49 protein-coding genes and 1 tRNA gene (2 of these 50 only partly in view) are annotated in these 57,671 nt (G+C 58.4%); 29 read left to right on the top strand and 21 right to left on the bottom strand.

The genetic code is table 11. The features are described 5' to 3' along the window. Nucleotides 1-1,312: the 5' portion of an LTA synthase family protein gene (locus BQ9843_RS05840; RefSeq protein WP_075844263.1), read on the bottom strand. The gene continues 926 nt to the left of window position 1, outside the view; only the first 1,312 of its 2,238 coding nucleotides appear in the window; the start codon lies at nt 1,310-1,312; the stop codon falls past the left edge of the window. A gap of 344 nt (nt 1,313-1,656) precedes the next feature. Here BQ9843_RS05840 and BQ9843_RS05845 point away from each other — a divergent pair, with 344 nt between their 5' ends. Both BQ9843_RS05845 and BQ9843_RS05850 read left to right on the top strand, forming a co-directional pair. After that, a complete protein-coding gene (locus BQ9843_RS05845) occupies nt 1,657-2,475 on the top strand; it encodes a nitroreductase family protein (RefSeq protein ID WP_083647949.1) in 819 nt (272 codons plus the stop codon). Nucleotides 2,476-2,511: 36 nt separating this feature from the next. Further along, the gene (locus BQ9843_RS05850; RefSeq protein WP_075844264.1) at nt 2,512-4,326 is read left to right on the top strand and encodes an adenine deaminase; all 1,815 of its coding nucleotides are present in this window, start codon (nt 2,512-2,514) and stop codon (nt 4,324-4,326) included. 156 nt (nt 4,327-4,482) lie between these two features. Here BQ9843_RS05850 and BQ9843_RS05855 read toward each other — a convergent pair whose 3' ends face one another. After that, nucleotides 4,483-6,522: a KUP/HAK/KT family potassium transporter gene (locus BQ9843_RS05855; protein WP_075844265.1), complete on the bottom strand. Its 2,040-nt coding sequence runs from the start codon at nt 6,520-6,522 to the stop codon at nt 4,483-4,485. Nucleotides 6,523-6,748: 226 nt separating this feature from the next. Continuing rightward, on the bottom strand, nt 6,749-9,172 hold the full coding sequence (rlmKL, locus tag BQ9843_RS05860; protein ID WP_075844266.1) for a bifunctional 23S rRNA (guanine(2069)-N(7))-methyltransferase RlmK/23S rRNA (guanine(2445)-N(2))-methyltransferase RlmL: 2,424 nt from the start codon (nt 9,170-9,172) through the stop codon (nt 6,749-6,751). A 286-nt stretch (nt 9,173-9,458) separates the two neighbouring features. Between rlmKL and BQ9843_RS05865 the strand changes: the two genes are divergently transcribed. Next, nucleotides 9,459-9,962 carry a flavin reductase family protein gene (locus BQ9843_RS05865; protein WP_075844267.1) on the top strand — a complete coding sequence of 168 codons (504 nt, stop codon included), beginning with the start codon at nt 9,459-9,461 and terminating at the stop codon, nt 9,960-9,962. Between the two features lie 94 nt (nt 9,963-10,056). Here BQ9843_RS05865 and BQ9843_RS05870 read toward each other — a convergent pair whose 3' ends face one another. From BQ9843_RS05870 to BQ9843_RS05900, 7 genes are all read right to left on the bottom strand, one after another. Continuing rightward, on the bottom strand, nt 10,057-10,635 hold the full coding sequence (locus tag BQ9843_RS05870; protein WP_075844268.1) for a xanthine phosphoribosyltransferase: 579 nt from the start codon (nt 10,633-10,635) through the stop codon (nt 10,057-10,059). Between the two features lie 210 nt (nt 10,636-10,845). Further along, a complete protein-coding gene (locus BQ9843_RS05875) occupies nt 10,846-12,762 on the bottom strand; it encodes an ABC transporter ATP-binding protein (RefSeq protein WP_075844269.1) in 1,917 nt (638 codons plus the stop codon). Next, nucleotides 12,755-14,545, bottom strand: a complete 1,791-nt coding sequence (locus tag BQ9843_RS05880; protein WP_075844270.1) for an ABC transporter ATP-binding protein — start codon at nt 14,543-14,545, stop codon at nt 12,755-12,757. Before BQ9843_RS05880 ends, BQ9843_RS05875 begins: the two co-directional genes overlap by 8 nt. Beyond that, entirely contained in the window at nt 14,538-15,041 is a 504-nt protein-coding gene (locus BQ9843_RS05885; protein ID WP_083647950.1) for a MarR family winged helix-turn-helix transcriptional regulator, read from the bottom strand. Before BQ9843_RS05885 ends, BQ9843_RS05880 begins: the two co-directional genes overlap by 8 nt. Nucleotides 15,042-15,265: 224 nt before the next feature. Next, entirely contained in the window at nt 15,266-15,748 is a 483-nt protein-coding gene (locus BQ9843_RS05890; protein ID WP_075844271.1) for a low molecular weight protein-tyrosine-phosphatase, read from the bottom strand. Between the two features lie 38 nt (nt 15,749-15,786). Beyond that, nucleotides 15,787-16,893 (bottom strand): acyltransferase family protein, encoded by a 1,107-nt coding sequence (locus BQ9843_RS05895; protein WP_075844272.1) that lies wholly within the window; start codon nt 16,891-16,893, stop codon nt 15,787-15,789. 174 nt (nt 16,894-17,067) lie between these two features. Continuing rightward, nucleotides 17,068-17,280 (bottom strand): hypothetical protein, encoded by a 213-nt coding sequence (locus tag BQ9843_RS05900; RefSeq protein ID WP_075844273.1) that lies wholly within the window; start codon nt 17,278-17,280, stop codon nt 17,068-17,070. 174 nt (nt 17,281-17,454) lie between these two features. Here BQ9843_RS05900 and BQ9843_RS05905 point away from each other — a divergent pair, with 174 nt between their 5' ends. Together BQ9843_RS05905 and BQ9843_RS05910 are read left to right on the top strand one after the other, a co-directional pair. Beyond that, nucleotides 17,455-18,282 carry a PfkB family carbohydrate kinase gene (locus BQ9843_RS05905; RefSeq protein WP_075844274.1) on the top strand — a complete coding sequence of 276 codons (828 nt, stop codon included), beginning with the start codon at nt 17,455-17,457 and terminating at the stop codon, nt 18,280-18,282. A gap of 1 nt (nt 18,283) precedes the next feature. After that, nucleotides 18,284-18,604 (top strand): TIGR04076 family protein, encoded by a 321-nt coding sequence (locus BQ9843_RS05910; RefSeq protein WP_230205619.1) that lies wholly within the window; start codon nt 18,284-18,286, stop codon nt 18,602-18,604. 238 nt (nt 18,605-18,842) lie between these two features. On the opposite strand, the gene BQ9843_RS05915 is transcribed toward BQ9843_RS05910, so the two are convergent. Next, complete coding sequence (locus BQ9843_RS05915) at nt 18,843-19,829, bottom strand: ribose-phosphate diphosphokinase (RefSeq protein ID WP_075844275.1); 987 nt, start codon at nt 19,827-19,829, stop codon at nt 18,843-18,845. Nucleotides 19,830-19,871: 42 nt separating this feature from the next. Beyond that, complete coding sequence (gene glmU, locus BQ9843_RS05920) at nt 19,872-21,266, bottom strand: bifunctional UDP-N-acetylglucosamine diphosphorylase/glucosamine-1-phosphate N-acetyltransferase GlmU (protein WP_075844276.1); 1,395 nt, start codon at nt 21,264-21,266, stop codon at nt 19,872-19,874. Nucleotides 21,267-21,512: 246 nt separating this feature from the next. Between glmU and BQ9843_RS05925 the strand changes: the two genes are divergently transcribed. Genes BQ9843_RS05925 through BQ9843_RS05940 form a run of 4 tightly spaced genes read left to right on the top strand, consistent with a single transcriptional unit; the run spans nt 21,513 to nt 26,185 of the window. Next, nucleotides 21,513-23,153 carry an outer membrane protein assembly factor BamB family protein gene (locus BQ9843_RS05925; protein ID WP_075844277.1) on the top strand — a complete coding sequence of 547 codons (1,641 nt, stop codon included), beginning with the start codon at nt 21,513-21,515 and terminating at the stop codon, nt 23,151-23,153. Then, nucleotides 23,150-24,016 (top strand): energy-coupling factor transporter transmembrane component T, encoded by an 867-nt coding sequence (locus BQ9843_RS05930; RefSeq protein ID WP_075844278.1) that lies wholly within the window; start codon nt 23,150-23,152, stop codon nt 24,014-24,016. The genes BQ9843_RS05925 and BQ9843_RS05930 overlap by 4 nt, the downstream gene beginning before the upstream one ends. Continuing rightward, on the top strand, nt 24,013-25,461 hold the full coding sequence (locus BQ9843_RS05935) for an ABC transporter ATP-binding protein (RefSeq protein WP_075844279.1): 1,449 nt from the start codon (nt 24,013-24,015) through the stop codon (nt 25,459-25,461). The genes BQ9843_RS05930 and BQ9843_RS05935 overlap by 4 nt, the downstream gene beginning before the upstream one ends. A gap of 10 nt (nt 25,462-25,471) precedes the next feature. Next, nucleotides 25,472-26,185, top strand: coding sequence for a DUF6580 family putative transport protein (locus tag BQ9843_RS05940; protein WP_230205620.1), 714 nt, complete (start codon nt 25,472-25,474; stop codon nt 26,183-26,185). Nucleotides 26,186-26,420: 235 nt separating this feature from the next. On the opposite strand, the gene nhaA is transcribed toward BQ9843_RS05940, so the two are convergent. Beyond that, nucleotides 26,421-27,830, bottom strand: a complete 1,410-nt coding sequence (nhaA, locus tag BQ9843_RS05945; RefSeq protein ID WP_022386525.1) for a Na+/H+ antiporter NhaA — start codon at nt 27,828-27,830, stop codon at nt 26,421-26,423. Nucleotides 27,831-28,170: 340 nt separating this feature from the next. After that, entirely contained in the window at nt 28,171-28,983 is an 813-nt protein-coding gene (locus tag BQ9843_RS05950) for an exodeoxyribonuclease III (RefSeq protein ID WP_075844281.1), read from the bottom strand. 176 nt (nt 28,984-29,159) lie between these two features. Here BQ9843_RS05950 and BQ9843_RS05955 point away from each other — a divergent pair, with 176 nt between their 5' ends. The 4 genes from BQ9843_RS05955 (at nt 29,160) to BQ9843_RS05975 (ending at nt 33,640) form a co-directional block, all read left to right on the top strand. Further along, on the top strand, nt 29,160-29,924 hold the full coding sequence (locus tag BQ9843_RS05955) for a hypothetical protein (protein ID WP_075844282.1): 765 nt from the start codon (nt 29,160-29,162) through the stop codon (nt 29,922-29,924). 71 nt (nt 29,925-29,995) lie between these two features. Continuing rightward, the gene (locus BQ9843_RS05960) at nt 29,996-30,748 is read left to right on the top strand and encodes an NAD-dependent protein deacylase (protein WP_075844283.1); all 753 of its coding nucleotides are present in this window, start codon (nt 29,996-29,998) and stop codon (nt 30,746-30,748) included. Nucleotides 30,749-30,869: 121 nt separating this feature from the next. Next, a complete protein-coding gene (folP, locus tag BQ9843_RS05965) occupies nt 30,870-32,642 on the top strand; it encodes a dihydropteroate synthase (protein WP_075844284.1) in 1,773 nt (590 codons plus the stop codon). A 155-nt stretch (nt 32,643-32,797) separates the two neighbouring features. Then, entirely contained in the window at nt 32,798-33,640 is an 843-nt protein-coding gene (locus BQ9843_RS05975; RefSeq protein ID WP_230205625.1) for a biotin--[acetyl-CoA-carboxylase] ligase, read from the top strand. Nucleotides 33,641-33,652: 12 nt separating this feature from the next. Here the strand turns inward: BQ9843_RS05975 and BQ9843_RS05980 are convergent, their stop codons facing one another. After that, complete coding sequence (locus BQ9843_RS05980) at nt 33,653-34,420, bottom strand: type III pantothenate kinase (protein ID WP_075844287.1); 768 nt, start codon at nt 34,418-34,420, stop codon at nt 33,653-33,655. Between the two features lie 218 nt (nt 34,421-34,638). Between BQ9843_RS05980 and BQ9843_RS05985 the strand changes: the two genes are divergently transcribed. The 4 genes from BQ9843_RS05985 (at nt 34,639) to BQ9843_RS06000 (ending at nt 38,351) form a co-directional block, all read left to right on the top strand. Beyond that, nucleotides 34,639-34,715 (top strand) — tRNA-Met (locus BQ9843_RS05985). A 271-nt stretch (nt 34,716-34,986) separates the two neighbouring features. Further along, complete coding sequence (locus tag BQ9843_RS05990; protein WP_075844288.1) at nt 34,987-36,183, top strand: ATP-binding protein; 1,197 nt, start codon at nt 34,987-34,989, stop codon at nt 36,181-36,183. A 156-nt stretch (nt 36,184-36,339) separates the two neighbouring features. Continuing rightward, nucleotides 36,340-37,446 carry a serpin family protein gene (locus BQ9843_RS05995; protein WP_075844289.1) on the top strand — a complete coding sequence of 369 codons (1,107 nt, stop codon included), beginning with the start codon at nt 36,340-36,342 and terminating at the stop codon, nt 37,444-37,446. A 26-nt stretch (nt 37,447-37,472) separates the two neighbouring features. Beyond that, on the top strand, nt 37,473-38,351 hold the full coding sequence (locus BQ9843_RS06000; protein WP_083647953.1) for an ATP-grasp domain-containing protein: 879 nt from the start codon (nt 37,473-37,475) through the stop codon (nt 38,349-38,351). A 220-nt stretch (nt 38,352-38,571) separates the two neighbouring features. On the opposite strand, the gene BQ9843_RS06005 is transcribed toward BQ9843_RS06000, so the two are convergent. Further along, nucleotides 38,572-39,369 carry a nucleotidyltransferase domain-containing protein gene (locus tag BQ9843_RS06005; RefSeq protein ID WP_083647954.1) on the bottom strand — a complete coding sequence of 266 codons (798 nt, stop codon included), beginning with the start codon at nt 39,367-39,369 and terminating at the stop codon, nt 38,572-38,574. 318 nt (nt 39,370-39,687) lie between these two features. Here BQ9843_RS06005 and BQ9843_RS06010 point away from each other — a divergent pair, with 318 nt between their 5' ends. Together BQ9843_RS06010 and BQ9843_RS06015 are read left to right on the top strand one after the other, a co-directional pair. Next, a complete protein-coding gene (locus tag BQ9843_RS06010; protein ID WP_195906627.1) occupies nt 39,688-40,239 on the top strand; it encodes a GNAT family N-acetyltransferase in 552 nt (183 codons plus the stop codon). An 11-nt stretch (nt 40,240-40,250) separates the two neighbouring features. Then, nucleotides 40,251-41,585, top strand: coding sequence for an ATP-grasp domain-containing protein (locus tag BQ9843_RS06015; RefSeq protein ID WP_075844291.1), 1,335 nt, complete (start codon nt 40,251-40,253; stop codon nt 41,583-41,585). A 363-nt stretch (nt 41,586-41,948) separates the two neighbouring features. On the opposite strand, the gene tsaA is transcribed toward BQ9843_RS06015, so the two are convergent. Both tsaA and BQ9843_RS06030 read right to left on the bottom strand, forming a co-directional pair. Continuing rightward, nucleotides 41,949-42,683, bottom strand: coding sequence for a tRNA (N6-threonylcarbamoyladenosine(37)-N6)-methyltransferase TrmO (gene tsaA / locus BQ9843_RS06025; RefSeq protein ID WP_075844293.1), 735 nt, complete (start codon nt 42,681-42,683; stop codon nt 41,949-41,951). 114 nt (nt 42,684-42,797) lie between these two features. Further along, nucleotides 42,798-43,763 carry a hypothetical protein gene (locus BQ9843_RS06030; protein ID WP_075844294.1) on the bottom strand — a complete coding sequence of 322 codons (966 nt, stop codon included), beginning with the start codon at nt 43,761-43,763 and terminating at the stop codon, nt 42,798-42,800. Between the two features lie 262 nt (nt 43,764-44,025). Between BQ9843_RS06030 and BQ9843_RS06035 the strand changes: the two genes are divergently transcribed. Then, nucleotides 44,026-44,946 carry an ROK family protein gene (locus tag BQ9843_RS06035; RefSeq protein ID WP_075844295.1) on the top strand — a complete coding sequence of 307 codons (921 nt, stop codon included), beginning with the start codon at nt 44,026-44,028 and terminating at the stop codon, nt 44,944-44,946. A 15-nt stretch (nt 44,947-44,961) separates the two neighbouring features. Here the strand turns inward: BQ9843_RS06035 and BQ9843_RS06040 are convergent, their stop codons facing one another. Then, the gene (locus BQ9843_RS06040; RefSeq protein ID WP_075844296.1) at nt 44,962-45,969 is read right to left on the bottom strand and encodes a LacI family DNA-binding transcriptional regulator; all 1,008 of its coding nucleotides are present in this window, start codon (nt 45,967-45,969) and stop codon (nt 44,962-44,964) included. A gap of 410 nt (nt 45,970-46,379) precedes the next feature. Here BQ9843_RS06040 and BQ9843_RS06045 point away from each other — a divergent pair, with 410 nt between their 5' ends. The 9 genes from BQ9843_RS06045 to BQ9843_RS06080 all read left to right on the top strand — a co-directional run bounded on the left by BQ9843_RS06045 (nt 46,380) and on the right by BQ9843_RS06080 (nt 56,192). Continuing rightward, complete coding sequence (locus tag BQ9843_RS06045) at nt 46,380-47,417, top strand: Gfo/Idh/MocA family protein (RefSeq protein ID WP_075844297.1); 1,038 nt, start codon at nt 46,380-46,382, stop codon at nt 47,415-47,417. Between the two features lie 3 nt (nt 47,418-47,420). After that, nucleotides 47,421-48,341, top strand: a complete 921-nt coding sequence (locus BQ9843_RS06050) for a sugar phosphate isomerase/epimerase family protein (RefSeq protein ID WP_075844298.1) — start codon at nt 47,421-47,423, stop codon at nt 48,339-48,341. 52 nt (nt 48,342-48,393) lie between these two features. Next, nucleotides 48,394-49,503 (top strand): substrate-binding domain-containing protein, encoded by a 1,110-nt coding sequence (locus BQ9843_RS06055; protein ID WP_022386751.1) that lies wholly within the window; start codon nt 48,394-48,396, stop codon nt 49,501-49,503. Nucleotides 49,504-49,609: 106 nt separating this feature from the next. Next, nucleotides 49,610-51,094, top strand: a complete 1,485-nt coding sequence (locus BQ9843_RS06060) for a sugar ABC transporter ATP-binding protein (RefSeq protein WP_075844299.1) — start codon at nt 49,610-49,612, stop codon at nt 51,092-51,094. 31 nt (nt 51,095-51,125) lie between these two features. Further along, on the top strand, nt 51,126-52,172 hold the full coding sequence (locus BQ9843_RS06065; RefSeq protein WP_022386753.1) for an ABC transporter permease: 1,047 nt from the start codon (nt 51,126-51,128) through the stop codon (nt 52,170-52,172). Nucleotides 52,173-52,192: 20 nt separating this feature from the next. Further along, nucleotides 52,193-52,327 carry a hypothetical protein gene (locus tag BQ9843_RS08930; RefSeq protein ID WP_268258803.1) on the top strand — a complete coding sequence of 45 codons (135 nt, stop codon included), beginning with the start codon at nt 52,193-52,195 and terminating at the stop codon, nt 52,325-52,327. Nucleotides 52,328-52,353: 26 nt separating this feature from the next. Then, on the top strand, nt 52,354-52,845 hold the full coding sequence (locus BQ9843_RS06070; protein WP_075844300.1) for a GAF domain-containing protein: 492 nt from the start codon (nt 52,354-52,356) through the stop codon (nt 52,843-52,845). A gap of 261 nt (nt 52,846-53,106) precedes the next feature. Next, the gene (locus BQ9843_RS06075; RefSeq protein WP_075844301.1) at nt 53,107-53,865 is read left to right on the top strand and encodes an SDR family NAD(P)-dependent oxidoreductase; all 759 of its coding nucleotides are present in this window, start codon (nt 53,107-53,109) and stop codon (nt 53,863-53,865) included. A 368-nt stretch (nt 53,866-54,233) separates the two neighbouring features. Continuing rightward, nucleotides 54,234-56,192: a Spy0128 family protein gene (locus tag BQ9843_RS06080; RefSeq protein WP_195906628.1), complete on the top strand. Its 1,959-nt coding sequence runs from the start codon at nt 54,234-54,236 to the stop codon at nt 56,190-56,192. 92 nt (nt 56,193-56,284) lie between these two features. Here the strand turns inward: BQ9843_RS06080 and BQ9843_RS06085 are convergent, their stop codons facing one another. Beyond that, nucleotides 56,285-57,082: a DNA/RNA non-specific endonuclease gene (locus BQ9843_RS06085; RefSeq protein ID WP_075844303.1), complete on the bottom strand. Its 798-nt coding sequence runs from the start codon at nt 57,080-57,082 to the stop codon at nt 56,285-56,287. A gap of 47 nt (nt 57,083-57,129) precedes the next feature. Then, nucleotides 57,130-57,671: the 3' portion of an ATP-dependent sacrificial sulfur transferase LarE gene (locus BQ9843_RS06090; protein ID WP_075844304.1), read on the bottom strand. 274 nt of this gene lie beyond the right edge of the window; 542 of the gene's 816 nt are visible here — the last part of the coding sequence; its start codon lies off the right edge, out of view; its stop codon occupies nt 57,130-57,132.

The raw sequence follows: 57,671 nt of genomic DNA on the forward strand, positions 1-57,671 counted from the left end.
CGGTGTCGGTGAGGTCGTATGTGGTGTACGGATACACGCCGCTGCCCAAATAAGCCATGGAGTTGCCCGTCAGGAACTCAAACTCGGTGTTGGCAGTGCCGCCGCCATAGGCGGAGACGTAGAGGCGCCCGCGCGAGAGGCAATCGTCGATGCTCTTAAAGTACGTGGGTCCCTGATAGTCGGCATGCATGTTCTGGTAGATGGAGAGATCCGAGAAGGTCTCGTTCATGACGGCGATGACCGTGGGCTTTTCTTCATCAAACTGCTTCGTGGCCTCAAGTCGCGTCGCAGAAGAGCCGCCCGTCTGGTTGTTGCCGTCATACTCCTTCGCGTACTCGGAGATGAGCTTTTTTGCGCCAGAGACCGTGTAGTCCTCGGGCTTGGAAGGCTTGATAGTCTGTGCGCCTGAGATGAATGACGGCAGGAAGCCCTGACGGTAGTAGCTCTCAAGCGGGCGCCAGGAGTACACCTGAATATAGAGGGTGTGGTAGTAGTCAAGCAGCGTGGTGTGTGCAGCGATGCCGCCCAGGCAGACGATGGCAATCAGCAGGTTGAGCACCAGGCCGCGCCAGGAACCTTTTTGGCGTTTGGGTGCAACCTGTGCCGCGAGAGTGCAAATCTGGATAGCGATAACCGTAAAGGCGAGGCTCAGCATGCAAAAGCTGGTAATCGTGTATGTGAAGCCCGTGCCAGCAACGGCGGCGGCGGTGGAGAGGGCCGTCAAATCGCCGGGGGAGATGGGCATGGACTTAAACAGGATGACAAAGTACTCGGCAAGGCCCAGGACATAGAGGGCGACAGCAAGCACGACGGCACCGCCGCAGCGACGCTGGAACAGGAAGAAAAGTCCCAGCATGGCGAATGCGACGAGCGCCCACTCGAGCAGCAGGCACAGGGGATACATCCAAGTGAGATCGTGGTTAGAAGAGAATTCGAGTCCCAGCGTGGCAAAGACGCCGGCAAGAAGAATCATGATCGAGGCGGCAAGCAGCGGATGGGCAAACTTTCCCTCTGCGCCAAGGAGCGCCTGCAGGCGCTCGAGCACGCGATCACGGTGGATATTGAAATAGGCGCAGCCGCACAGGAGTGCGTGCGCAACAATCGCTACGACAACCGCCATGGGGTCTGCACAGTCCACGAGGCCTATGGCGGACCAGACGGTGAAGAACAGCTGGATCAGCAGGATGAGGCCGCAGCGGACAAAGAGCGTGCGGCTCGGGGTGTCTCCCGTGCTTTTGCAAGCCTTGAGGTGCTTGAGCACGAGCAGTACCGTGCCTGCGGCGCCAACGAGCGAAACGAGGGCAGCGAACATATGGTGGGGCTCCTTTGCGGATTATCTGGCGTATACACGGACGTGGGAGTCCGTGCCTATGCTTCGCGTTTTGCAAGCAACCATAGTACCGTGGGAATGTTGAGATTTCGTATCGATGCACGAAAACGCCCCTATCTGTGGAATTTCGTCACGAAGTCAACAGAGGGTTACCTTGAAAAAGCGGGCAATTCCAATGACGGTGCAAGCTAAGTGACATATCGGTTTTCTCCGAGGCGCGTCGCGAGGGCTTTCCTTTCGATTTTCGGCCACGTTCGGCGGTTCTCCGCCGTTTCTCATGCGTCGCGTGGCATGATGGAGCAACGCGAATAGAAGGGATTCAACTCATGGCAGACGAGCTAACCATCGATACCATTCCCGCAGCGTATGCAGATGATGCCACGCTCGGGCTCATCGATGCGCGTTCTTCGACTCGTTCTTTTAGCGAGGGGGTCGATATCACCGACGAACAGCGTGCTGCGATTTTGCATGCAGCAAGCCGTGCACCCTCTGCGGGCGCCATGATGATGTATTCCATCATCGACGTGCGTTCTCAAAAGACGCGCGACCGCCTGGCGGTTCTGTGCGACAACCAGCCTATGATCGCAAAGGCGCCTTGGGCATTGGTGTTTGTTGTCGACTACGCTAAGTGGATCGACCTGTTTGAACATGCGGGCTGCTTTACACCCGAGTTTGCAAAGCGCACGGGTAAGAGCCCGCGCGTCGCGCCCGGTTTGGGCGAGTTTGCCATCGCGGCACAGGACGCCGTGATCGCGGCTCAGAATGCAACCATCGCGGCAGAGGCCGTAGGGCTTGGCAGCTGCTATATCGGCGATATCATTGAATGCCAGGAAGAAGTGCGCAAGCTGCTTGACCTTCCGGCCTACACCGTGCCGCTTTCGATGCTCATTATCGGAGAGCCCAAAAAACGCCGCCCTGCAACGCCGCATCCCGTCTGCAACTTGGTGATGCGCGAGCGCTACCAGCGCGCCGACGTGGCAGTTCTCGATAAGCAGATTGCCGAGATGGACGCGATGTTTCGCCCGCATGCCACCGAGCCTGCCTCGCGCGTACACGATATCTATACGCGTAAGCACACGAGCGATTTTATGGTCGAAATGTGCCGTTCGATGCAGCTATGGCTCAACAACTGGCAGGGTAAATAACAAACCGTCGCGCGAAAACGAAGAAAGGACATCTACATGATCAACCATTTTTGCAAGACTCCGCTTTGGGAGTGCAATGACAAGCTCGTGCGCGTAGCGCAGGGCCAGGAGCCGGCAGACCTCGTGATTCGTCATGCCAACTTGGTGAGCGTAACCACGCACGAGATTTTGGAAGACACTGATATCGCCGTGTCCTGTGGGCGCATCGCCTATTTGGGCATGGGCGAGTACACCGCGGAGCATTGCATTGGTGAGAACACGACGGTAGTGGACGCTACGGGCAAGTACGTAGCTCCGGGCTATATCGATTCTCACATTCATGTCGAGTCGGCTATGATCGGCTGTGCCGAGTACGCCAAGGTTGTGGTCCCGCGCGGCACCACTGCGATCTTTGCCGATCCGCATGAATGCTGCAACGTTGTAGGCCTCGATGGCGTGCGCGTGATGTTTGACGATGCCAAGCGCGCCCCGCTCAAAGCGATGCTCACCACGCCTTCGTGCGTGCCCGCCGTGACCGGCTTTGACGACAGCGGCTCTTACGTGGATGCGGCACAGGTTGCCGAGACCATGAAGTGGGATGACGTTGTAGGCCTGGGCGAGATGATGAACTTCCCCGGCATCCTGGGTGGTGAGGAGAATGCCCAGCATGAGGTGGGGGAGACCCTCAAGGCCGGCAAGTGCGTGACGGGCCACTACTCCATCTCCGAGACCGATCGCGGCCTCAACGCATACATCGCTTCGGGCGTCCGCGCTTGTCACGAGTGCATTACGTCCGACGACGTGATGGCCAAGCTGCGCATGGGCATGTACGTGCAGGCGCGCTATGGCTCGGCATGGCTTTCGCTTCCCAATTACCTCCCGCAGGTGCTTGAGAGCGGCGTCGACACGCGTTTGATTATCCTGTGCACCGATGACAACCATCCCAACACGCTTGTCAGCGAGGGCGGCATGGACCGCGCTCTGCGCGCCGTGCTCGAGTGCGGATGTGACCCTGTGACAGCTTTGCAGTTTGCGACCATCAACGCCGCGCAGTGCCTGGGCGTGGACCAGGATATGGGTTCTATCACCCCGGGCAAGTGCGCCGACATGGTGGTCCTGCCCAATCTGGAGACCTTCATTCCCGAGCAGGTTTATATCGACGGCGACTTGGTGGCTCAAGACGGGAAGGCCACGTTCGACCACGACCTCTTTGAGTGGCCCGAGTTTATGACGCATACCATGAACGTTGGCCGCACCTTTACCGCTGCGGATTTCGAGATTCCCGTGGACCGTCCCGACGGTATGTGCCGCGTGCGCGCCATTGGCGGTGTAGGTGGCTCGACCATTACCGAGGATGCGGTAATCGAGGTTCCCGTTGTGGACGGAAAGCTGCAGGCGAACCCCGCGATCGATGCGCTCAAGATGGCCGTGTTCGACCGCCATCACGGCGCCGAGGGTACTCATTCGTTTGGCTTCTGCACGGGCTTTGGCGTCCACGGTGCGCTGGCACAGACTGTTGCGCACGACTCCCACAACCTGCTTGTTGTGGGCGATAACGACGAGGACATGGCGCTTGCTGCCCAGACGCTCGTGGAGTGCGGCGGTGGCGAGGTCGCGGTTCAGGACGGCCGCGTGCTCGCTTTGGTGGAACTGCCGGTTTGCGGCCTCATGAGTGACAAGCATGTCGAGGAAGTTGCCCAGGAGGTGGCTGCCATCGAGCAGGCTTGGGCCGATATGGGTTGCAAGATGCCCTCGCCCTTCATGACCATGGGCATCCTTTCGCTGCCTTGCGTGCCGGTGCTTCGCCTTACTAATCGCGGTTATGTGAACTGCCTCACCTTCCAGTTCGAGGACCTGCTCATCGAAGACTAACCCTCCCCATATGACAAAAGTCCACGGGTTTGTTTTGTCATATTTTTGATCGGACCTGATTGGACAAAAAATATGCCCCGCATCTCATGGGAGGTGCGGGGCATTTTCGGTGCGCATGGGAATGCGTCGAGCTAAACGAACGACGGGGGTGCGAAACTAGGGGCGCTCGTCTGGGGCGATGCGCTGCATCTTGTCGACGCTCTTGAACTTGGTGAACAGCGGCACATATTCGAACGTGACGTTGGAGTTCTCCAGGCCGTACCAGCGTGCCGGGTTGCCGGCGGCGCGGCGAATGAGGTACTTGAGGACAATAGCCGTGCGCTCGGTGCTGTCCACATCGGATTCGGGTGCAAGAAGCTTTCGCAGCATGATGAACTGGAACGAACCGATGGGGCTCGGCTTCTTATAGACCGAATACTCGTGGGTCTGGTCGGGGAGCTCGCCGGATGCGGACAGGTCGGAGACCACCTGGCGCAGATAGGCGTTCACGCGCTGGTTGACCTTATAACCCAAGAACAGGTGCACGCGGAAGACGTAATCGGTGCCAAAGGTCTCAACGGAATAGGCGAACGTATGGGGCTCGTCCATGGTCTCGACGTTAATGAACCAGTAGGCACGAGCACGCTTGGGGTGCTTGTCGAGGATCGAGTAGATCACGTCGCGATCGATGTAATCGGTGTTGCTGTCCTTGGTAAGGTAGACGATGTTGTCGCTCATCAGCTCGTAGGTCTCGTCGTTGCGCAGACGATCGAGCTGTGGCAGGTAGGTGCGCAGCGGCAGCAGCGTTGCCTGGCGGCGTTCGACGGCGGTGCCGTTGAACCAGCTCACCATGATGCCCATGATGAGCGCTGCCATCAAAATGGTGAAATAGCCGCCGTGGAAGAATTTGGTGAGCGAGGAACCAAAGAAGAAGCCCTCGAGCGCCAGGAAGAACACGATAAAGACCCAGGGGAAGACCTTGATCTTGCGGTCGCTATGCAGGTAGAAGAAGAGCAGCAGCGTGGTGCACATCATGGTGATGGTGATGGCCAGGCCGTATGCCGCTTCCATGTGAGCGGAGGACTGGAAGAGCAAGACCACGATGACGCAGCCCACGAGCATGACGTTGTTCACCATGGGGATATAGAGTTGGCCCTTGGTCTCTGCCGGGTAGAAGACCTGCATGTGCGGCATGAGGTCCAGACGGCTTGCCTCGGATACCAGTGAGAATGCGCCGGTGATGAGCGCCTGCGAGGCGATGATGGCGGCAAGCGTGGAGAGGATCACGGCAAACGGGCGAACGTTGCTGTTGAGCATCTCAAAGAACGGGTTGAGGTCATGGATGCCCACAAGCGAGGGGTTGCTGGCGTTGGCAAGCAACCAAGCTCCTTGACCAAGGTAGGAAAGCAGCAGACAGACCTTAACGAACGGCCAGGTGGCGTAGATGTTTCCGCGACCCACATGGCCCATGTCGGAATAGAGGGCCTCGGCGCCGGTGGTGGCAAGGAAGCAGCTGCCCAAGATCATGATGCCCGCATGGTTGTGAGGCGAGAGCAAGAACGAGATGCCTTCAAACGGGTTGAACGCGAGCAAAACGATGGGGTTGCCCAGGACAAAGAACAAGCCGGTGCCGCCCAGGAACAGGAACCACAGGGTCATGATGGGGCCAAAGGCGCGGCCGATTTTGGCGGTACCCACGTGCTGAATCAAGAACAGCGCGATGATGATTGCAAGCGTGATGATGACCACGTGGGTCTGCCCTGGACCGATGATCGACTCCATGGCAGGGATGGTTCGCAGACCTTCGACAGCGGTGGTAACGGTCACCGCGGGAGTGAGGATACCGTCGGCCAAAAGTGCGGCGCCGCCCAGCATGGCAGGGATGATGAGCCACTTGCCAAAGCGACGTACCAAGCTATAGAGGGCGAAGATGCCACCTTCGCCGTGGTTGTCGGCCTTCATGCAGATCAGCACATATTTAATGGTGGTAAGCAGCGTGACTGTCCAGATCACAAGCGAAAGGGCGCCCAGGATAAATTCCTGGTTTACCGAGGTAATGCCACCGTTGCCGGCAACGAGCGCCTTGGTGACGTACATCGGGGACGTTCCGATGTCTCCGTACACCACGCCAAGCGTGACGAGCATGGCGGAGAGGCTGATAGGGATTGCGTGCGCATCAGCGTTGCTCACGGTTGCGGATTGAGCCTTTTTGCCCATGTCGCGTCGTTCCTCCTTTTACCATCTCAGCCGCCTTACCAGGTAGATATCCCGATAGGGGCGGCTGTTGGAAAACGGGTGCCTAATCCTCAAAAGTATAGCCATGCGCGCGATTCTGTGCGCGACAATTTGCGAAAACGCCTGCGCAGTCGAGGAATTGGACCACAGGAGCGCGTGGTCTGTGGAGAATCGTGTCCCGGGCGCATGCGGGGCGGATTCGCTCTTTCTATTTTTCCGAGCTGCCTGCCCGTCCGTGGTCGCGCTCGTGTTCGCGTAGCTCCGCCTGACGTGCGCTGATGGCGGCATCATCCATACCAGCCAGGCGCATGGCGTCTTCGATGCGGCAGCGCTTGACGATATAGCAGTGATGGATGCGCTTGTTGCGCGAGAAGTCCTCGGGGATGGTTTGCTCGGTGATGTCGGTAAGCACTACGCCGGCTCGTGCCAGGGCTTCTGTATCCGGTTTGAACGTGCGGAGATTGCACGAGAAGATGGCTTCGCCTTCACGCGTGAGCAGGCGTGAGATGCCTACGATAAGATCCACATGGTCGCGCTGCACATCCCAGGTGCGGCGGCCCATCTTCGAGGAATTGGAGAACGTGGGCGGATCGCAGAAGATCAAGTCCCAGCGGTTGTCGGTCTGGCGCTGGTCGCGAATCCATGCCAGCACGTCATCGCGTACAAAGTAGTGGTTGGAGCCGGTAAAGCCGTTTTGGCGCATGTTGCGCTCGGCCCAGTCCAGATAGGTGTTGGAAAGGTCGACAGTAACGGTTTCTTCCACGCCTGCGTCGGCGGCATAGCAGGTGGCGGTGCCGGTGTAGGCAAACAGGTTGAGGAACCAGCGCGCCTTCTTGGCGTGCTCTCGCACCAGGCCACGCGTAACGCGGTGGTCAAGAAAGATGCCGGTATCGAGGTAATCGTCAAAGTTGACCGTAAAGGTGAGGCCGCCCTCTTGGATATTGGGAAGCGTCGGGTCGTTGAGCATGTCGCGCTTGGGCGCGCTTGCGCCCTTGCTGCCCTTCTTGCCGCGCGGCCCCTGGGCATACTGCGAGCCGCCGCGCGAGCGCGTGCGAGCGCGGGTGGCCACATGATTGGCAGGGACATCGAGCACGGCGGGAGCGACGGCGAGGATATCCATCATGCGTGCCTGAGCGAGCTCGGGGTCGACGCTTTTAGGGGCGGCATATTCGGCCACGACGAGCCAGCGGCCAGGGGTATCCGGCGTTCCTTCGTAGAGGTCGATGGCTGCAGCGTAGTCGGGAAGATCGGCGTCGTAGACGCGATAGCAGGTGACACCCTCGCGCGCGGCCCAACGGCGACGCTGCTTTGCTACCTTGCGCAAGCGGGCAGCAAACTGGTCGGATTCGGGGATAAGCACGGGGATGCGCACACCGTCGCCCACTTCAACGGTTGCCTGATTCGCATCGGCCTCTTCGCTCTGTGCGCGCGTGGCGGGATCGAAGTACATGAGAGAGGCGTCTTCGTTGTTGGGTTTGATGGCGAGCGTGCGAGCGGGGGAGAGGCCCAGGCTGCGGCAAACGATCGTGTCGCGCGCGAGCACCACGCAGGGTAGGTGCTCTAGCAGCTCATCGCGCGTGACGTTATCGAGCAGTTTGAGGGCGCGCGAGGTATCGGTTGGGACAATGTCGGTGGTGTCGGCCACGACCATGCCTCGGGCGGGAAGCGGTGCGCGGCGGATTCCGAGCTTTGCCACGATTTTCTGTGCGTTGGGAGGCATGGTGGCTACGTATTGGGAGAGACCGGCGGCAGCGAGGACGCGCTGTGTGGCCGAGACAGCGGCGGCGTCTACATCGGTGGCGATGACACGGCAACGGCGTTCGCTTGCGCGTTCGGCGCGACCGTCGGCTTCGTCCAGAAGCGCTTCCCAGGTTTGCTCGTCATGCAGGCGCCAGCCCATAAAGCCCCAGTGTTCACGCAAGAGTCCCGGGGCACGGTCGAGAAGCTGCTGAGTCGCCTCGAGCACCAGGCCGCCGCCTGCACAGCAGACGTCAACAAAGACGAGCGGGGCCGCGCTCTCGGCGCCCTCGTCCTCACCGGGGGTTTCGGCGCACAGCAGGGGCCATCCTCCCTGCGCGAGGGCAAGGGCGGCGTAGTCGGGACGAAGCACATGATGGGCGGCATCGCCGTGGGTTGCCTCGCGGGGGAGGCGGCGGAACAGCGCGTCTCCCGAGAGGTCGAGATGCAGGCTTGCGCGATTGTTGCGAATGGAAAGGGCGATGCGCGCGTCGGGGTTTTCGGTATCGACGTTAGGACGCGCTCCGGTTGCCTCAAGCATGTGGTCGCAGATGGCGTCTTTTACGCGCAGGGCGCTAAAGCGGGTGTTTCGCAAGTTGTCATTGGTGCCACGAGCGGTGACGGCGATGGTGGCGCCTTCGGCCAGGATCTCTTCCCAGGCAATCTCGCGTGTGCCGGCGTAGAGGGCATCGGCGTTGCGGGCGTCAAAGCGATCGATGACCACCAGAATACGGCTCGCCAGGCGTGACCACAGGCAGGCGCGCTCGCCATCGATGACCTGGCCTGTAAACGAAACGCGGCCCTTGAGCTTGCGTACTTGTGCTAGGCCGAGGGCATTGAGCTCATCGGCAAGGGCGTCCTCAAAACCGGTGGGACAGCTGGCAAAGAATTCCATGGCATGCGCCTTTCGCAATCAGTATGTTCCGGCACATTATCGCATGGATGGCCGGCGGGATAGGTCGGTGCGCAAAGGCTGCACCGCAGTCCTCTCATATGAAATAGGTCTGCCGATTGCTCGGCTATCTTATAAAAAAGTCAATTTCTATAAGATAGCGGCCTTCAAGTGAGGTCTAAAGATGAAAAGTGACCCTTGCGGCCATTCTGCTTCTTACGATTGCAGACACTTGCATGCGGGTATAAGAGTTCTACATAGCAAGCTCTGTACGAGGAGGTTGGCGCGTATGGATAAGACAGCGTTTTTTACGATGACGAGTGGTCTGTATGTGGTGAGTGCCGCGGCAGGCGATCGCAAGGCAGGCTGCGTGGTCAACACGGCGGTGCAGGTGACGTCCAGCCCTGCGCGCATTTCGGTTGCGGTGAACAAGGAGAACTTCACCGCAGGAGTGATTGCCGATGCCGGCGCCTTTGCCGTGACGGTTATCGATCAGACGGCAGACATGATCTACATCGGCAATTTTGGTTTCCGTACCTCGGCGAACTTCGATAAGTTCGAACGCTATGAGGAGCGCCAGACTGCTCTTGGTGCGCCTTATGTGCCCGAGCATGCGACGGCGCTGTTCTCGTGCCGTTTGGTGGAAACCCTCGACGTGGGCACGCACCTGCTTTTTATTGGCGAGGTTGAGGATGCGCAAAAGCTGTCTGATGAAGTTCCGCTTACCTATGACTACTATCACAAAGTCCTCAAGGGAAAGACACCGCCCAAGGCATCTTCGTATATCGAGTAGAGATTGGGGCAACATGACGTAAACAACATCGGCCCGCACGCCGTCAAAGCGTGCGGGCCGATGCCGTTATCGCAGGGGTTCTTGGTGCAGTGCGCTATGCGAACACGATGTTGCCGGTCTCGGGGTCCATGCTGTCGACGATAGCGAGGGACTCCACCTGGTAGCCGCGCTCGCGAAGCTCTTTGCCGCCGGGCTGGAAGCCCTTTTCGATGGCAATGCCGATACCTTCGACGACAACGCCGGCCTCGTCGCAAATCTCCAGAAGACCATTGAGGGCGCAGCCCATGGCCAGGAAGTCGTCGATGATGATGACATGCTCACCGGGGTTGAGGAAACGCTTGGCAACAATAACGTTGTAAACGCGATTCTTGGTGAAGCTCCTAATCTCCGTGCGGTACTGCTCGCCGTCGAGGTTCGTGGACTCGGTCTTGCGCGCAAAGACCACAGGCACGCTGCCAAAATGCTGGGAAGCGACACAGGCAATGCCGATGCCGGACGTCTCGATCGTCAAGATTTTGTCGATGCGCTTGCCCTCAAACAGGCGTGCCCATTCGGCACCCATCTGGTCGTATAACGACACGTCGCACTGGTGGTTGAGGAAGTTGTCGACTTTCAGGACGTTGCCCTCACGGACGATGCCGTCCTTGCGAATGCGGTCTTCGAGCTCCTTCATGTATGTCCTCCAGATGACGAACGCGCGGAAACGATTGTTCACCATATTGCCACGTCTGGGACTCAGGACATACCCGCAGGGTGTTCATTCATCTACACGCCACGAAGCAATGGTGTAGACCGTCCAAAACGAGCCAGTATGAAGGCGGCCGCCCGACGCGTGATGCGTTGTCGGGCGGCCGCTCGGTGAGGTCGTATATGTGGGAAGGCGCTACTCCAGCTCAAAGGCTCCGGTGTAGAGCTGATAGTAGTAACCGCGCTTGGCGATAAGCTCCTCATGGTTGCCGCGCTCGATGATACGACCGTGCTCCAGACAGATGATCACGTCGGAGTTGCGCACGGTGGAGAGACGGTGGGCAATCACGAAGGTGGTGCGGCCGTTCATAAGGGCGTCCATACCGCGCTGCACGATAGCCTCGGTGCGCGTATCGATGGAGCTCGTGGCCTCGTCCAAGATCATTGCGGGAGGATCGGCCACGGCGGCGCGTGCGATAGAGATCAGCTGGCGCTGCCCCTGGGAAAGCTGTGCGCCATTGCCCGAGAGCATGGTGTTGTAGCCTTCCGGCAGGCGGGTGATGAAGTCGTGCGCGCCGGCGAGCTTGGCCGCGGCGATGCACTCCGCGTCGGTGGCGCTCAGGTTGCCGTAGCGGATGTTGTCCATCACAGATCCGGTGAACAGGTTCACGTCCTGCAACACTACGCCCAGGCTTCGGCGCAGATCAGCCTTGCGGATCTTGTTGATGTTGATGCCGTCGTAGCGGATCTTGCCGTCGGCGATGTCGTAGAAGCGGTTGATGAGGTTGGTGATGGTCGTTTTGCCAGCACCGGTGGCGCCCACGAAGGCGACCTTCTGACCAGGTTTGGCAAAGACGCTCACGTCATGCAGCACCTCGTGGTCGGGCGTGTAGCCAAAGTCAACGTGGTCCATGCGAACGTCGCCACGCAGCTCCTCGTAGGTGAGGGTGCCATCGTGGTGCGGGTGCTTCCATGCCCACAGGCCCGTGTGCTTGTCGGTCTCGACAAGTTGGCCGGTTGCTCGGTTGCGCTCGGCGTTTACGAGCGTGACATAGCCTTCGTCCTCTTCAGGCTGCTCGTCAATGAGCTCGAAGATGCGGTCGGCGCCGGCAAGGCCCATGACCACGGCGTTGATCTGCATCGAAATCTGGCCGATCTGGCCGCAGAACTGCTTGGTCATATTGAGGAACGGCACCACGACGGCAATGGAGAGCGCCGTGCCGGAGATGGAGAGGTTGGGCACCCCCAGCGCCAGGAAGATGCCGCCGGCAAGAGCGACCAGCACATAGAGGAGGTTGCCCAGGTTCATAAGGATCGGCATGAGGATGTTCGCATACATGTTGGCCTTCTGCGACACCTCGAAGAGCTTTTCGTTGCGCTCGTCAAAATCGGCCTCGGCGGCGGACTCATGGCAGAATGCCTTGACGACCTTCTGGCCGTTCATGACCTCTTCGATGTGGCCCTCGACTACGCCAAGCTCCGTCTGCTGCGCAATGAAGAAGCGCGCAGAGTTGGAACCCAGCAGTTTGGTCATAAAGGTCATAAAGGTAACGCCGGCGATAATCACCAGGCACATCCAGACGGAGTAATACAGCATGATGAAGAACACCGTGCAGATAACGATGATCGTCATGAGCAAGTTGGGCAACGACTGGCTGATCATCTGACGCAGCGTGTCGATGTCGTTGGTGTAATGGCTCATGATGTCGCCGCGCTGGTGCGTGTCGAAGTAGCGAATCGGCAGGTCCTGCATGCGGTTGAACATCTTTTCGCGCAGCTTCTCGAGCGAGCCCTGCGTGACGATGGCCATCGCGCGGTTCCAGAAGAGCGAGGAGAGCACGCCGACGGCATAGATGCAGCCAAGCGTTGTGGCCAGACTCAAGATCTGCGGACGCGCTGCCTCCCAGTCGCCGGACTGCCATGAGGTACTGATGACCTCGAGGGCGCGCTGCAAGAAGGTAGCACCGATGGAGTTGATGACGGCACAAACGATAACGCCCAGCGTCACCAAGGGCAGCAGCACGGGGTAGAACGAGAAGAGCGTTTTGATCAGACGGGAGAATGTACCGGGCTTGCGGTTCTTAGCGCGCTCGGCGGTGGTTGCCTTACTCATGTGCCTCGCCTCCTTCCAGTTCTGTGTCATCCGGGGCGGGGGCCTGTGCCTCCGCGGTCATCTTGTTTTGCGAGGTGAAGGTCTCGCGGTAGATCTCGGAGCGCTTAAGCAGCTCGTCATGTGTGCCGATATCGGCAATGCGTCCGCCCTCCATTACGATGATGCGGTCTGCTTCCTGCACGCTGGAGATGCGCTGGGCGATGATGAGCTTGGTAGTATCGGGCAGATACGTGGCCAGGCCCTCGCGAATCTTGGCGTCGGTCTTGGTGTCGACAGCACTTGTAGAGTCATCGAGAATCAAGATCTTGGGATGGCGCAGCAAGGCGCGTGCGATGCACAGGCGCTGCTTTTGGCCACCGGAGACGTTAGAGCCGCCCTGCTCGATCCAGGTGTCGTAGCCCTTGGAGAAGCCGTCGACAAATTCGTCGGCGCAGGCAAGGCGCGCGGCTTCGCGCACCTCTTCGTCGGTGGCGCTGGCGTCGCCCCAGCGCAGATTCTCGGCAATCGTGCCCGAGAACAGCACGTTTTTCTGCAGCACCATGGCGACCTGATGGCGCAGCGTATCCAGATCGTAGTTGCGTACGTCCACGCCGCCTACGCGCACGGTCCCCTCGGTGGCGTCATACAAACGTGCGACAAGGTTCACGAGCGAAGACTTGGCAGAGCCCGTGCCGCCAATGATGCCGATGGTTTCGCCGCTCTTGATATGCAAGTCGATGTTATCCAGGGCCTGACGCTCGGCGTGCTTGGAGTACTTGAAGCTCACGTGGTCAAAGTCGATAGAGCCGTCGGCAACGTCGGTGACGGGCTGGGTGGGATTGGCAATGGTCGGGGTGGCGTTGAGCACCTCGACGATACGATGCGAGCTCTCGTCTGCCATGGTGACCATGACAAAGATCATAGAGAGCTGCATGAGGCTCATGAGGATCTGGAAACCGTAGGTAAAGATCGAGGAGAGCTGACCCACGTCAAACAGGGTTCCCTGGCTCGTGATGATGATTTTCGACCCCAAGTAGATGATGGTGACAAAGGCGCCGTTGACGCAGATGTTCATCATGGGGTTGTTAAAGGCCAGGAGCTTCTCGGCGCGGGTGAAGTCGGCGCAAACGTCGCGGGCGGCGCGGGCAAATTTCTGCTTCTCGTGATCCTCGCGTACGTAGCTCTTCACCACGCGCATTCCGGTGACGTTTTCCTCGACAGACTCGTTGAGCGCATCGTACTTATGAAAGACGCGCGCAAAGATGGGACGCACCTTAAAGATGATGAAGAACAGGCCAAAGCCCAGGATCGGGATGATGATTAGATAGACCATCGCCACGCTGCCGCCCATGGCAAAGGCCATGACAAAAGCGAAAATAAGCACCAGTGGGGAGCGCACGGCGATGCGGATGAGCATCATGAATGCTTGCTGGACATTGGTGATATCGGTGGTGAGGCGTGTGACGAGCGAGGAGCTCGAGAACGCGTCGATGTTGGCAAAGCTGAACGTTTGGATCTTGTAGAACAGATCGTGGCGCAGGTTCTTGGCAAAACCGCAGCTGGCGTGGCTGCAGGTAATGCCGGCTGCGGCGCCAAAGGCAAGCGAACACAGCGCGATAATCGCAAGGATGCCGGCAGTGGGCAGGATGTCTGCGACGGCGGCGCCATCCTTGATGGAGTCGATAAGGTTTGCGGTGACAAACGGGATGCTCATCTCGCAGATGACCTCGCCCAATACCAGCAGCGGGGTGGCGATGGTGACTTTCTTATAGTCACGGACGCTTGCTGCAAGAGTTTTAATCATCGAATCCCTCCCAAGTGTTTCGAATCTTGTTGAGCATGATGAGTAGCTGCTCGCGCTCTTCGAGCGTGAGGGCAGAGAATGCTTCACTGCGGAATTTAATGCGTGCAGCCTGTTCAAGTTCTGCCTGGCGCGCGCCCTCTTCGGTAAGCTCGACGATGAGCTGCCGACGGTCTTCGGTGCTGCGCGAGCGCTCGATGAGTCCGATAGCCTCGCACTTGGAGAGAATCTCGGAGAGGGAGCCGGGCTTAAGAGCAAAATGCAAGCCCAGTTCCTGCTGGGAAATCTTGCCGCCATGTTTGGCAATCAGACAGATGATGGGGGCTTTGCCAGAGGTGCCGCCTCCATGGAAATGCAGGTAGTGCCCGCAATAGCCAAGGCCGCTGAGAATCTGTTTCGCGAGCTTGTCTTCGGCGTTTTCGGGTTCGGGCAGATCTTCGGGATCTTTTCCTAAGAGGCGAGGCAGGCCGCATGCGCCGGAGGCTTTTTCTGCTGTCAAAAAGGTCACTCCTTTCGTTCTTCTTCGTTATCTTTGAGGTACACGAATAATGAGGGTACCGCACGATATATGGTTGTCAAGGTACCGAAGGATGTTTTTGAGAAGAATATACAGGGTGGATAGCTCGCTCTTTCCGGGTTACGCAAGGTCCGTAGGGCCACTTGCGCATACGCCCTGAGATTTAGACCTTGCCGGCGCTCGATCCTATGTTGAAAGCCGATTTGCTATAGCTGTTTGAGCAAATTCTCGCAACCGGCGAGGACGTCCTCATACGTGACATCGAAATTGCCGGTATACCAAGGGTCGGCGACGTCGCGGTCGCTGCCGATGAGGCTCAAGAGCTTGATCACTTTGGCGCAGCCGTCGGCTTGCGCTTCGGGTTCGTGCTTGAAGATACGGCGAAGGTTGCGCATATTGGCGTTATCCATGCCGATGATAAGGTCCCAGTCGGAGTATTCGTCGTCGCGCACCTGACGCGCGCGATGCGGTACCAGGGGCACGCCCATCTGACGCAGTTTGGTCACGGTTCCATAATGCGGTGAGTTGCCGATTTCTTCGGTCGAGGTGGCGGCGGAGTCGATAACAAATTCATCGCTGCGACCTGCCTGGCGTACAAGCTCGGTGAATACCGACTCCGCCATCGTCGAGCGGCAGATATTGCCGTGGCAGACAAAGAGAACGCGGTGGACGGGCTTTGGGCTATTCATGACCAGCCCTCTCTCCAAACGAAGCCAAGTACGACGCATTATCGAACGGCGTCCCTAGGCCCTGGCGATGCCAGCGAGCGCGACAGGTTCACGCTGGGAACCTCGATTATGCGCCAGAACACAACGGAGACGAGCATGCTTGCGGGCAGCGAGACCGCGGCAATCGCGAGCGGGTCGACAATCCCGAGCCTGGGCAGCAGGGCAACGAGCGCACCGATGACCATGGCGTGGGTAAGGTAGAGGCTGTACGACACCTTTCCCAAAAAGACCATGGGGGCCGCAGAGAGCGCACGGCGCGTGAACCCGTCGGCGATCGCGACGACAACCACCACCAGGCAGGCCGCGTTCATGGCGGTGGACTTCAACGCCTCGAGAACCCCACCGGGATGCCACACGAGCGAGAGCTCGATAACACCAACGGAGGCCACAAGCAGCGCCAGCTCGGCCAGCATTGAAAGCTTGACGGCCTTGATTTTGTCGAATTGCCGGGCCACCATGACGCCAAGCCAGAACATCAGGCAAAGGCGCAGCGGAAAGTAGCCCGTCCAGTACGAGACAAGCACCGCAATAAAGGTCGCAACAACCGCCAGACCCGTCCGGCGAATCCTTGATATGCACCAGATGGCCAGCGGAAGCGTCAGGCTAAACCAGAGTTCCCAGCTCATGGACCAGACGGGAGAGTCAACGCGGACGAGCTGCGCGCCAAAGAGGTTGTTGAGGCCATCGGACACGTTGAACAGCACGTCGAACTGCATGAGGATGTCATGAACCGCAGTGGGAAGGCCCGCGTTGTAGGCGACGGCAAGCGCGGAGCGCGACGTGGACCCCAGGCGCCAGGCCACGTAGCCCGCAGGAAGGGCCAGCGCAATCGCCGCAAACAGCGGCACGCAAAGGCGGACGACCCTTCTTGGGTAATAGCCAAGCCAGTCGTACCCGCCGTTTCCCATGTGCTTAAAGGGAACAAGAGACAGCACTATGCCAGACAGGATGAAGAACACCATAACCGACGCGGTGCCAGGGAAGAGGCTCGGACCCCCCGCGCCAAACGGCTTGACCATGATGTCGACGTGGTACAGGAACACCATCAGCGCCCCAAGCCCTCGCAGGCCGTCAAGCGACAAGACGCGTTTCTCGTGAGCAGGCATCGTCACCCCTTCCTTCGTGCATTCGAGCAGAGCGTCCCATTATATACCCTCATGGATTTAGCGTACATTTTGACGAGAAAGACCCCCAAATCGGGCGGATTCGGGGGTCTGGCTCATCTTTATGTGCGCTGTCCGGAGCCGCGACCGCCGGCAGCAAGGGCGGCGGCACCCACCCTACTCGGCCTCGGCCGCCTCCTCGCGGCGGACGATCTCGTCAATGAGGATGGCGTCGCCGTGCTTGGCACCGGCCACGGAGAGGCCCATGAGCACACCCATGCCCGTGATGTAGGCAAAGAGCATGGCAGGGTTGACGTCCATGACCACGCCGGAGAGGATCGGGGTGATGACCTGCGCGGCCATGCTCAAAAGGACGCGGTGCGGCTGCATAGGAACTCCTCGGGGTATCGGTTGCAAAGCGTTTGGGCGCACGACTTTGTGCGGGCGGCCCACAGGTAAACAATTCTATCGAGAGTCTAGCGGATGGGTGTCCCTTATGCGTTGCTGCGCTACACTGGGGCAATCGCGGCGCCGTGTGGACGCTCGAATCGCTAAGGGGACCAGATGAAAAACACCCAGCAGCTTCTGCTGATCAACGACATGTGCGGCTATGGCAAGGTGGCGCTTTCGGCCATGCTGCCCGTGCTTTCGCACATGGGGTATCGCATCCATAATCTGCCGACGGCCCTGGTGTCCGATACGCTCAATTACCCTAAGTTCTATATTCATGACACCACGGAATATGTGCGCGAGAGCCTTGCTATCTGGGAAGACCTGGGCTTTGAGTTCGATGCTATCTCCACCGGTTTCATCGTGACGGAGGAAGAGGCACGCATCATCTCCGATTTTTGCCATCGTCGTGCCAAGACGGGCACCAAGGTGTTCGTCGATCCCATCATGGCCGACAACGGCAAGCTGTATGCCGGTGTGCCGGAGTCCACGATCGGTCTTATGCGGAGCCTGGTGGAGTGTGCGGACTGCGCCGTGCCCAACTATACCGAGGCATGCCTGCTTACCGAAACGCCCATGGAGAATGGGCTTACTTCCGAGGCGGCCCGTGCACTGGTCGATGCCGTGCGCGGCCTGGGCGCCAAGTCGGTGGTTATCACGAGCTGCAAGGTCGACGGGGCCGATGTCATCGTGGGCTTTGACCATGCGGCGGGGGAGTATTTCACCGTGCCCATCGATATGCTGCCCGTGTACTTCCCGGGTACCGGCGATACGTTTTCCAGCGTGTTGCTGGGCCGCGTGATGCACGGGTGGTCGTTGGAGCGCGCTTCTGCCGACGCCGCGCGCGTGGTGCGCGAGCTTATTGCTCGCAATGCCGATCAAGAGGATAAGTCTGCGGGTCTTCCTATCGAGGCCTGTCTCGACGTGATTGACGGTGAGTAGCGTGGCGGACGAGCCGATGGCAGAGGGGACAGCGAGCTTCAAGCCCGCCGGTGCGCCACGTGGCAAGCGCCCGCGCATCCGCATTACCTGCGTGGACCAGCTGGGGGAGTGCCGTTGCCACCATGGTCACAAACCGGGCGATGTCTTTGATTTTGATCGCGATCGCGGCAAGCTCTGCCCCATGGCCTGCCATGTGGGATTTCCCTATATCGATATCCTTCGCTACGGCGGTACCGTTCCCGGCAACGAGACCGGTACGGCCAAATTCTGCTGCCCCGAGGTCGATACCCTCAACGTCTTTTTGGCCGAGGTCGTGGAGTAGTCCGGGTCTGAGCGCCCCGATTGGTCGCAAAGAGATTTCGACGAGAGCCGAGCTCTCTCATTGCAAGAAGTCGCCCTTAGAGGAGTCCACTGAAATTCTAAGGACAAGTTTTGGCCTTAACTTGTCCTTAGAATGCCGCGCGTTGCTCTAAGGACAAGTTCTTGTTCTTACGCAGAACAAAAAAGCGGGGCGCCCCTCAATTGAGGTGCACCCCGCATTACTTGCTATGCCCAAAGGCTTACATGGCAAAGTCGCCGCCGATGAGGCGGGACACGGACTCCTCGTTATACACAGCGGCGATGGCGCTGGCAAACTCGTCGGCCACGGTGATGGTCTTGATCTTGCCGCCAACCTCGACGGGGATGGCGTCGGTGACCACGCACTCCATGATGGGGGCGTTGTTCAGGCGCTCGATGGCCTTGCCCGAGAAGATGCCGTGGGTGGCGCACACGTAGATGTCGCCGGCGCCCAGGGCCTTGAGCTCGCGGACGTTGGCGCACAGGGTGCCTGCGGTATCGATCATATCGTCGTTGATGATGCAGGTCTTGCCCTTGATATCACCGATGATACCCATGACCTCGGCCTGGTTGTGATGCGGGCGGCCCTTGTGGGCGATTGCGAGGTCGCAGTCGAGCATATCGGACAGCTTCTTGGCTGCCTTGGCACGGCCCACGTCGGGGGACACGACAACGAGGTTCTCCTTGTCGAGGTTCATAGCATTGTAGTAATCAGCGAACAGCGGCAGGGCGGAAAGGTGGTTGACCGGGACGTCAAAGAAGCCCACGATCTGGCCCTGGTGCAGGTCGAGCGTGATGATGTTGTTCACGCCAGAGCACTCGAGCAGGTCGGCGACCAGACGAGCGGTGATGGGCTCGCGGGGAGCGGCCTTGCGGTCCTGGCGAGCATAGCCGTAGTGCGTGATGACGGCGGTGATGGAACGGGCGGAAGCGCGCTTGGCGGCGTCGGCAGCTACCAGCACCTCCATGAGCATGTCGTTGACGTTCTCGCCGGCGATGGACTGGATCAGGAAGACATCGGCGCCACGGACAGTCTCCTCGTAACGAGCGTAGATCTCGCCATTGGCAAACTGCTCAAGAGCGAGGCCGGAAAGCTCGACCCCCAGGATGTCAGCGATTTTCTGCGCGAGCGGACGGTTGGAAGAACCGGAATACACGCGCATGGTCTTGTAGATCGCCCGCCTTTTGGTGGGATCGTTAGTTGGCATCTGCCCCTACTCCTTAGTACGTACTTGACCCTTGTCGTTGAGCTAGTTGCCCGCGTTGTGGCGCGTGCCCCAGCCCTCTATGATGCACTGCTTGGTACGCTCGAGAGCAAGCGCGCCATCAGGGACATCCTTGGTAATGGTTCCGCCGGCGCCTGTTACGGCGTCGGATCCGATATTAACGGGAGCCACCATCATAGTATCGGAACCGATGAAGGTTCGGTCGCCAATGGTGGTCGGATTTTTATGTTTGCCATCGTAATTGCATGTGATAGAGCCGGCGCCCACGTTCACGCCCTCGCCCATGGTGGTGTCACCGATATAGGAGAGGTGCGGAACCTTGGAGCCGCGGCCGATGGTGGACTTCTTGATCTCCACGTGCGTGCCGGCCTTAGAGCCGTCGAGCATGTGAGTGCCCGGGCGCAGATAAGCGCGCGGGCCGCAGTTGACGTTGTTCTCGAGGACGGCCTCGATGGAGACGGTCTCGTCGACCACGCAGTCGTTACCAACCTGGGTATCGGTAAGGCGGCTATTGGGGCCCAGCTGGCAGTTCTCGCCCACGTGAGTGTTGCCAATCAGGTGCGTCTGCGGCCATACGATGGTGTCGCGGCCAATGGTTGCGTCGGGGCCGATCCATGCCTGCGTGGGGTCGAGGAACGTGACGCCCTCTGCCATCCAGCGGGCATTGATGCGGTCGCGTGCGATGGCGGTGAGCTCAGCGAGCTGAGCGCGCGAGTTCACGCCCAGACCGTCGCGGTAGTCATCGCAATGGAAGATGGTGACAGCCTGGCCCGCGCTTTTGAGAATCTCGAGCATGTCGGGCAAATAGTATTCGCTCTGTGCGTTGTCGTTGGTGATTTCGCCGATATGCTGCTTAAGCTGGGCGCCATCGAAGGCGTAGCAGCCGGCGTTGCACTCAAGGAGCGTCTCGGATTGCTCGGGCGTGCAGTCCTTCTGCTCGATGATACGGGCGATGGAGCCGCCTTCGTCAAGCTCAATGCGTCCGTAGCCAAAGGGCTCGGGCGGCGTGAAGGTGAGGGCGGCCGCGGCATAGGTGCCGCCGTCTACGGTCTGGGCGAACTTGGCTACCGTGTCTGCCTGAATGAGCGGCAGGTCGCCATTGAGCACCACAACGGGACCATTCTCGATGCCGCAAGCCTCGATGGCCACCTTTACAGCGTGGCCGGTACCCAGGCGCTCGACCTGCTCAACCGTCTCGACGGTGATGGGGGAGTTGGCATATGTGCCTTGGAGAAGCGCGCGCACTTCGTCTGCATGGCTTCCCACGACAACGATCACGCGGCTGCAGCCTGCGGCGATCGTAGCGTCGACGATCCAGTTGATCATCGGTTTGCCAAGGATCTTATGCGATACCTTGGCGTGGTTGGACTTCATGCGTGTGCCCTCGCCGGCGGCGAGGATGATGGCGGTTGCGTCCATGCTTCTCCCGGGTTGTTTGGTATGTACTGCGCGGCGGCATTTGCTGCCGCGACAGGTTTTGATGATACCGCAGGCGGGGGCGTGAATGGCGTGCGGATGACACATGGCATCAAGAGCACAGCAAAGATGCGCGTTGGGCATGCGTTATGGGGTTTGCGCATGGCGGCGTGGGGCGTTTTGAGAGCCGTTACAATAGCGAAAGCGAAGGTGACACGGGATACACGGTCCCGCCGGAGGAGTTTATTGATGCGATTGTTTCAGAGTGCCAGCAGATTGGGCGCGCACGATGCGGGTTCGCTTCGAGCGACGTTGCGCATGTGGGCTTATGCCCTTGCTGCCGTGGTGCTTTTGATGGCTGGTTTTGCCTCTCCTGTTGTAGCGCGGGGCGCAGATGCTGCCGAATCGACCTTTAATGATCCCTACACCGCATGGGCTGGCTATGCAAGCACTGCGGCAGCGGGCGCTCCGGTGGGCGCTGTGCCCGTCATGGCGCCGGCAAGTGACAAGGTGCTGTGGAGTGCGGACGCGGGCGCTCTGTGCGCTGCTGCCCTTCGTCAACGCGGGCAGGCAACCTATCTATATCTTTTGGATAAAACAAGTCTGACCCAATATGACGCGACGAGTGGCAAGGTTTGCAAGCAGGTGTCACTGCCCGCGCAGTCGCTCGGCTCTTGCATGTTTGCCGATAGCGCTTTGATGGTTCCTTTGGCAGACGGCCGCCTGGCGGCATATGACGAGGACCTAACGAGCGCATGGGTTTCTGGCGAGGGTGTGCCGCTAGGCGTAGAGGGCGCAACGTGGAGTTCGTGCTCCACGCCTGTGTACGCTGAAGGTTGCGTGTTCGTGACTTTTTCTTATCGGGGGAACGGCTGCTTGGAGACCAGGGTCGCCTCGTTTTCCTCGGTGGACGGGTCGCTGCTGTGGCAGGAGGAGCTTACGCTGCCGAAAGGGGCTTTGTTTGATGACGTTGCTGCGGGCGAAGGCGCACTGCCTGCAGCGCTTTACTCGCAGGGCCGTTTGCTGGTGAGTGGCGCTAACTCCGTGGCTTATTTGCTCGAAGCTGCTTCGGGCAAAGTGCTCGACAGCGCCGCTACCGCTTCGGCGGGGCTGTCGTCGTGTGCCTCGTCGGCATCTGCGGGCACGGCGGGAAGCGCCGCGGCCCTTGCCGTCGCGGCGTCCGACGGAACGGTTTGCCTGGTGGAGGCTGCCGATTCGAGCCTGCGGATCGAAAACTCCGTGAGTCTTGGATGCGCCCTTTCTTCCTGCGCCCCGGTGTGCGTTGACGACGCGGTATACGTGGGGGGCTCCGATGGATCTGTCTATCGCCTGGCGAAGGACGGTACCGCGCTTTCGTTGCGCGCCGATGCCCAGATCCCCGTATGCTCCAGCGCAATAAGCGAGTTACTGCCGGTTGCCTACGGAGAGAAAGCTTCTGCCATGACACTCGGTGTGTATGCCCAGGCGGAGGATGGATCGCTCTTTTATATAGAACAGGCAAACGATTCCAAGGCTTCGGTCCAGCGCATTGCGGGCAAGGAAGGGACGGGAGACGGGCCTTTCGACGCTGCGGCCGCACCCCTTTCGCATGCGCTGTCGGTAAATCGCGACGGCTCCGTTTTTGCTGTGTCGCGCGGGGAGCTAACGGTGTTTGCCGCCGATGAGAGCCGAACGGTAAATACCCCGGTAGGCGGCTCAAATAGCCTCGATACGCTCGGCGCATCTTTGGCAGGTGTCACACTTCCCAATGGCGCGGGCCTTGGTGTTGGTGCTTTGATTTTTGTTGCGGCATTTGGCGCATATGCCGTGATTCGCAACAAGGGCGGCCGTCGCTTAAGCGACGAAGGTTTGGATGTCTGGCGAAGCCGAGAGGACGACAGGCGTTCATGAAACAGCGGCCTTTCTACGTATTCGAAACATCGCATCCCGTCGTGCCGGCGTGCTACGTTATCGTCACGCTTTGCCTTACCATGGCAGCGATGCAGCCGGTGCTGATTGCTATTTCGCTCATCGGGGCATTTGCCGCAAACTGCTGCGTACGTGGTCCGCGCTCGACCCTCGCGGGCCTTCGTTGGCAGCTTCCCATCATCGCCATCATCGCGCTGTTTAACCCGCTTTTTTCCGCTTCGGGCTCTACGGTTCTTTTTTACCTGGGTGCCCGGGCTGTTTATCTTGAGAGCCTGATGTACGGCTTAGCCATGGGTGGCCTGTTTGTGGCAAGCGCCCTGTGGTTTATGGCCGGCTCTCGTATGTTGACGTTCGATAAGGTTATGGCACTTTTTGGCAATGTGGCTCCCGTGGTTGCGCTGATGATTTCGAGCACGATGCGGATGATTCCGCGTTTTGTGCGCCGGGGGCATCAAATCCTTGCGGTTCAGGGGGCACAGGGCGTGCCGACAGCAGGTGCGGTCGATGCGGTAAAGAGCCGCCTGCGTCTTTCTTCGGTGTTGATGGGTTGGGGTATGGAAGACTCGCTGGAGATGGCCGATGCCATGCGCGCCCGCGGCTGGGGCTCTGCTCCTCGCCGTACTACCTACACGCGCTACCGCTTTCGCGCGCGGGATGTGTATGCGCTCACGGTCTTGCTGCTTGCCGCCGTGCTCTGCTGCGCACTTGCCATGGTGGCGTGCAGCCAGTTCTTGTTCTATCCCGTGCTGAGCCGCCTGGTTGTCTGGTGGGGGTACGTTCCCTATGCCGCATGGATGCTGTTTCCGGCCGCGATGCATGCTGTGCGCTCGAGGAGGTTTGCATGAGCGAGACATTCGATTGGAACGAGACGCCGGCACCCGCTGCGGCCATCGCCGTGGAGGGGCTTACGTTTTCGTATCCGCAAGCCAAAGCCCCTGTGCTGCGCGATTTGAACTGGAAAGTTCCCCGCGGCGCCTTTGCCATACTTGTAGGTGGCACCGGATCGGGTAAGTCGACATTGCTTTCGCTGCTCAAGCCGCAGATTGCGCCTGCGGGCACCCGTGAGGGCTCGCTTGTGGTGGGCGGCGTTGACGTTGACCGGCTCGACGACGCACAGAGCGCGCGGAACATAGGCCATGTATTTCAGAATCCCGATAACCAGATCGTGTGCGAGAGCGTTTGGCACGAGATGGCATTTTGCCTTGAGAATCTAGGTACCCCGCAAGATGAGATGCGTCGTCTTATAGCCGAGACCAGCTATTTCTTTGGCATCGACGATTGGTTTAGACAGAGTACCGATTCGCTTTCGGGCGGTCGCAAACAGCTGCTCGCCCTTGCCTCGACGCTTGTGGCGCAACCGTCGCTGCTATTGCTCGATGAGCCTACTTCGCAACTCGATCCGGTGGCCGAGCGCAATTTTCTCCATGCTCTCTTTCGCATCAACCGCGAGCTGGGGTGCACCGTGGTGGTGGCTACGCATGCTCCGCGCGCGATGGTTGACTATGCAACCTGCGCATTTGAGCTTGTAGATGGGCAGGTGCGAGAGATTTCCGACATGGAAGCGATGTGCATGCGGGAGCCGCTGGTGGATGCTGACAAGACCGTGTCCCCGCGGGTGCGGGGGGAAGACGTCCCTTGCGCGTTCACGTTTGAGGATGCCTGGTTTAGGTATGATCGCGAATCTCCCTGGGTGCTGCGAAACCTCGATCTGCGTGTTGCCAAGGCGCATATCCATGCGTTGGTAGGCGGCAACGGCTGCGGTAAATCGACGCTACTTGCACTCGCGGCGGGCTCGTCGCGCCTCCAGCGCGGCAAGCTGCGTGCTGAAGGCGAGCGGCGCGTGCTGCTGCCGCAGGACCCCCGTGCCCTGTTTGCCGCCGAGACAGCGTTTGACGAGCTGATGGAGTGGTCTGGCCAGCTTGGCTATGGCGAGGAAGAGACGCATCGGCTGCTGGAGAAGCTGGGCCTTACGGCACAGGGGTCTGTGCATCCGTACGATCTTTCGGGCGGCCAGCAACAGTTGCTTGCCATCGGCAAGCTGCTGCTGGCAAAACCGGACGTGCTGCTGCTCGATGAGCCCACTAAGGGATTGGATGCGCAGGCACGCTCAAAGGTTGCGCATGTGCTTCTTAACCTTCGGGCTCAGGGCAAGACCGTGCTCATGGCGTCGCATGACCTCGATTTTGTGCAGCAGGTGGCCGACACGGTATCCATGATGTTCGATGGCGAGATTGCCTCTACCGAACCCGTAACGACGTTTTTTGCCAACAATGTGTACTACCGGCCGTAAAGGAGCTCGCGTGTTTGCTCGCATATGGCGCTACGTAGAGGGGCCGATGCTCTTGCTCGTGCCGTTGTGCATGGGCTTCATGCTGTATCTGGGCATCGCTCAGGCGGCTCTCTTAATGCTTGCGATGGTGGTACTTGTGCTCGCCATGTTCTTTGCGGGCTACGAGGCGAGTCGCCCGGCGTTGCGGCAGATCATGCCCACGCTCGTGCTGGCTGCCTTGGCTGCTGCGGGACGCATCCTGTTTGGGCCAATTCCCGATTTCAAGCCCGTTTCTGCCATTGCTATCATCGCGGGCGCCTGTTTGGGTGCGCGCTCGGGATTTATGGTCGGCGCGCTGGCGGCTCTCACCAGCAATTTCTTTTTTGGACAGGGCATGTGGACGCCATGGCAGATGTACGCCTGGGGCGTGGTGGGCTACGTGGGCGGATTGCTCGCCCACGCTGGAGCCTTTAGGCGCGCAAATGGCTGTGTTCGTATGCCGGCGCTACTTGCATATGGCGCCGCTTCGGGTTTGCTGTACGGCGTGATTATCAACGCGTATGACGTGATCGGCTTTGTCCAGCCCCTCACGGTGGCGGGCGTTATCGCGCGCGTCTCTGCAGCGGTGCCGTTTGACCTTACGCACAGCGCTGCTACCTGTGTATTCCTTGCCGCGCTCTATGCTCCATGGACGCGCAGAATCGACCGCGTGGTGCAAAAGTACGACTTGCGCGCTGGTGAGTGACCGGGTGGCGCGCATCCTTGGAGCCATTCGTGGCGGTTTGGGCGAGCCTGCGCGGCGCGACGGTACGGCCACGCGACACCGCCACGCGGCATGGCCACGCGGCAAAACAAAACCCGCGCACAAACGTTTACCTTTCCTTATTTTTGACGAAAAGTTGCCGTTTGTGCGCGGGTTTTGAATGCCGAGGGGCTTGCTGCCGGCTCGCTTTGGCCGGCGACTCGCCCGGGCGCGCCGCCTACTCCACAGCTACCTGCTTGCCCTTGCGTACCTCGGCTGCATGGGTAACGTTGAGCAGCGCCAGGCCCAAAAGCGAGGCGGTGACGCTTGCGGCAAGGACGGCGCATTTTGCCGCCAATTGCTCGGGGCCGGAGCTAAACGACAGGCCCGAAATCAAAATACACATGGTAAAGCCCACACCGCCCAGGACTCCCACGCAAAGCATCTGCCCCCATGTAGCGCCTTCGGGCAGAGGCGAAAAGCCAATCTTCACGCTCAGCGCCGTGACGGCGATGATGCCAATGGGCTTGCCCAAAACCAGGCCAAAGAAGCAACCCAGGGCCACCGGGTCGCTCACCACACTGGCCATATCGACGCCAACAAGCCTGAGCTGGGCATTTGCAAAGGCAAAGAGCGGCAGGATGATAAAGTTGACCGGCGTGGCGATGGTTGTTTCCACGCGCTGCAGCGGCGGCGTCACGCGATGCATGATGTTTTCCACGCGCTTGGCGGTGTGCGTGAACTCGTGCTGACCCAGCACGTGCATCTGCGGGTCATAGATGTCGTCGAGCTCATCGCCGCGATCGCTTAGCCAGTCTTTGACCGAATCGAGGCGAATGTCAGAACGTGCGGGCAAGAAGAATGCCAAGATCACGCCGGCGAGGGTGGCATGCACGCCCGAGTTGAGCATGCAAAACCACAGCAAGATGCCGAGCACCACGTAGTAGCGTGCATGGAATACCTGCAGCACGTTGAGCAGGCCCAGCAGCACGCAGACGCCAACGGCTGCGGCAAGCCAGGGAATGGAGGGCGTCTGCCCATAGAAGAGCGCGATCACGATGATGCCCAGCAAATCATCGGCGATGGCAAGCGTGGAGAAAAACACCTTTGCGGCGGGTGCCACCTTGTCTCCCGCAAGCGACATGATGCCCAGTGCAAAGGCGATATCGGTCGCGATGGGCACGGCCCAGCCGCCAATGTTGCCGCCCGCATTAAAGGCGCTGTATATCAAGGCGGGCACAGCTACGCCGCCACATGCTGCGAGGATGGGCATGAGCGCATGGCGTGGGTTGGTGAGGACACCGGCGGTGAGCTCGTATTTAAGCTCGATACCTACGGAGAGGAAGAAGATTGCCATGAGGAAGTCGTTGATAAAGCCTTCGAGTGAGATGCTGCCGATAAAGGGTCCTACCTGCACGGCAAGCGGTGCCTCGAGGAATTCACGCACGGCAAAGTAGGCATCGGTATTTGCCACGATCACTGCCACGATGGCGGCAAGCACCATGGCGGCTGCGGCAATGGTACCGTTGCTGGTGATGCGCTGGATGGCGGGCTTGCGCGCGTACCGGCGTGCAACGGCCGGGACAGCGACGATCTTTGACTGCGGAGTTGCTGCCGTGTTGTGCCCAGTTGCGTTTGATGTGCTCATAAGCTGCTCCTCTATGGCGCAACTCGGCAGTTTGCGCCCTCTCTCACACTTTGCCGCTCTTTGTTATAACCCCGTCGGCGTCATGCACGCTTGCTCGCCGCGGTCGGAAACATATAAATTGCCGTCGCGTTACGCTCCCGTTTCGACCGTTGCGATGGCAAGATCTTTGTCTACGGAGTCGAGAAGGTTTTTAAGGTTCGTAACCGGCGAGGAGGATCTGCTAGCACTGACCGATAGAGAAGAGTAGCGGCTCGATAAAAACAAGTATGGGCGCCTACCGCACTGTGCGGTGGGCGCCCATTTTGTGCCGAGAGGCTGCGGCAAGCGATGATTGTTGCGGCTAGAGTTCGATCTCGAGCGTGACCGGGCAGTGGTCGGAGCCAAAGATGTCATTGCGGATGCCCGCGCCGCGCACGTTTTGGGCAATCTCGTCGCTCACCAAGAAGTAGTCGATGCGCCAGCCGGCGTTGTTTTTGCGCGCGTTAAAACGGTAGCTCCACCAGCTATATGCGCCTGTGACCTCGGGGTTGAGCGAGCGCCAGGTGTCGGTGAACCCGGCGTCCAAAAGATCGGTGAACTTGCCGCGTTCCTCGTCAGAAAAACCGGCGTTGCCGCGGTTGGTACGGGGGTTCTTGAGGTCGATTTCCTGATGGGCTACGTTGAAGTCGCCGCAGGTGACAACGGGCTTGCCTTCTGCTTCCAGGCTTTTGAGAAACGCACGGAAAGCGTCGTCCCAGGCCATGCGCACGTCCAGGCGAGCGAGCTCGTTTTGCGCGTTGGGCGTGTAGACGTCTACAAACCAAAAACGTTCGAATTCGAGAGCGCAAACGCGCCCCTCCGTGCAGGCTTCGGCTACGAGGTCGTGCGCCTCGGGCGTGGCGCATTCAAGAAGGTCGGCCGCTCGACGAACGGAAAGCGGCTTCTCGCGGCTGAACACGGCTGTTCCCGAATATCCCTTGCGCTCGGCATAGCTCCAGGTTTGAAAATAGCCCGGCAAATCGAGATCCACTTGTCCCTCTTGCAGTTTTGTTTCTTGCAAGGCAAAGACATCGGCATCGAGCTCTTGCGTGATCTCCTCGAAGCTGGGCGACTTCTTTATCACGGCACGCAGGCCGTTAACGTTCCACGAGGCAAAAAGATAACGTTGGGACATGGGTCCTCCTGGGCATTCCGATGAGAAGGCATGCGATTGGGCGGTAAATGTAATCGCAGCAAAGACAAATTGGCAGTGCGCCTGTAAAACGAGCTGCGCATCCGTATAATATCCAGTTGGTGCAGCATACCGCGCGATTGGCGTGGTTTTTCAAAAACGTTTTAGAAAGGTTCGCGATGTCGGACGCGCAAAACACGGGCCGGCTTGGGGCAGAGCGCCTCGAGATTGCATGCAAGGTCGCCTCCATCGTTCTTTTTGTTGCCGCCTTTATGCTGGCTGCGGTTGGCACTATTCATCTTGCCGTGCTGCCGGGCATCATTGAGTCTCATTTGCGCAACGTTGCGATCGAGATGGCGCTCTTGGCATTACTTCTTGCAGTCGCGAGCACGGCTGTGGGCGTAATGGGCATCATGGTTGTCTGCCACAACTATGATGCGAAGCGTTTGTTCTTGGCCTCATCGGGGCTGGCGGCATTCGCGATCGTTGGCGTCTTGCTGGCAAAATTTGTGATTCGTGGAATCTTTGGCATGGGAAGTCTTACGAGGCCGGGCATGCTCGTTGTGTTGTGCTCGGCCGTCATCGCATTTGCGTGCGTACAGATGCTGCCCAAGAAGCCCGTAGCGGAAGATGCCGAGGCTGAACCCGACAAAGATGCCGAAAGCGATGGTGCCGAAAATTCTGTCGAGGATGCCGCCGAGCTGGACGATGCCGATGCGCACGAGAGTGAAGCACCCGCTGTCGAGCCCGAGTTTGAGTCGGGAGATGCGCCTGACGATGACGCTGCGAACGATGAGGATGCGAACGACGATAGCCCCGCCGATGTCGAGGCTGCTGCCGATGCGGATCTCTCTAGCGAAGATGCCTCTGTTATTGATGACGACCTTGAGGACGACGGTCCTGCCCAGGGGGCTCACTTTGGCAAGCCGCGTGACGATCGGTAACCGTTCCCGCTCGCGAAGGCCACGCACGCACTTGTGCGCTATGCTGAATCAAGGCAAACAAGGAGGCGCACATGGCGGAGGCTATAACCAATGCTGCCGAGGCCCAGCAGGCCCTGGCAAGGTTGTTCGAGACGCACGAGCACGCAGTGTTCTTTGGCGGTGCGGGCGTGTCCACGGCGAGTGGAATTCCGGATTTTCGCAGCGTGGATGGCCTATATCATCAGCAGTTCGACTATCCGCCCGAGACGATGCTCTCGCATTCGTTCTTTGTGTCCCATAAGCCGGACTTCTACAATTTTTATCGCAAGAAGATGATTGCGCTCGACGCAAAGCCCAATCGCGCGCACACCAAGCTCGCCGAGCTGGAGGCAGCGGGCAAGCTCGATGCCGTGGTGACGCAAAATATCGACGGTCTTCACCAGATGGCGGGCTCGAAGAACGTCTTTGAGCTGCACGGCTCGGTGCATCGCAACGTTTGCCAGCGCTGCGGCAAGACTTACGATGCCGCGTGGATTATGGCGCGTGAGCACGAGGACGCGCAGGGCGTGCCCATATGTCCCCTGTGCCGCGGCGAGATCAAGCCCGATGTCGTTCTTTACGAGGAGCCTCTCGATGACAACGTGGTCAACGGTGCGGTGGAAGCCATCTCCCATGCGGACATGCTCATCATCGGCGGCACTTCGCTCGTGGTCTATCCCGCGGCGGGCCTCACTCGTTTTTTTAACGGGGACAAGCTCGTAATCATCAACCGCGACCCCACACCGCAAGATCATAATGCCGACCTCTTGATTTCCTGCGACATCGCAGCTGCCTTCGATTTTTAAGTCCTGCAGGCGGATACAATAGGGTGTCATGCCCCGCGTTTGCATCTGTGCGCGGCATCATACGCATATCATCGTGCCGGTAGCCTGGCTATTGGCATGTACAGTTTTCGAAAGGACATCTATGGCTCACGACACCAAAGTCTGGCGCTGCGGGAAGTACGAGCTCAAGTTTGATCGCCCGCGCATCATGGGCGTCCTCAACGTTACGCCCGATTCCTTTAGCGACGGCGGCGAGCACATGGATACCGAGGCCGCCATCGCGTACGGCCTCAAGATGCTCGACGACGGCGCCGACATCATCGACGTGGGCGGCGAGTCCACACGCCCCGGCTTCACGCCCGTCTCTCCCGACGAAGAGGCGCGTCGCGTGCTGCCGGTGATTCGCGCGCTTGCTCAGCGCGGAGCCATTGTCTCGGTCGATACACGCCATGTCGAGGTGGCCAAGGCCGCCGTGCGCGTTGGCGCCTCTATCGTCAACGACGTGACGGGCTTCACCGATCCCAAGATGCTCGACTTTGTGACAACTAACAACTGCGGTGTGGTGGTCATGCACGCGGGCGAGCTTACCGCGCCCGCGCATGCGCACACCGCCGTGCAGCTGGATACCTCTGCCGCTGCTTTTGTGGCCGAGAAGGCCCGCGCTGCCGCAGAGAGTGCGGTCGCGGCGCGCAAAAGCCGCAATACCAAGCGCAGCCTGATCCAGCCCCTGCTTCCCTTTGACGAACTTCCGGCAGACATTGTGCCCGAGAAAAACGATAAGAAGAAGCCCACCAAGGGCAAGGATGCTGCCGCTAAGGACGCCGAGGTGTCGGACGCCGCCGAGACGTCATCCGACGCTCCTTCTGCCGAGGCTATCGGTGCGGCGCTCGCCGGTTCTGCCATCGAGACCACGGCTGCCGCGGTTGTTGCCGATACCGCCCAGCCCGAGCCCGATGCGCTCGCCGCTGTTATGGCTCGCTCCGTGCATCGCGAGGAAGCCTACGTGAGCACCTCGCAGTTGCGCCGCTTCACCATGCCCGATTCTGCCCCCATCATGCGTCGCGTCATGGGCTTTTTGTCCGACCAAGCGCGCGCCCTTATGCAGGCGGGCGTGGCACGTGAGCGCATCTGCATCGATCCGGGCGCCGGCTTTGGCAAGACTGCGAACGAGGACATCATCATCCAGCGCGAGACGGCCAAGATGGCCTCGCTCGGCTACCCGCTGCTGTGCGCGGTTTCGCGCAAGCGCTTCGTGGGCACCGTCTCGGGCGTGGCAGATGCTACCGAGCGCGACGCTGCCACCTTTGGCGTGTGCCTGGGCGCCATCCAGGCTGGTGCGAACATCGTGCGCGTGCATGACGTGGCCGGTTTCGCGCAGTTCCTCAACGGCTATTGGGCAGTTGCCAAGCCGCAGCCGCGCCGCGCGTTCGTGGCCCTCGGCTCCAATCTGGGCCGCCGCTTGGATAATATCCGTGCTGCCAAGGACCTTATTGCCGAGATTCCCATGACCTGTGTTTCCAATTGTTCGCGCATCTACGAGAGCGAGCCTGCCTACGAGGAGCGCCAGGAGCCCTTTGCCAATGCCGTTATCGAGATTCGCACCGAGCTCGCTCCGCTTATCCTGCTGGATCAGCTCATGGAGGTCGAGAACAAACTGGGGCGCAATCGCACCAAGAGTGCGCGCGCCAACGGGCCACGCACGCTCGATTGCGACCTTTTGTGGATGGAAGGCGAGATTCACGGCGGCGATAAGCTGCGCCTGCCGCATCCCAAGCTGGGCGAGCGCGATTTTGTGCTTGTGCCCCTCGAGGACCTTATGCACGACCCGGCGCGTTTCTTCCGCTATGAGGGCGTGGACGTAAAAGAGCCCGAGGACCGCGTGGGCCATATTGTGGGCGAGCTGGGCTCGCTGTAGTTTTGTTTGATTCGGCCCCCGCTTGGGCGGCAGACGTGGATATTCGCGCCTCTGCTCAAACGGAGCGTTTTGTGTTGAAGGAGTGCTTGTGGGCGAGATGATTGCCGGCGAGTTGCCGCAGATCGTGTTTGAGGAGTCGGTGACGTCGACTAATGATGTGGCGATCGAGCGCGGCCGCGAGGGCGCGCCACACGGCTGGGGCGTGTGTGCGCGGGAGCAAACGGAAGGTCGCGGTAGGCGCGGCCACGTATGGGCCGTGCTNACACGGCTGGGGCGTGTGTGCGCGGGAGCAAACGGAAGGTCGCGGTAGGCGCGGCCACGTATGGGCCTCGCCCGCCGGGAGCCTTTATCTTTCCTGCGTGCTGCGCCCGGGCGTTCGCATGCAGGAGTTTACGGCGCTGCCGGCAGTGTGCGCGATGGGCGTGATTGATACGCTGCGTGAGCTTGGTCTGGCCGAGCGCGTGGGCATCAAGTGGCCCAACGATATCGTGGCTCGCGTCGCGGCAGGGGAGGACGAGCCCTTTGATCGCAAGCTCGCGGGCATCTTGGTGGAGGCCAAGGCGAGCGCCGACGGTCCCTTTGCCGTGGTGGGGTTGGGCGTTAACCTGCATCCGGTGACGGTCGAGGGCGATGGCTCTCAGGTGAGCCCGCAAGCACTGGAGCCCATCTCGCTCGATGAACTGATGGGTGGGGACGGTTGCCCCGATGTGCAGGAACTCGCCGGCATGCTGCGCAATGCGATGATTGCTCGCGTAGATGCATGGGCTGCGAGGATGGCCACGATGCAGGCGGGCATGGGGCCCATGGCGCCGATTCTTTCTGAGTACTTCGACATGGTGCCTATGCTAGGCAAACAGGTTGCTGTGATTGCGCCGACGGGTCGCGTGATGGACACGGGCACGTTTTCTGGTCTGGACATCTGGGGCCGTGCAGTGGTCATCACGCCTGCAGGCGAGCAGAATTATCCTTCGGAAGCCGTAAGCCTGCGACAAATTTAGGGGCGTGTCGTATTACTCCGTCATGCGGCGATAGATCTCGCGGATGCCGCGCAGAGTGAGCTGGTTGTCGATGACGTCGAAGACGTCGGTCGATTGCGCCACCACGCTGCTGAGGCCGCCTGTGGCGATAACGCGGGCATCGGGCGCGCCGAGCTCGTTTTTAATGCGGGCCACGAGGCCTTCCGCCATGGCTGCGGCACCGATCACGGCTCCGCTCTGCACGCATTCGATCGTGTTTTTGCCGATAGCATAAGCGGGCGATTCGAGCGGAACGCTTGCCAGCTTGGAAGCGCGTGCGGTGAGGGCGTCCATGGAGATGCGGATGCCGGGGGCGATGGAGCCGCCGATATAATAGCCTTCGCTGTCGATAACATCGATATTGGTGGCGGTGCCAAAGTCGACCACGATGGCGGGCGCGCCGTAGAAGGCCTCGGCGGCAACGGCGTTAGCGATGCGGTCGGCGCCAACCTCGCTGGGGTTGGCTACGCGCAGCTTTGTTGCCTGGGCTGTCTGCGTGCCCACGACCACGGCGGTTGCCGTAAGGCGCGCTGCCACGGCGTGCCACTCGCGCGAGAGTTCGGGCACTACGCCGGCAAAAGCGATGGCTTTGACCTGGCTAAGGTCCAGGTTGGAGATGCGAAAGTAGCCCTCAAGGCGCATGTGGACCTCGTCGGCCGTGAAGGTGCGATCGGTGGGCATGCGCCAGGAGTGGACAAGGTCGTCTCCGTCAAACAGGCCGAGGGCGGTTTGCGTGTTTCCCATATCCACAGCTAAAAGCATGAGTTTCCCTTCGTATGCCGCATGCGCGATGCAAATCTTTCGCGTCAATTGTATACTTCGAGCTTGCTGCCATGCGGCTGGATGGGGCGCTGAGTTTACGCCAATTGTGGATAAAGCGCCCTAAATTGTGGAGATGTGCGAGCAAGCAAAGTTTCTTCTTGCATCAAGCATAAGTGCATCGTAATATACTTTCTTGCGCACGAGGTGCGTCCAGACATTGCGGGGTGGAGCAGTCTGGTAGCTCGCCGGGCTCATAACCCGGAGGTCGTAGGTTCAAATCCTGCCCCCGCGACCAAGAATTTTGCAGCCCGGAAGCTTAACGGCTTCCGGGCTTTTTTGTTGCTGATTGGCCGGATTTTTTCATTTCCCCTCGAGGCACAGCGGCGTCGAGGGGCTAAGGCTACCGGCTCTGCTCTATTCCTCAAAACTGAATAATTTTCGTTTTTGAGGAATAGACTCGAGGCGAGACATCTTTCAACAGGGTATATTGGCAGCAAGGTTATTCCTCAAAACTGAAAAATTATTAATTTTGAGGAATAACGGTAGGTGCCCAAAGGAGGATGCCGATGAAACTCATCAATAGAGCGTCGTATATGGATACCCTGACGAGTCTTATCGGCGTGCCGGATATCAAGGTCATTACGGGCATTCGCCGGAGTGGAAAATCGAAACTGCTCGAGTCTCTTCGCGATTTCATAGAGGCGACTCTACCTGACTCGAACGTGATTCAGATCAATTACAACCTCGATGAGTTCGAGGGACTGCTTGAGTATCATGAGCTGCTCGCTTATGTAAAAGAGCGCCGGAGGGAAGGCGCGCAGAACTTTCTGCTTATCGATGAAGTGCAGATGTGCGAGGGTTTCGAACGAGCAATCAATAGTCTCCATGCCTCTGAGCAATACGACATATTTATTACTGGATCGAACGCGTTCTTGCTGTCGAGCGACCTGTCGACGCTCTTTACGGGGCGGACATTCGAAATTGAGGTCTTCCCGTTCTCGTTTGAGGAATACCGCCTTTATAACGATGGAGGCGAGGCTGATCGCGACTTCGATGAGTATGCCCATATTGGTGGGATGTCCGGTTCCTATCCCTACCACAAGCAAGAGCAGCGCTACCAGTATCTTTCTACAGTTTTCAAGACGCTGATCGTGAGGGATATTGTACAGCGGCACAGCGTGAGGAACGAATCGGCGCTGCTGCGTATTGCCGATTACATGATGGATAACGTTTCCAACATCACGTCGGCTCGCAACATTACGGATGCCTTAAATGCGGATGGGCTAAAGATCACGAACAAGACGGTTGGCACGTATATGGGGTATCTGTGCGATGCATTCGCCTTCTATAAGGTGCGCCGGTACGACATTCGTGGCAAAAAATATCTCAAGAGCGGTGAGAAGTATTATTTGGCAGACCATGCGTTTAAGTATGCGCTGCTCGGCACGCGCGATATGGACTGGGGACGCGTGTACGAGAACATGGTAGCTATCGAACTGTTGCGTCGCGGATACGAGGTATACGTTGGCGTTCTCTATAAGAAGGAAATTGATTTTATAGCGATCAAACGAAGCGAAAAGCTCTATATCCAAGTTAGCGACGATATCAGCTCGGAAAAGACGTTTGAGAGGGAAATCTCGCCACTTCTTAAGATAGGCGACGCGTATCCCAAGATGATTCTGGCTCGCACGCATCACGAGACAACGGACCGTGACGGGGTGCAGATTGTGGACCTGGCGAGGTGGTTGTGCGGCGAGGCATAGCAAAAAAGCCTATTCCTCAAAATTGAAAATAATTCGTTTTTGAGGAATAGAAAGGCTTTGAGCCTCTTGGAAAACCGTTGGGCTGCCTTTCCAGTGCAGATTTGTGTCCGCGCCGTGAGAAATAATAGTTCGTGTCCTAACGATGGGGGGTGGACTATGACTAACGAAGCGAATCCGGCAAGCCTGCAGGCATGGAGCGTTGCAAATACCTTATCCGAGAAAGTGCTCGCTCAAGACAAGAATGGGGTTTGGTCTCCTGCGTGCGTCGCGAGCCTGCTGACGATTGTGCGAAAGGGTGCCTCGGGCGCCACGCGTAGGGAGCTCGACATGCTCCTGGGCGGTGGCGACATGTTTGGCGAGCGAGATCCCTTTGGCATCGAGCGGGAGCGGAACTGGGGTTATGACGGTTATGATGCGAGCTCAGCAACGGCAGCTTGGCTCTCTAAGTCCGCGAACCCATCAGAGGCGTTTCTGCACGAGTGCGACAGATGCGGCGTGCATGTCTCAATCGATGACTTGGCCGATCCGTGCGTTGGCCAACGGGTGACCGATTGGATAGCCGAACAAACTCACGGCCTGTTGTCGCCAGGCATCGAGCTATCGCCAGTGGCTCTTGCCTGTCTTGTGAGCGCGCTTTACATGAAGGATGCATGGGCGGATCCGTTTGACGGCGAATCGACCAAAGTCGAGAACTTCCATGCAAAGGACGGCGATATTCAAACAGCGTTTATGCACGGCAAGCGCGATTGTGCGGTAATTGTCGAGAACGGCAGCGTTGCCTTCTCGTTGCCCCTCAGCTCCGATGCCGGCATGTGTTTTGTTCTTCCGAGCGGCGAGGATGGTCATGTTGATGACGCGCTTGGGCTATTCGAGCGTCTGTCCCAAGGCGAGGGAGAATGGGGGCCCGTCGACCTGGGGATTCCTCGCTTTGAATGTGAGTCGACGCTCTCGGATGTCTGCTCGCTGCTAAAGGCCGCTGGCATCTCTGCGGCAACTGCGATGGAGCTTGCACCCATGGTGGGAGTAGAGGGAACTCCAACGCAGATTGTCCATGGCGCGAAGTTTGCCGTCGATGAGAACGGCGTAGAGGCCGGCGCATACACGGCGATGGTCGCTGTCGCGGGCCTTCCGCCGGAGAATCCGCCAGAGCCGCGCAAGATAACGCTTGACAGGCCTTTTTATGCAGCGCTCATGTCTCGCGCCGGCGTACCGCTCTTTGTGGCAAACGCCGCGCTACCGTCGGTGGACGTGCAAGAAAGGTGAGGTTGAGATTTGCGAAGGGGGCTGCTATGCCAAGGGTTGCCAACGTACTCTTTCCAGCTGACTATTTTGAAAAGATAGTTCCAGATGGGTCGATGCGCATCGAATATGAGTCTGCGTGTGCTGAGGGGCGTCTTGACGTGGGGCTTTTCGATCTGGAACTGTTCGAGGAACGTGGAGAGCTTGCGCTCGATCGCCCTTTTCTTGATGAAGCGTTGCCGTTGGTGTATCGAGGTTGGATGATGAAGCAAGACCGATACAGGGCTTTCTTTACCGCTTTGAGGGAGAAGGGGCTCTGCCCTCTGACGTCGCCGAACGCATACGAGGAGTTCCACATGTTCCCGCTTGCTTACATGCGGAATGATGCCTTGAAGGTCCATGCTCCACGGCTCGTTGCCTTTTTAGGCCATCGGGCTGATGCGGTGGTAATCAACCGCATGTTCACGGAGTTTATGGTCAAGGACTATGTAAAGTCGGTCAAAGGGACGAGGTTTCCCGTTAGCTTTCACACTCCCGTGAGCCAAGAGCGCATGGACGGGATTGTTAAAGAGTTCGTCAGGCTCCGCGGGGACCTTTTCACGGTCGGTATTGTCTGCAAAGAGTGCGTTGATCTGGCCCGCTACGGTGGTGCAACGAATGAATGGAGAGCTTTCTATCTCGACGGGAATCTCCTCAACGTATGCAGGAATTCAAATCAGCCGACCAATGTTGCGAAGCCGCCCGAGGAGCTTGTACTGGCGTGCTCAAATCTTGGGAGCCCCTACTACACCGTGGACTTTGCGGAGCGAGCGAATGGAACCTGGATTGTGGTGGAGACCGGCGACGGGCAGGTGTCGGGCCTCGCTGCGGCGCAGGATCCGGCTATCTACTATCAAGTGCTTGCGGATGCCCTCGAAAGGCGGGATTGACATGAGCGGGTTTTGCCTAAGATTCCTCGGGCTCTTTTGTCAACAACTGGTCTTTTCCACGCTGCAAAGCGCTTGACGAGATGGACGAAGCGTGCGGCGATATTCTTAAGTCTCTTGAGGGTGGGCGTATTGGGGGCATTCTCGTAGTGCGGGATTCCCCCCCAATGGTGAGCATGGCGAGTGGTTCCATCGTATAGTTGTGACCTTAGGCTCGTCGTACCTAGTCAGATATTCCCAGCACATCAAGAAAGGCGCGGTCATAGGCGTCCCATTCGGGCTTATCAAAAGACGGAACGTTGGGAATCGCCGCTTCAACCTCCTGATACGTGTGTTCGATCCAAACGTCGAGTTCGGGGACGTGCGGCATAAGATCGCTTTCGGGGATGTTGATTTTCCTTTGGACGAGCTCATCAAAAAGAGGTTTCACGGCGGGTTCGAGCTCGGCGTTGACGAGTTCCGCAAAGGGTACGGGAGGTGCCGTGCGCTTCTCGGCAACCCACTGCGCGGCCAACAGGGAGCGCATGACGTAGAAATACTTCTTCAAGCGCACGCGCTCTGCCGAGAGATGGTCCACTCGGTTCTTGCGGGCCATGTTGAGGTAGTGGTAGATGGTGGGCCGCGGTGCGAACGACGGGCCGGAGAGCTCCTTGGGCGCAGAGAACGCATCGAGTTCGCGGTAGACGATAGGGGAGTTGAGCCATTCGAAGATGGTGGGGTTTGATGCGCGCATAAGACGCAACGCCTTGCTTAGGTCCCAGCCGTTGATGTCGAGCGCCTCGTTGAGCTTCCATTCGATAACATCGCGCGCCTGTTCAAGCCGGAGGTACCACTCGGGCTCGTGCACATAGATGAATCGGACGTCGTAGTCGCTATCTTCGGAGGCGAATCCCCAAGCACGGCTCCCCGATTCGCATGCGTAGAGTACGCGAACGTCCTTGCTCGCTTCGATATTTTTGAGTTCGGCCGCGATGCGCTCGTTCATGTGCGTGGATATCGGCTTGGCTGCGTCTTCGTTCATGGCGTTCACCTCCGGGTGGCTTGGGAAAACCCTTAAGTTGAGTATAGGCGTCAGCACTCCTTTGGAGGACCTTGAAACGGGCTTGCCATGTGGCGGGAGTGTGTCCGCACGCGAGGGTAATATCCAAAACATAAAGGTTGAAAGCGGGTTTTTGAGAGTGGGCTTTATCGGTTCGACTCGAGTTTCAAAAGGCCGCGCGTGTGACAGGGGCGCAGGGAAATGATGCAGGACTTAAGGGCTTCATTATTTTTTGATGCCGATGGTGTTTTGGCGCGTACTGAGAGGCTCGTGCTTAGGCGTCCGATAGGCGAGGACGTTATGAAGTACATCGATGCGTTCGGTGGTCCATGCCCATTGCTTGCGCGCGAGTATCGACGCAATGAAGAGCTCCGGGCGGATTATTGGAAAGGCGTGCAGGGGGAGGATTCCCTGTACTGCACTATATGCGCTAAAGAAACCGGCGAGTTTCTAGGTTATTGCGCCATAGAGCGATTGAAAAGGCAATGCCCCGAGATCGCAATCAATTTGCTTGAGCACTTCCAGTCAAGGGGCTTAGGGCCGGAGGCAGTGTTGGCATTCATGGGGGCCTTTTGGAGAGTGGCGGGCGTGACGCCGTTTATCGCAAAAATCGACCCGCAGAATATCGGCAGCCAAAAGATGTTCAGGCGCCTTGGATTTGTGCCTTGGGGAATCGATACGCATTTTATTAATGACCCCGCTATTCTTGAGGGATTCGAAGAGGAGCGTCTTGAGGAGCTTGGGGGAATTCCCGAGGAGTTATGCAGCTTGGCGGAGGAGTTTGGCGTAGAGCCAAGAAAGTTGCTGAGCCATGTTTTGGTATTTAGGCATCCCGCGCACATGCCAAGATAGGGGCGAAAAGCATGGACGGGCTCATCATCATGTTTCCTTCTGGGCCGGATGGCTGGGAAGTGGTCGAAGGCTTTGCAGAAGAATATTCCGTGGCAAGATCAATGACCTTTTTCGACGCGGTTCTTTTTGATGTCGAAAAGGCAGTGAACGAGGAAATCCTGCACTTTAATCGACGTCCAGGGAACTTTGGGGTTCCCGTTATGTATCGTGGTCCTCGGCTGCCGCTCTTGCAGTACAAGTCTCTCTACAAAGCTGCTGAGAAACTTGGCATCAGGATGATAACGGACGGCTGGCACTACGCGTTAACGCACAGGTTCACGTTCGATGATTGCCATGTTTTAGGAGAGGCCCATAGGGATACGCCCGAGACTCGAGGCGTTGGCCGGCGTGGTAACTATTGCGCATACAGCGGAGACTACAGGAGAGTCTTGACAGACTCGCAGGGCGGCTGGAAGGCCGTTGCCAATAGCAATGGGCGCAAAAAAGTGATGAAGAATCTCGATGCCGACAATCGCGTCGTGGTGACGTTTGAGGATATGCCCGAAGAAGAATTCAACCGCTTGCTGGACAAGCATTTGAACAAAGACGCCGATGCCATTTACGGCAATCTGATCGTTCAGGAATGGGCTGAACTTAAGCGATATAGCGCTGCGACCAATGAATGGCGTGGCTGGTTCTTTGATGGACAGCTTTTCGAGATGCTCCCCAATTCTGGCCAACCACCTGACGCACCCAAGCCGCCGCAGTGGCTCATCGAGGGGCATTGCAGTGAGAGCGCGTTTTACGAGCTCGACTTTGCCGAGCTGTATGATGGGGATTGGCTCATCATTGGTGCGGATGACGGGCAGGTTGCCAAAAGAGCGTTGAATCAGAACGTCGGGGACTTTTACTCTTCGCTTGAGCGAATCGCTAAGGAGTCTCCGCACCTTCCCGAATGGATTTGGTGTCTTGTTGCGAATGTCTCTGAAGACGCTGCCCATGTGAGAAAAGACGGCACCGTAGGCCGTGGAACCAAGCATTTTTCTCCGGGTACAAAGGTGTATATCGGTAGCGAGTGGCATATTTGCGAAGGCCATTGGACATTCGTGGTGATGGGGAAACCGCGCCGCCAGAGGAGACTTATCCAGATTTACATGAGATCGGACAGGCTTTGCAACTTCCGCATCAAGAAGGTCTACGACAAGCGAGTGATTGAGAACATGACGCGATTTGAGCGAGGCTGTCTCAGACTGGGTGCGTCTCCCAGTGTTCATGGCGGCTGGGACAATACCGACGAGTCGAAAAAAGAAATCATGGAGTGGGTGAATCGCCTGAACGATCCTCACTTTTGGGATTGTTGCCGGTAAAGGCCCTCGGCGGAGGGGGACGTGCGCCGTTGCCCGAGCATGCCTCGCTCTTCGGGGATGCTGCCTGGAAAAGGCATGTCCCCACGGCGCGCGAGAATGAGACCACTAATAGGTTTCCTTCGAAAGGAGCGCCGAAATGCCGTTTGCAGACATCCTTTATGAGTATTTATGTCTCCTTTTAAGTCTCGCGACCATTAACCTGATCTGGTGCTTTGGCAGTCGACTGTATCGGAAAAGGAAGTTCTCCCATATGGAACTTGAGCCTCTGCGATCTGAGGTCTTTCGGGCGCTGCTGACCTCTGTGCTGGCGCCGGCCATCGTCATGATGATTCGCGCCGTGACTTCCTGGATCGCAGCACTTCTTTAGGCCGATGTCTGTATCTCAATCACCGCAAGACGCGTTCCGTCTACGGTAAACGCCACGTCGTATCCGGCGTAAGCCAAATGATAGATGCGTTCCGGCTCGTGCTTGCTGCCGGCGCGGCGCGGGTCTTGTCGCAGGACTTCTACGAGTCCCGGGAGTTTTTCGGGTTCGACGCGCCGTTGCAGCTCTTCAGGAAACTCGACTTCCAGCTCCTGCCACGGGGCGTCTTCGATCCAGCCGCCACTGGCATCCTCGTGGCAATCGGCAAAGGGGATGTAGGGCTTGATGTCGAGAATCGGCGTCCCGTCGCGCAGGTCTGCGCCAAGCACGTGGATGATGGGCCCGGTCTCGCTGTGCTCGATGCTATCGATTTTCACGCAGGTGAGACCTATCGGATTGGGCCTAAAGGGGCTGCGCGTGGCAAAAACGCCTACGCGCTCGGTGCCGCCTAAGCGTGGCGGCCGTACCGTTGCCGACCAGTTGTCGTTGGTGCCTGCCTTGTTTGCGGTTGCGCTATCGGTAGCGATGTCTTTGGCAGTACCTCCGGGCGTTCCGTTTTCAAACTGCCAGATAAGCCACAGGTGGCTAAAGCTCTCGAGTCCCGCCACGGCTGCATCCAGTGCAAACTCGGGTTCAAAAACAATCGACCCCTGCAGGTGTGGTGCCAAGAAGCTGTTGCGAGGGATGCCAAATTTTTGCGGCAGGTCGGTATGAATGTGCGCGATAGGTTTCATGGAACCGATTGTACCGTGCGGCATGCGGTATCGAGCGGACTATTCGTCGTAAAAGAGCCCGGGCGCGCGGTGGGCACGTCCGGGCTTGGGCGGTAGCTTTTACCTTGGGACATCCTACTTCTTAAAACGGTGCACTAGGTAGCTGGTGGGCGCGGAGACGTCGATGCCCAGCAGCGCGTGTCCCATCCAAAGGAAGGCGGCGAGCACTAAAAGCGGAATCAGGCACGAGGTGACAATCATCACAATGGCACCCTCAATCAGGTTTGTTGCCTGCGTGATCACGCTGTCGGTCAGGCTCTGAACGCCGCTCGAAAGAGCTGAACCAAGCTGCGCTGCGCCATCGACAAGCTGGTCCAGGAAGCTTTTGTTTTCCTGTTTCTGCTTGCTTTTGCTCTTGCTTTCCTTGGCGGCTTTTTCCTCGGCTTCCGCCTTCGCCTTCGCTTCTTCCTGTGCGATGCTCACCTGGTAGGTTTCATCGACACGCTGCGTGACCCATACGCTGGCGGGCACTACCGTGATGGCGATGGCTGCCACGATGAGCACACGCATGCCCAGGACTCGCAACACGCGGCTGGTGCTCAAGCGCCCGTGAATGCCGAGCGAGATGGCAAAGAGCACGCAGACAATGGGTATGAGCACGCCAAATGAGAGGAAGCTCAAGATTGTGAGCAGGTATTTTTCGAGGTAGAGCACCGCGAGCACAATGCCCAGGTTGCCAGCGAGCTGGGAGAGTTGCTCGGCTACGGGAGTGCCGGCGTCGTCGGGGATGGCGGTGATGGCTGCCGAGAGCGCAAGGGACGAGGTCGTGAGCGCCAAGACGTTTGTCTTCTTGGCGTCGATGACCTCTATGGTACTTCCCCAGGTCTCGACCTGCTCAAAGTGCGGGCGCAAAGCAAATTCCGAGACAAGAGCCGCAACGATCAAAAGAACGATAAAGCCGATCTGCAAAGGGCGACGTTCGCAAATCCAATCGGAAAGGCTCAGCTGCATTGTGGGTTGCGGAATTGCCTCGGCAGTAGGGATGACAGGCTCGATACCTTCTCGACCATCTTTTTGCGGCGTAATTTGATTTCGCTGCATGATGCACCTCCTGCAGACGCGTTCGTTGGTTGTCAAAATGATACCCCGCGGCATGGAGAATAGATCCAGTCAGGACGCTTTCCACGCTTCTGCCCGGCTCTGGTGCTCGCGCCCGGGTCTTTCCGCCCATCGTTTTGTCATCGCCGCTCAGCCGTTAACAAATTGGATGCTGTCAACCGTCCTGCTTTCGCGCATACAATGCATTTGGATGGAACTGACTGTCGCTCGTGTTTGCACGGCGATTCGAAGGGGAGTGGCTACCATGAAGCGTGTGTTCGGCATCGATGTGGGCGGCATGTCCGTGAAGTTTGCCATCGTCGACGAGACAGGGACCATTATTGAGCGCTGGTCTGTCCCTACGAACCTCGCCGATGCGGGTTCCCACATTCCCGATGAGATGATCTCCAGCATTAACGAAAAGCTGGCTTCGTCCCCCGAGCCTATCGTCGCTATCGGTGCGGGTATTCCCGGTCCGGTAAATGGCGAGGATGCCGTGCGCGCCGTCAATTTAGGATGGGGCAACATGCCGCTCGGCAATATTTTGCGCGAGGGAACGGGCCTGCCCGTGGCATTGATTAACGACGCTAACGCCGCTGCCGTCGGTGAGGTTTGGATGGGCGGAGAAGGTTCCGTTACGGGCAATTCCATATTTGTCACGCTGGGCACCGGTGTTGGCGGCGGCATCATTATCGATGGCAAGATCGTGGGCGGCGACCATGGTTGTGGTGGAGAGATCGGCCACATTCCGGTCGTGGCTCCCTCGGAGCGCGTGTGCGGCTGCGGCAACGTCAACTGCCTCGAGTGCTACGCCTCCGCGGCGGGGATTATCAAAAATGCAAATGAGATTGCCGAGAAAGCCGGCGAGGAATGTCGCTTCACCAAGGGCGAAGAGATTTTTGAAGAAGTAAAGCAGGGCGGGGCTACTGCCACGGCGGCGCGCGATATGACGGTCGATTATCTGGCTCGTGCGCTGGCGGGCATCATGGCGACCGTCGACCCCTCTGAGGTGATTGTGGGCGGCGGCCTCTCTGGCGCCGGGGATTTATTGATGGTTCCCCTTGCCGAGAGGCTCGACCGATATGTCTTTCCTCCTATGCGCGGCTGCTACACGTTGCGTCGCGCAACGCTGGGCAACGAAGCCGGCATTCTCGGAGCAGCATATCAGGCCCTGCAGCTTGTGTAGCCGTTGCTCATTAATCTATTTGCGGATTGTGGACTCACGCACGACGAGCTCCGTTTCAAGAAGCATCGAGCTTGCGGAGTCCGATCCGTCCATGCGCTCGATAAGCAGGTTGCAGGCCGAAAAGCCCATGTCGTAACGCGGTTGGCTGATGGTGGTAAGCGCGGGCGTGGTCATGGCTGCGGTGTCGGTATTATCAAAACCAACAACCATGAGGTCGCGTGGGACCTCGAGACCGCATTTCTTGGCCGCGCGGATTACGGCTGCGGCATACGTGTCCGAGCACGCAAAAACGCCATCGGGTCGGTTGGGAGATTCCAGCATATGGCAGATGGCGGAATAGGCGAGGCCAAAGTTGTTGTTGGGAATCTGAAGCATCCAAGAGGGACGCTCGACAAGGTCGTGCGTGCGGATAACCTCCAAGAAGCCTTCCTTGCGGCCGCGGGCGTACTTATAAACTTGCGGCCCGCATACGATGGAGAGCTTCTTGCATCCGCATGAAACCAGGTGCTCAACGGCGGTGCGCGCTGCTTCGCGGTCGTCGATGCTCACGAAGGGGATATTTGTTTCGGGGTTGTACTCGCAACACTGCACGGTAGGGACGGTGCTGGATATACGCTCGAGCGACTCTGAGGAAAGTGGACAAAGGATAATAACGCCCGCTGCTCCGCAGTTTTGCAGCATGGAGCAAAAGCGCTTGCATGATTCAACGTTGTCGGGTGAGCCCCAGGAGATAAGCATTTCCAGACCGTGCGCTTCGGCGGAAACGCGCACGCCGCGCATGATCTCGCCGTAAAAGGGGTTGTCGAGCCAGGGAATATTGACCACGATGGTACGGCGCGATGTTCCCGCCGCGGGTTGTCCGGCGATTCCGGAATAGCCGAGCTCCGACAGGCTTTTGCGCACACGCGCAACGGTGGAAGGGTTCACCAGCTCCGGATGCCTCAGTACGCGCGAGACCGTGGCAGACGAAACCTTTGCATGCTCAGCAACGTGTGCGATGGTGATTTTCTTGCTTCCGGCCATCGGCCCTCCCTCTCGATTCCAGTGGGTCGTTTGCTTTACAGCATGCAGTATGCGGCTGAAAAAAGCGAAAGGTAGGTTTGAATCGCTCGACGGTTTTGAAAACTTTTCATACGGTCGAAGTGCCCGGCGATAAAGCGCTTTAGCCAGCAAGGTATGCTTCTCTGAATACCACTTCTCTTTCGATTTACGGTAACTTGTGGTGCAAAAATAGAAAAGTGCAGGAATATAGCGCATTAGAACCACTTGAGTATCGTTTAATACCACTCACGGGAATAGCCAAAGCAAAACCATCTTTATCTCATTACGATGCAAGTGATGAAACACAAAATGAAAGAAATGAAAGAAATCTTTCATTTCCAAGGATCCATCGGTACGCATCGAGCCCTCTTTAGGGCCTGAAGGAGGCAAATATGGTTCGCGTGGGCGTTATCGGGTGCGGCAAGATCGCTCAGGTTCGTCATTTGCCCGAATACGAGGCAAATTCGAATGCGCAGATCACCGCAGTGTTCGACATGAACTACGACCGCGCCTGTGAAATCGCGAAAACCTACGGTGCCGTGGCGTACAAAACGCTCGAAGAGCTTTTGGCTTCCGACGTGGACGCCGTAAGCGTATGCACCGCCAATGCCAACCACGCCGCCTCCACCATCGCTGCCCTTAAGGCAGGCAAGCACGTGCTGTGCGAAAAGCCCATGGCTATCACCATCGACGAGTGCGAGCAGATGGTTGCCGAGGCACGCGCCGCAGGCAAGAAGCTCATGATTGACCAAAATCAGCGTTTCGCTCGCGCTCACGTGCGCGCCAAGGAGTTGCTCGACGCCGGAAAAATCGGCGATGTCCTGACCTTCCGCACGACGTTTGGTCACGGCGGGCCCGAGACGTGGAGTGTCGATCCGGGAACCGGCAGCTGGTTCTTTGACCCTAAGCGCGCCGCGATGGGTGCCATGGCAGATCTGGGCGTTCACAAGACCGACCTCATCCAATGGCTGCTCGGCCAGACCGTCGTATCCACGACTGCTCGCGTGACGACGCTCGATAAGCGCGATCCGCAAGGAAACCTGGTGGGCGTGGACGACAATGCCATTTGCGTTTACACCATGAGCGGAGGAGCCATCGGCTCCATGACGGCGAGCTGGACGTATTACGGTCCCGAGGACAACTCGACAGTGCTCTACGGAACTCGTGGCGTCATGCGCATCTACGACGATCCGGCTCATTCTATCGTCGTAGACCTCGCGTGCGGCGAGCATGAGACCTACGACGTCGAGGCCATTCAAACAAACGATAACCAGACCGCATCGGGCATCATCGATGCTTTTGTGGACTGCCTGGAAAACGATACCGATCCTGCCATCTCGGGCGAAAGCGTCCTGGCCGCCATGCGAGCGGTTTTTGGCAGCATCGAGTCGAGTAAGACCGGAACCGTCGTCAACGTGAAGCAGGGGTAGGGCATGAAACTGGGAATTATTACCTCCATCTTTGACGGATGGACCTTTGAGGAAATGATCGACGAGGTGAGCCGCATTGGCTATGAGACCATCGAGGTCGCCTCGTGGCCGCAGGGTAAAGCCGAGCGTCGCTATGCGGGCGTAACCCATGTGGATGCTGAGCGCGTGCTTGAAGACGACGCATACGCGCAGCATCTGCTTGACTACGCCGCCGAGCATCACGTGCAAATGGGCGCGCTGGCCTATTACCCCAATAATATGGATGCCGACCTCGAGCGTCGCCGTGTCTGTAACGAGCATCTGATCAACGTGATCCACGCCGCCAAGAAGCTCGGCGTACCCAAGGTGACGAGCTTTATCGGGCGCATGACAAATAAGTCACTCGAGGAAAACCTCGACGAGGTGGGAGCCGTTTGGAACCCCATCATGAAGGTCGCCGAGGACGAGGGCATTCTCGTTGCCATCGAAAACTGCCCTATGCTCTTTGACGAGACCAACTGGCCCGGTGGCCAGAACATCATGACGTCACCCGCGAACTGGCGTCGCGTGTTCGAGCGCGTGCCGAGCCCGAATTTGGGCATCGCGATCGATCCGAGCCACTTTGTGTGGCAGATGATCGATTGCGATCGTGCCATTCGCGCGTTTGCGCCCAAGATTTTCCACGTGCACTTCAAAGACATCAAGTTGCTGCGCGACCGCTTGGCCGAGTACGGCACCATGGCCTACCCGTTGGACATCATGGTGCCCAAGATTCCTGGTCTGGGCGATGTGGACTGGGGCGCATTCGTGTCTGCGCTTACCGAGGCGGGCTTTGACGGTGACGCTTGCGTCGAGGTCGAAGATCGCGCTTTTGAGTCGAGCCGCGAGCGCGTGCTTGCGAGCATCGAACAATCCTATCGGTACATGCGCCAGTTTGTAAGTTAACTGGCCAGTATGTAATGCCCATCAGGGCGGAAAGCTATGGAAGGGAAACGTTATGAACACCAACATGTCTCGTCGTTCGTTCTTGGTTGGGTCCGGCAGTGCGGTGCTTGCTGCATTCCTGACCGCGTGCGGTAGCAACGATGCCGCCAAGGGCTCTGCTGGTTCCGCTGCCAAGGGCTCCGGCAAGACCATTTACGTCCTCACCCCGTCTGAGGACCACGGCTGGACCGGCTCCGTGGCAACCTTTGCCAAGGAGAAGATCGAGGAGGTCAACAAGGCTGGCGTGTACAAGGCTGAGCTGCAGACCGCCGATTCCGCATCCAAGCAGATCCAAGAGGTCGAGGACATTCTCGCCGGCAACACCGATGAAATCGCCGGCATCGTTATCCAGCCCATGGACGACACTGTGCAGTCTGCCATCCAGTCTATCGTCGACGCAGGCATTCCGTACGTGGCCTTCGACCGCATTATCGAGGCTGTAGCCGATACCGCCGTCTCTAACGTCAAGGGCGACAACGAGGGCATCGGCGCCGGCTCTGCTGCCTACTTTGTCGAGAACGGCATGAAGCCGGGCGACAAGGTGTACGTGTACCAGGGCGACACCTCCTCCGTCACCACCCTGCGCGACAGCGGCTTTGGCGAGTACCTCACCGGTAAGATCGAGTTTGACGGCAAGAAGATCGCCGACGACGCCAAGTGGACCGAGGACCAGGTCAACGATGCTGTCACCAAGTCCGGCGCCATGAACTGGAGCCGCTCCGACACCAAGGCTTCCTTCGAGTCCCTGATGGGCGACGAGTCCAACGCCGAGATCAAGTGGTTCTACGCCGAGGACGACGAGCTTGCCATGGGTATCCTCGAGGCCCTCAACGGCGGCGGCATCTCCGACGCTACCAAGGACAAGATCTTTGCCACCAAGCCGTTCATCACCGGTTGCGGCGGCCTTGACGAGTACTACGAGGTCATCCGCGGTAACTCCTACCAGGATATCGTCAAGAACCTTGGCGGCGTTATGTCCGTCACCTACTCGCCGTCCATGATTCAGCTGGCCATTCAGGATATGGTCGACCATCTTGACGGTAAGGAAGTCGCACAGGATCACGTCATCAAGTGCGAGAACGTTACTAAGGATAACGTCAAGGACTTCAAGTCCTTCAAGTAAGCCTTTCCCTGCCCCGTCGCAGCCTTCCAGCCGACGGGGCATTGGCTGTTTGATGCGGGCGGAGTCGCGGCTGCGCTCCGTCCGCATTCGTTAGGAGGTAATGCTCATGGAACTCCTGAACATGAGCGGGATCTACAAAGCGTTTAGTGGCGTCTCGGTGCTTTCGGGTGTGGAGCTGCATGTAAACGTGGGCGAGATTCACGCATTGCTAGGAGAGAACGGCGCCGGCAAGTCGACGTTGATGAACATCCTCTCCGGTTCCTATACGGCAGACGCCGGAACTGTCACCTTCGACGGTGCGGACATCACCGGCTCTTCCATCAAGCAGATCGAGGACGCAGGCATCGCTTTTGTGCACCAGGAGCTCAATCTGTTCAATGACCTGCTGGCATACGAAAACATCTTCTTGGGGGCCGAGGAGACCACCCCGTGGGGTTCGCTCAAAAAGCGCGACATGGCAAATAAGGCTGCCGAGCTCTTTGAGCGCTTGGGCGTGGACATCGACCCATATGCACTGGTAGACGATTTGAAACCGAGTGAAAAGCAGCTGCTCGAGATCAGCCGCGCACTGTTCCGCAACGCCAAGCTGCTCATTTTGGATGAGCCTACCGCTTCGCTCAATACCGACGAAGTGGAGCACATGTTCCAGATCGTGCGCGGCCTGCGCGACAAGGGCACGTCGTTCATTTTCATTTCGCACAAGATGCCCGAGATTTTTGAACTTTGCGATACCTATACGGTGCTTCGCAACGGAAAATTCATCGCGAATGGCAATATCTCCGACACCACCCCTCGCGAGGTTACCAACCTGCTTGTGGGCGCTGCACTCTCTGATCGCGACGCCTACGAGCCGCGCGAGCTGGGCGAGGAGATGCTTCGCGTTGAGCATTTTAGCGGCGAGGGCTTTACAGACGTTACGTTCACGGCGCGTCGCGGGCAGATTATCGGCCTTACAGGTCTTAAGGGCTGCGGCAGCTCCGAGCTGATGCAGGGCCTTTTTGGTATCTACCATCCTTCGGGCGGCAACGTGGAGGTGTGCGGCAAGAAGCTGCACGGTGGATCGATTCACGAGGCAATGGGCGCAGGCATAGCGATGCTGCCCGCCGACCGCAAGGAAAACTCGGTGATTCCGGACATGTCGTTGCTCGAGAACATGTATCTGTCCGAGCATGTGCTTTCTGCCCGTTCGTTCGCCATCAATACCAAGCGTGAGAACGAGCGCTTCGAGAAATACGGCAAGCTGCTCAACATCAAGGCGAATTCCTCGGCCGATAATATCAACTCGCTTTCGGGCGGCAACCAGCAGAAGGTCTTTTTGGCCCGATGGCTCAACACCGACGCTCAGGTACTCTTGCTCGACAACCCCACACAAGGTATCGACGTTGGCGCGAAGTCCGAGATTTATCACCTGATTTTGGATCTGGCTCGCAAGGGCAAGACGGTGATTATCAATACACTCGAGATTCCCGAGCTGCGCGAAGTGGCTGACGTCTGCTATGTGCTCTACGAGGGGCGCGTGGTCAAAGAGTTGGCGCATGACGAGATTAACGAGCAGACGGTGATGCTCTATTCGACGAACTCCGCTGCATAGGCTTATTGATTGGAATGGTGAGGTGCATCTTATGAAAGACGCAGCTGTGAACAAGAAACCGGCGCCGGCTGGCCTGCTCAACATTGTTAAGACTTACAGCTTTGTGCTGGTGTTCTTGGTCATCTACATCGTGTACGCATCTGTTTCGGGCGGCTTTGCCTTGGGCGCGGCCATGAACGTGTTCCGTCACAGCGCCGTGATCGGCGTGATTGCCATTGGCATGGGTATCGTGTGCCTTACGGGCGACATCGACCTTTCCGTGGGCTCGATGCTCGCGTTTGTGGCCGGTTTCTCGGTCGTGGTGTTCAATCAGACCAATTCCATTCCGCTGACGCTGCTGTTTGCTGTCCTTTTTGGAGCGCTGTGCGGCTTGATCAACGGTGTGCTCGTAGGCATCGTGCAGATGCCGTCGTTTATCGTCACGTTGGCAACGATGCTTATCTATCGCTCCCTCTCGCAGTATGCGTGCCAGCATATCCCGGCTGAACTTATCGGCAACGGCAGCTCGGTTTTCCGTATGTCCAATGCGCTCGACAGTTACCGGGCGTTTTATGCATTCGGCAACGGCAAGGTTGCCGGAATCATGCCGATCGTGGGCCTGATCATGGTGCTTATGGTGGTGCTGTTTGTCTATATCTGCACCTCGACGAAGTTTGGCAAGAAGATTTACGCCGTGGGCTCCAACGCTCGCGCCGCGCACCTTGCGGGCATCAACGTGTCTGCTATGCGTACCTTGGTCTTTGTGATCGCCGGCGCTTTGGTAGGACTGGGAGCGTTTCTGTGGATCGCTATGAACGCAAGCGCCGACCCCGCCACCACGGGCAAAAGCTACGAGATGTACGCCATCGCGGCCGTTGTACTTGGCGGCATTGCCATGAGTGGCGGCAAGGGCCGCATCTTGGGCGTGCTGTTTGGCGCCATGTCGTACACCGTGATCGATAAGATCATCATCGCCCTCAAGATGGATTCGCTCATCAACGATACCATCAAGGGTGTGATCTTGATCGTGGTCATTTTGATCCAGGTTGCAGGACCACAGCTCAAGGCGCGTTTTGGAAAGAGCAAAGTGGTTAAATAGCGCACTTGCGCAATAGCGTCGTGACAGCCGCCGCCGGGCAGTTCTTCCCGGCGGCGGTTTTGCTGTTGGGCTTTGCCGCTGGGCGCAGGGCAGCCTCGTGCCGCTTGCCCGAGCTTGAGTTCCCATATGGCGGCTACAATGGCCGGGTGGGATAGATCATCACTTCGCCCTGGGAGGCATTATGGATATACCTGTAGATTACGAGCTGCTCGTGCGGCAGATTGAGGCTTTGGCTCAAGCCGACAATCACTGGCTGCCGGTTCTGTCCAATGCATCGGCTTGTCTTTTCGAGGCTATGGACAACATCAACTGGGCGGGATTCTATGTGGTGGACGAATCCACGCGAGACCAAAAGACGCCGGAGCTGCGCCTGGGCCCCTTCCAAGGCAAAGTTGCCTGCGTGCGCATTCCCTTTGGGCGTGGCGTGTGTGGAACCGCTGCGGCAGAGGACAAGACGCAGCTGGTCTCCGACGTGCACGCGTTTCCGGGGCACATCGCCTGCAATGCGGCGTCGCGTTCCGAGGTGGTCGTGCCGCTTCATTGCGGGGGCCGCGTGGTGGGCGTGCTAGACATCGACAGTCCTCTGCTTGACCGGTTTTCTGCATATGATGCGCGGGGACTTGAGTCTTTCGTCCGCGCTTTAGAGAACTGTATTTGCTGGAATGCTTGCTAAGCGATTTATGTAGCAAAGCGCTTTTGCCGGCGATATAAAACGCCTTTTGCGGAGGGTCGACTTTCGGGTTGTTCCCTTCGTCGCCGCTCTGGCGGGGAAGGCGCCGCCCTCAGGCCCTCCTCGCATCTCGCCGCCTGCCGCTTGACGTATTTCCGCATGCCGATGGGCCTTTCATGCGAAGGCTTCCGTACGTTACGCTGACGCTTGCTAGCTGCGACGTCTGGATAGACCCCGGGCGCCGCCACAAAGAGAGGAGCTATTATGGGTCGTTTGGATAACAAGGTTGCTGTTGTTACCGGTGCAAACTCCGGTGTGGGTGCTGCTATTGCCAAGCTGTTTGCTGCCGAGGGCGCAAAGGTCGTTATGACCGCGCGCCGCGAGGCTGCGCTCGAAGAGGTCTCTGCCGAGATTCAGGCTGCCGGCGGCGAGACGCTCGTTGTTCCCACCGACATCTCCAAGCCCGAAGACCCCGAGCGTATGATGGCTGCTGCCGAGGAGAAGTTTGGCCAGATTGACATCCTCGTTAATAACGCGGGCATTCTTGAAAGCGGCCTTAAGCCGGTCGACCGTTTTACGGACGAGGACCTCGATCGCATTATCGAGACCAATCAGAAGGGCACCATGCGTTGCATGCGCGCGGCAACCAAGCGCATGAAAGCGGGCGCGAGTATCGTGAACATCGCATCTGTCGCCGGCGAGAAGGGCTGCGGCGGCGCGGTGTACGTTTCTACCAAGGCCGCGGTAATCGGCGTGACCAAGCATACCGCGCTGCGCTTCCAGGCAACGGGCATTCGCTGCAACGCCATTTGCCCGGGCACCATTGTGACCCCTATGGTCGCTGGCACCACTGCTGCCGATATGGATCCCGACATGATGGGTGCCATGGCCGCGCATTCCAACCTGCAGACTCAGCCCTGCATGCCTGAGGACGTGGCGAATATCGCGCTGTTTTTGGCCAGCGACGAGTCTCGTGCCCTCACCGGTCAAATTCTCGTAAGCGACTTTGGCGCAATGCTCTAACGTGCAACTCCCCCTACGAATTTGATGGCATTTCTGACAGATTGCTGACGGAAATTGTTAGAATGTTGCTCAACATTTTTGGGGTTGCTATCGAGCCGCTAACCGCCCATGCGCATCATGGCGTACGGGCGGTTTTGTTATGTCGCTAGGGGCTGATATTCAATCGTAGTTCCCGGTTACATTCAGTTTCAGCAATCAGTTTTTATCGGGGGGGGACCTCGCGAGAGATGTTTTTTGCAGGTCCGCGATATATGCGACCCCACTTGAAATGATTCCCAAAACCTCATAGCATCGCAATGAATATTGCTGGCTGTTTGCTGTTCTTCTGTTTGGGGCGAACGGCCGGAAATGCTGATGGGGAGGACAAAATGGAGCTTAAACGAAGTATGCACGCTCGTGCGGCGCGCCTTTTGGCGATGCTCGCCATGGCGCTTGTCTGCGCGCTGGTTGTGGCGCCGAGTGCCTATGCCGACGCTGCCGTGGCACGTATTGACGAGACTGGGCTTGAGTACAACACGTTTGATGAGGCTGTTGCCGCCGCAGAGAACAACCAGACGGTTACGCTGCTTGGCAATGCCGAGACTACCGGTCTAAATCTGAGCAAGGACCTCACCATCGATGGCGAGGGCAAGTTCGCGCTGAACTTCACCGACAAGGGCATTGCTCTTTGGGGTAAGGCGCTGACGTTCAAGAACATTAACGTGACTATGTCCGGCATCGGCTCCACCCCGTATACCTCTGAGTGGAACTGGATGTCTGTGAGTGCGGGCAAGGATGCCTCCCTTACGCTTGACGACGCTACGCTCACCATGGACGGAACCGGTGCCGGTGACGTTCATGCCATTTATTTCGGCAGCAACAACAAGCTCAACCTCAAGAATGGCTCCAACCTCACTATCAAGAACTACGCCGAGGACGCCCTTGAATGGGATGGCGGCGACGGCGGCTATAACGTGAACATCACGGACTCTACCTACATCTCTGACAGCAACCGCTCTGGCTTTACGGGCACGTTCTACGCCACCATCGATTCGTCGACGGTCAAGGTTCTTAACAGCACGGGCAACGGCTCGAACGGTACGTACTTCACCATCAAGAACAAGTCTGACGTCACGTTCAATAACAACGGCACTTGGGGTATTTCCGCCTGGCGCATCGACATGAGCAACGACTCGAAGCTCTATGCGAATAATAATGGGTACAGCGGCATCTGGACTCGCGTTCTTAACGTGGACAAATCATGCTCGGTTGACGTTGAGGGCAACGGTACAAAGGGATTCTCTGCAGGGACCAACGGCGGCATTGTCTTTCAGGGAAATAGGATAAAGAGCGCGATTGAGAAGGGCGCAAACGTCACCATCATAAAAAATGCAGGCTCTGGTATTTACACTAAGCAAGGTGTCTGCAACCTGACCATTGGCTCTGCAACCATTACCAATAATGGCACCGGCGCCTGCAACAAGGACGGCATTGGCGCCGACATGGGCGGCGGTGTCTATAACGTGGGTACCATGAAGCTCGATCCGTCGGTTGTTATTTACAACAATCACGCCAAGAATGCAGGCGATGATATCTACGGCACTGGCGTTACCGAATTTGGCAATGTCGGTAACGATTGGGTGCTCGACGATTGCAATCATGCGATTAACGGTTGGTTCGATGACTCCCAGGGTGCTCGCTGGTGCGCGCACTGGACGGATAACACTCCGTGGCATGTCAAGGCTGTCAAGGCTGGCACCTATGAGACGCCCGTTGCCCTCAAGGCTGCGCACGGCGTAACCGCCGCCCATGCAGAGATTTCTGGCACCAAGGTGCTCAAGGGTGCCGATCTTGCCGAGGGCGACTTCGAGTTCACGCTTTCGCAGAACGACGATGTCATCTCCCGTGCTAAGAATGCCGCCGACGGCTTCTTCACGTTTGGCGAGTCTGCTTTTGATGTCACGGCCGATGACATCATGGATACCGACAATCACAAGGTCTCCTACACGCTCGACGTGGCTGAGGTCAAGGGCAATAAGGCCAATGTGACCTACGACACCTCCGTCAAGAAGGTTGTTGTTACCGCCGTGCCCGAGGATGATCACGTGAAGCTGACCTATCAGGTCGACGGTAAGGACGTGGAGGACCTCGCTTCTGCCCTCGTGTTCACGAACACCTACACCAAGCCTGCTGAACCCACCACGCCTAGTGAGCCCAAGAAACCGGGCAAGACCACGAAGCAGGGTCTCCCGAAGACGGGCGACGCTTCGCTTGCCGCTCCCGTTGCGTTTGCTCTCGCGGCTGCCGCTGTCTGCGGTGCCGGTGTTGTGATGCGTCGCCGCGGCTAATCTTTAGATCGGATTTAGTTTTCCCGGCTTTCGAAATGCGCCATCTACCTCTACGGTGGGTGGCGCATTTTTTGTTGTGCGCCCCACGCGACTTACGCCGCGCGGCTGGCTCCGGTGACGTAGTCGATAACGACGCCCGGCTGGTTGTTGTAGCAATAGACGTTGAAGTTCAGGCCGGCTCCATCGTCCTCGAGCGAGTAGGCTTCCATATGGACACCGCGTGCAACGAGCTCACCCTCTTCGAAAAGTGGGGTTACGCGGTAAAGCACGTGGTTATGCGTCCGTTCAATGTAGCGTACGGTTTGCTCTTCGAGCGGTTCCATGCCGTCGACATTCATGGCTCGTGTTCCGGTGATGAGGTTGCATTCGTTGTCATTTTCTCCGCAAAGGGAGAAGGCGATCAAGTGGCAGCGGTTGTAGAGAGCGCCTTCGTCGATAAACTCGTAGCTGCGCTGATCCCACCCACTGGGGTACACATGCGAGATGCTCCCGCGCGGTTGGGTGGGTAGCGTTTCTTGTCCCAGGCAGGTGAGGGCGGCTCCGCAGCGGCCGAGGTAATCGAGCCGAGAGAACTCGGTGAAAGCACCGGATTGTGCCCGGGAGATTTCCTCCAAGGTAAAAGCGGGCGCCCCTTGCGGATGTGCCGTGTCCGCATTGATATAGACGGTGGCGCTGCCGCTGTAGGCAGGAATATCTCCCAGGGTCGAAACCGAGGCGGCATTGGAGAAGCGTTGGGTTAGCGCACCCGGAAGAAGCTGGGCAAGCTGGGCGCATCCGCCAAAAGATCCGACGCCGCCGGTGGCAATCGCAATGACGAGAGTGACGATAATCGCAGACAGGCGCAGCGTCGTATTGTTTTTGCGGCTGCTACGTCGCGGACGATACCCCATATAGCTCCTCCTTACGGCATAGTACCAACTTGCCGAGACATGGCTCGCTAGCCGTTCATGCCGCCGTGGATATAGGGGACGACTACGGGGTCAATGTTCTTTGCGCCAAAGCCGTAAAAAGCATCGATGGCTTCTTGGGGGAGGCTCGCATTGCCTGCTTGCTGCTCAAAGCGGCGGAGGTCGGCGGGTGCGGCCTGGACTTGCAGCTCGCCAGCGATCAGGCGCGCGCGAATCTGACGAAATCCTTGGGCGTGCAGCCAGTCCTCGCATGCGCGGATAAGGTGCAGCTTCTCGTGCGTGAGCGGCTCCTCGCAGGGAACGCGCGTGGCAAGGCAGGCGCCTGCGGGCATGTTCCAGACGCCGTAGCCCCATTCGCGCAGCAGCGCACGCTCTTCGTCTTTGCGCCAACCGCACTCCAAGAGGGGCGAACGCACACCGAGCTCCTTGCAGGCCCGCATGCCCGGGCGATAGTCGGTCGCGTCGTCGGCATTGTTGCCATCCACCACGGTATCGGCGCCATGTTCGCGCGCCGCTTGGATAATCGCTTCGAATGCGACGTGCTTGCAGTGGTAACAGCGATTGCGCGGAT

The organism is Collinsella bouchesdurhonensis (assembly GCF_900155365.1).
Taxonomy (GTDB): Bacteria; Actinomycetota; Coriobacteriia; order Coriobacteriales; family Coriobacteriaceae; genus Collinsella; species Collinsella bouchesdurhonensis.

Bases quoted from the DNA above. Each gene is read 5' to 3' on its own strand.
- BQ9843_RS05845 (WP_083647949.1), top strand. From the start codon at position 1,657: ATGGCAGACGAGCTAACCATCGATACCATTCCCGCAGCGTATGCAGAT.
- BQ9843_RS05850 (WP_075844264.1), top strand. From the start codon at position 2,512: ATGATCAACCATTTTTGCAAGACTCCGCTTTGGGAGTGCAATGACAAG.
- BQ9843_RS05855 (WP_075844265.1), bottom strand. From the start codon at position 6,522: ATGGGCAAAAAGGCTCAATCCGCAACCGTGAGCAACGCTGATGCGCAC.
- rlmKL (WP_075844266.1), bottom strand. From the start codon at position 9,172: ATGGAATTCTTTGCCAGCTGTCCCACCGGTTTTGAGGACGCCCTTGCC.
- BQ9843_RS05865 (WP_075844267.1), top strand. From the start codon at position 9,459: ATGGATAAGACAGCGTTTTTTACGATGACGAGTGGTCTGTATGTGGTG.
- BQ9843_RS05870 (WP_075844268.1), bottom strand. From the start codon at position 10,635: ATGAAGGAGCTCGAAGACCGCATTCGCAAGGACGGCATCGTCCGTGAG.
- BQ9843_RS05875 (WP_075844269.1), bottom strand. From the start codon at position 12,762: ATGAGTAAGGCAACCACCGCCGAGCGCGCTAAGAACCGCAAGCCCGGT.
- BQ9843_RS05880 (WP_075844270.1), bottom strand. From the start codon at position 14,545: ATGATTAAAACTCTTGCAGCAAGCGTCCGTGACTATAAGAAAGTCACC.
- BQ9843_RS05890 (WP_075844271.1), bottom strand. From the start codon at position 15,748: ATGAATAGCCCAAAGCCCGTCCACCGCGTTCTCTTTGTCTGCCACGGC.
- BQ9843_RS05895 (WP_075844272.1), bottom strand. From the start codon at position 16,893: ATGCCTGCTCACGAGAAACGCGTCTTGTCGCTTGACGGCCTGCGAGGG.
- BQ9843_RS05900 (WP_075844273.1), bottom strand. From the start codon at position 17,280: ATGCAGCCGCACCGCGTCCTTTTGAGCATGGCCGCGCAGGTCATCACC.
- BQ9843_RS05905 (WP_075844274.1), top strand. From the start codon at position 17,455: ATGAAAAACACCCAGCAGCTTCTGCTGATCAACGACATGTGCGGCTAT.
- BQ9843_RS05915 (WP_075844275.1), bottom strand. From the start codon at position 19,829: ATGCCAACTAACGATCCCACCAAAAGGCGGGCGATCTACAAGACCATG.
- glmU (WP_075844276.1), bottom strand. From the start codon at position 21,266: ATGGACGCAACCGCCATCATCCTCGCCGCCGGCGAGGGCACACGCATG.
- BQ9843_RS05925 (WP_075844277.1), top strand. From the start codon at position 21,513: ATGCGATTGTTTCAGAGTGCCAGCAGATTGGGCGCGCACGATGCGGGT.
- BQ9843_RS05930 (WP_075844278.1), top strand. From the start codon at position 23,150: ATGAAACAGCGGCCTTTCTACGTATTCGAAACATCGCATCCCGTCGTG.
- BQ9843_RS05935 (WP_075844279.1), top strand. From the start codon at position 24,013: ATGAGCGAGACATTCGATTGGAACGAGACGCCGGCACCCGCTGCGGCC.
- nhaA (WP_022386525.1), bottom strand. From the start codon at position 27,830: ATGAGCACATCAAACGCAACTGGGCACAACACGGCAGCAACTCCGCAG.
- BQ9843_RS05950 (WP_075844281.1), bottom strand. From the start codon at position 28,983: ATGTCCCAACGTTATCTTTTTGCCTCGTGGAACGTTAACGGCCTGCGT.
- BQ9843_RS05955 (WP_075844282.1), top strand. From the start codon at position 29,160: ATGTCGGACGCGCAAAACACGGGCCGGCTTGGGGCAGAGCGCCTCGAG.
- BQ9843_RS05960 (WP_075844283.1), top strand. From the start codon at position 29,996: ATGGCGGAGGCTATAACCAATGCTGCCGAGGCCCAGCAGGCCCTGGCA.
- folP (WP_075844284.1), top strand. From the start codon at position 30,870: ATGGCTCACGACACCAAAGTCTGGCGCTGCGGGAAGTACGAGCTCAAG.
- BQ9843_RS05980 (WP_075844287.1), bottom strand. From the start codon at position 34,420: ATGCTTTTAGCTGTGGATATGGGAAACACGCAAACCGCCCTCGGCCTG.
- BQ9843_RS05990 (WP_075844288.1), top strand. From the start codon at position 34,987: ATGAAACTCATCAATAGAGCGTCGTATATGGATACCCTGACGAGTCTT.
- BQ9843_RS05995 (WP_075844289.1), top strand. From the start codon at position 36,340: ATGACTAACGAAGCGAATCCGGCAAGCCTGCAGGCATGGAGCGTTGCA.
- BQ9843_RS06000 (WP_083647953.1), top strand. From the start codon at position 37,473: ATGCCAAGGGTTGCCAACGTACTCTTTCCAGCTGACTATTTTGAAAAG.
- BQ9843_RS06005 (WP_083647954.1), bottom strand. From the start codon at position 39,369: ATGAACGAAGACGCAGCCAAGCCGATATCCACGCACATGAACGAGCGC.
- BQ9843_RS06010 (WP_195906627.1), top strand. From the start codon at position 39,688: ATGAAGTACATCGATGCGTTCGGTGGTCCATGCCCATTGCTTGCGCGC.
- BQ9843_RS06015 (WP_075844291.1), top strand. From the start codon at position 40,251: ATGGACGGGCTCATCATCATGTTTCCTTCTGGGCCGGATGGCTGGGAA.
- tsaA (WP_075844293.1), bottom strand. From the start codon at position 42,683: ATGAAACCTATCGCGCACATTCATACCGACCTGCCGCAAAAATTTGGC.
- BQ9843_RS06030 (WP_075844294.1), bottom strand. From the start codon at position 43,763: ATGCAGCGAAATCAAATTACGCCGCAAAAAGATGGTCGAGAAGGTATC.
- BQ9843_RS06035 (WP_075844295.1), top strand. From the start codon at position 44,026: ATGAAGCGTGTGTTCGGCATCGATGTGGGCGGCATGTCCGTGAAGTTT.
- BQ9843_RS06040 (WP_075844296.1), bottom strand. From the start codon at position 45,969: ATGGCCGGAAGCAAGAAAATCACCATCGCACACGTTGCTGAGCATGCA.
- BQ9843_RS06045 (WP_075844297.1), top strand. From the start codon at position 46,380: ATGGTTCGCGTGGGCGTTATCGGGTGCGGCAAGATCGCTCAGGTTCGT.
- BQ9843_RS06050 (WP_075844298.1), top strand. From the start codon at position 47,421: ATGAAACTGGGAATTATTACCTCCATCTTTGACGGATGGACCTTTGAG.
- BQ9843_RS06055 (WP_022386751.1), top strand. From the start codon at position 48,394: ATGAACACCAACATGTCTCGTCGTTCGTTCTTGGTTGGGTCCGGCAGT.
- BQ9843_RS06060 (WP_075844299.1), top strand. From the start codon at position 49,610: ATGGAACTCCTGAACATGAGCGGGATCTACAAAGCGTTTAGTGGCGTC.
- BQ9843_RS06065 (WP_022386753.1), top strand. From the start codon at position 51,126: ATGAAAGACGCAGCTGTGAACAAGAAACCGGCGCCGGCTGGCCTGCTC.
- BQ9843_RS06070 (WP_075844300.1), top strand. From the start codon at position 52,354: ATGGATATACCTGTAGATTACGAGCTGCTCGTGCGGCAGATTGAGGCT.
- BQ9843_RS06075 (WP_075844301.1), top strand. From the start codon at position 53,107: ATGGGTCGTTTGGATAACAAGGTTGCTGTTGTTACCGGTGCAAACTCC.
- BQ9843_RS06080 (WP_195906628.1), top strand. From the start codon at position 54,234: ATGGAGCTTAAACGAAGTATGCACGCTCGTGCGGCGCGCCTTTTGGCG.
- BQ9843_RS06085 (WP_075844303.1), bottom strand. From the start codon at position 57,082: ATGGGGTATCGTCCGCGACGTAGCAGCCGCAAAAACAATACGACGCTG.